This is a genomic window from Priestia veravalensis, from assembly GCF_001457055.1.
Lineage (GTDB): Bacteria > Bacillota > Bacilli > Bacillales > Bacillaceae_H > Priestia > Priestia flexa.
Genome location: NZ_KQ758651.1, coordinates 1 through 47,491, shown reverse-complemented (window position 1 = coordinate 47,491; position 47,491 = coordinate 1). Strand labels below are relative to the sequence as shown.

Below are 47,491 nucleotides of genomic sequence, written 5' to 3'. Positions count from 1 at the left end.
GGAACAGCCTCTACCATTTCATCCACCACACGTGCCACATGATGTTCTGGTATGAGTGCTTCAATATCAAAGATTGCTTGAATTTGACGATTGTCATAGGGTTTGAAAGTAGGGGCTAATTGTCTTTTAGAAGTCTTTTTTTCCTCTGTCTCTGGAAGAAGAGTCAATTGCGTGTTATAATGATTGCACATAAAAAATCGTCCCTTTCTTGAAATGTTGGTGTGGTAACTTTCATTTTACTAGATAGGACGATTTTTTTGTGTATTTTTTCAAAAAAAATCCAGAAAGAGGGCTGTCAAAAAATCAGCTTTTACTGACTTTTTGGACAGCCCCTTCTTTGGTGTACTGCATATTCCTTACGTACTAATGGTTGTATCAACATCTAAGTTTGTGGTGGAAGTAGACGTTGAGGTCACGTCTGCGAAATCATCAAGCTCTAATACCACTGGAACACCAACGGGTACAGGTGCACTGATTGTTACCTGCGCAGGAGTAATAACGCTTAATCCTGCTTGTTGGAGTACTCCGTTGATATAAACGTTATATACATTATCTGCTGCGGGTGTAGGTAGTGCTGCAACGGGATCTCCATTATCGTCTAAAAAGGAAGTAGCGGGAATGGTCGTTGTATCCCCCACTACCATTCCTGCGGTAACAATTGCCACAAATTTTAAAGAATCCGGACTTACCTCTGTGGTAGTCGTCGTATCAACTGTCCCCGTAACGTTGCTAGAAGCTGTAATAAAAAGCTTAATTAATTCAGCTGGCATATGTTCCTCACACCTTTCCTAAGGTTCAATTTTAATAAATTGTAGAATGAGGGGAACATGCTTTGCTGGAACGTCTGCAGATTTTAAAATAAGTACGCCTCTTTTTACTTCATATAAGGTAGCAGGCTGTAAAACTCCATTAACGAATAGATTAATGTATGACACATAACAAGGGTCCAAAATCATAGAGGTTGAGTGATCGATTACCGCATCCTTGTTGTTATATACGCGCTTTTTCCCATCAGATTGTGTACAAAATTGAGTCACGTTCACTTTTTGAGATAATTTAAACCATTTTTCAACTCGCCCTATTTCAGGAAGCATTAAACGAGGTCGACTTTCCTTTGTTATGTCATGTTTTTTTCGCTCCACGTTCATCCCTCTTTAATCTGACAATCTTACTTCATTGGTATGTTGAATTACATTTGTCTTATGTTATCTTTTTTACATTTTCTTCAATATAAATAACCACAAAAAGGTTAAAGACTGCTTCAGTTTAGGGGACAATGATACAATTGTTTCTTGATTAACTCCTTTTTTATATACACCTTCACCACCTATAACCTCCCAACCATTTTCAGAGGCAAGCTGTTCAAACTCCCACGGCATCATGGTGTTACAGATGACGTTCTCTCCGTATAAGCGTCGGTAGCTATTTGTTCTTGGTTGTGCTGTCGGCCCTAAGATACCTACACATGCGTGTCCTTGTGGTTTCACTATTCGTTTAATTTCATTTAATGCTTCTAATGGCTGTTCTGTCCATTCAAGTACATTAATGACGACTACACCATCTGCTAAATCATCATCAAAAGGTAAATCCATCACATCTGCTGCTTCAAACGTAGCAACATCCTGATGTAATTCTTTTGCCTTTTCAATCATCTCTGTTGATAAATCAACTCCAAATGCTTTGTACCCTGCTTCTGCTAACAGCCTCGTTCCGTATCCGTCACCACACCCAATATCTATGACGATACCATCTTTCTTAATGTGCTGTTGAACTAAAGGGATAACTCCTTTTCTACTGCCGCTTTTCCACATATTTTCACTCTTTTGATTCCAAAACGAAACCTTTTCATTCCACTGTGAATGCGCTTCTTTATGCCAGTTAAATGTTGTCATCTATGTACCTCCTACTATAAATATTTCATTGTTATGTTATTCGTGATGAAAGCCTCTTTACCTTTTAAAACGAATAAAAGTCTTTATGTTAGCCATACTAAAACTGTGTAGGTTTCTTCATAATCATAACTAAGAGGGTGAAAAGCATGGATCGATTTATTGCGGTTCGTAAAAATGATAAGGGAAACTTAACCGAATTTAAAACACAGACTGGTCAAGTATTAAGCTACGATGAAGCAATGAAACGCGTAACAGCAGGTGAAATCGAACACGTTACAACGTTTATTGGAAAAGATGGCGATACATATATTCGCAGCGTTCCAGACCGGGATGAAACAAACAACTTAGATTCATTACCAACTTTTTAAAAGGAGAATGATGATTATGACAAAGAAAAACAATAAGGGTAGTGCAAATCAAAGCAATCCGAAAATTCAGCATCAAATGGTTGAAATGGGCGAAGAAATTGCAAGCGGAGATAATTCAAAAGGAAATAAGCGTAACAAAGATCAAAATAGCAAAACAAATTAATAGGACATAAAAAGCAAGGATCCAAACGGACCCTTGCTTTTTACAACCACCTTTTTACCTTGAACTTTTTATGAAGTGGATGTGTAATTATTATACGATGATGAATCGGAGCACCATAATCGTCAACTTTCTCCTTTGCCATCATCTAAGTAAAGACGAAAACCCAATCCAGTATCAATAGGTAGTATAAACCGATTATAGAAATGGTGAGAATCCACCTTCTTAAGAGGTAAATCGGCGTAAACCCTTAATGCATCTAACAATGCATCTTTGCTGTTCACTTGAATGGAAACGGGCACTCTATCAGATAGGTAATCTACGATTTCAATTTCTTTTGAGCTTACTATTCCTTCACTCTGAAACTGAACAACGGTTTTGCCCACAGACTTAGGGATAATCGTTCCATCTTTGGCAATTGAAACAACCCCTTTATCTGCAACCTGATATTCACCTTGAAGCTCAGTTACTTTAACACCATTGCTATATGTTTTCACCGCATTTAGAGAACCTGCTTTTTCGTTTAAACCAAAGATAGATCGCCCTTTTAATTCCACATCAGCTAGTTTCGTTTCTTTCCCAAAGAAGTATAGAAGTGGCATATGAACTCTGGCTTCCCAATCTGCTTCTGTATGAGCTGCTGTATCGTCTTGATAGTAAGCTACTTCTTCACCATACTGATATCCGCACGTTAATAGCTTATTTGCTATATCTTTTACGTGCTCAACGCGAATTAGAACTCCTTCGTATTCACCAACATCAACCCATATCTTTTTGTGATTTACCTTTTGAACAGGAATATTCACTTGACTGAATTCTTGAAGTGTATGAGGATCAACATAATAAAAGTATGGAGACAAAATGGCAAGCATGCTAAACACGTCAGGTCTCTTTAATCCAATATGATATGTGATAGCTCCACCTCTAGAAGAACCCATTAGCGCCGTATACTTCGCTTCCTTTTTGGTGCGGAACTGCTCATCAATAAAAGGCTTCACTTCATTAACAATAAATTTTTCGTAAAGCTCTCCTTTCGGTTGAATGCAAGCAAGAGCTGGAGGGACTTGCAAGCTATCTTCATCAAGTGTATGAAAGCTATATTCATTCGCACGCTCTTCTTTCATATTTTCAATTCCAACAATAATAATCTCTTGCATTTCCCCTTGCTCAATAAGTTTATTTACAACATGATGAATGTTCCAGGATTGACCGTTAAAAGCTGGATGAAAAATATTTTGACCATCGTGCATATAGAGAACGGGATACTTGGTGTCTTGTGCTTGTTCATAACTAGGTGGTAAATAAACATACAAATTACGTTCGTTCTGCAAATGAATAGATTTAAAATTTGAAATTTCAACAATTGAATGCTCACTCAAACTAATTCCCTTTTTATATTAATTCATTAAATTAAATAATATATTTAAAAGAAAAGAGCGCTTTTCACACCCTTTATACTTGTTTTTGATACACGCTATACCATAACGCTAAGCTACCGGCACCAATAATCTCGACATATTCTCCAAGTTCGGATGAAATAACTTCCACTTCCTCCTTACGAGCTAAGAAAGATCGCTCATTCACTTCCTGTTTAATAATTGACGTTAGATCAACGCCAGCAAGGGTTAATGGACCAGACACAACAATTTTTTTAAGGTGAACCATATTCACAAACGAAGCCAGAACGACCGCTATTCGCTCAGCTGCTTTTTCAACAACGCGCCTAGCTTTACCTTCTTGATTGGCTACTCGCTGTAGCACTTCTTGGATATCTTGTGCCTGTAGTTCTTCTACAATGGCTTGCTCTGATGCATATTGATTGAGACAGCCGCTGCTTCCGCACCAACATGGCTTTCCATCTGGCAGGTATGTCATATGGCCGAACTCACCTGCTCCTGTTAACCCACTGCGATATAATTCGCTTTTCAACACTAAGCTTGCTCCGATACGATATCCAAGGTACAAACACATAAAATCAGCAACTTGCTTTCCTTGTCCAAACATCTTTTCTGCTAAAGTTAAGGCACTTACGTTATTATCAAAATAAATAGGAAGCTTTAACTTCTGCTTTAGATATTGCACAATGGGCACATCAGGCCAACCAATTATATCGTTTCCTAAAAGCTTACCTTCTTTCAAATCAACTGCTCCCAATGAGCCGATCCCGATGCTCGCTACGTCTACTTCTTGCGCATTAATATACTCACTAATTCTACGTGCCACAAACTCTAAATACTCTTCCAGGTTAAAATCTGCTGGAACAGGAACCACTTGAATATTACGCGTCTCTCCTTTTAGGTTTACTAACCCCACTCGGATTGTCTCCATACTAATGTGAACTCCAACTGCCCAATAAGCATCGCCTTGTAAATCCAACGCGATGGATTTTCGCCCTACTCGCTTTGTTCCTTCTTGAACATCTCCGCGCTCAATGATAAAGCCTTCCTGGATCAATTCAGCTGTAATATAAGTAATTGTTGCTGGTGTTAGCTGTGTAATCTCAGCAATTTTCTGTCTCGACATCGGTCCGTTTTGCAGCAAAACTCTGAGTACCAATGACTGATTTAACTGTTTTGTTCGCGCTGTATTTTGACCTTTTAATACCATATCTCTCTATCTCCTATTACATCTTTGTATTTACTGGTATTTTTTATTATATCATGCACGTATTGAAATAATAGCGCCACTTTCCCTTCTGAAAAAGCGCTTCTAATGTAGAGCCACCATTTTCACCAATAATACCTTTTGGAAACAAGTTTTCGTTGTACCATTTTGAGATGTAGCTGACTCCATCCGCCCCATCACTATGTAGTCCAATATCAGTTGGATCTAGCGATTGCTTCTCTTGTTTAAACACATAGCTTCCCATACCGCTCAATACAGCATTGGCAAAATAAAAATTATCCCATGGAGCCAAGAAACCGTATTGCCCTGCGTTTTGATTAGATTTTGAAATTTCGTAAAGTTCATTCATCGTTTTGGGCGCCTTCTTCATAAGGTCTTTATTATATAGAAAAATAGGCGTTTCAATAGCTTTTGGTAGTCCGTAAAGTTTCCCAGCATAAGATTCTGCTCGGATTGATTGTTCTGTAAATGCCGATACAATTGATGACTCTACTGTCACGGGTGCAATGACACCTTCTAGTGCTAGCTGACCAATTTGATCATGAGGTAAAGCTGCAATGATTTTCTTTATCTTCATAATAAAACCCCCTACTCAACAATTAATTAATTGTTTTAATTAATAAGTTTATGGTTCATCATTATAATTCGGTTTTTTCATTCTCGCAAGCACTTACACCATCTTTTTTTATGATGTTTTGAATTGAATACCCTTTCATTTCTATTGACACATCCTAAAATTACTCATAATATAAAGTTGTTATTAATATTAATTAAACAAATTAATAAATTAAATTTGAAAGGATGTTTCTAATGCTTCGCTCTTCTATTTATCATCGACCGAAAAATAATTTCGCGTATGCGTACGATGAAGAAACTCTACATATCCGATTGCAGGCTCAAAAAGGAGATCTCCAAGATGTGACTCTTATTCATGGTGACCCTTACATATGGGAAAACGGTGAATGGATTTATTCAACAAGTTCTATGAAGCTTGTAGGTTCTGATGACTTGTTCGATTATTGGCAGGCTATCATTCGTCCTCCACATGCTCGCTTACGATACGGATTTATTTGCAACGATGGAAAAGAATCTTTAACGTATACGGAAAGAGGATTTTTTGAAGATGTTCCTACCCATTGTCACTACTATTTTGCTTTTCCATTTTTAAATAAAATAGATGTTTTTTCCCCTCCTTCATGGGTAAAAGACACGGTTTGGTATCAAATTTTTCCTGAGCGTTTTGGGAATGGAAATCCAAAGTTAAACCCAACGAACACCTTATCATGGGGAGAAACACCTACTCAAAGCAGCTTTTTTGGTGGCGATTTTGAAGGGGTCATTAATCATCTCGATCACCTTATTGAACTAGGAATTAACGGCATTTATTTCACACCTATTTTTAAAGCAATGACCAACCATAAATACGATACAATTGATTATTTTGAAATTGATCCACATTTTGGAGATAAAGAGACATTTAAGCGACTTGTAGACGAATGTCACAAACGCGATATTAAAATCATGCTTGACGCCGTCTTCAATCATAGCGGCTACTATTTTGAACCGTTTCAAGATGTTATTAAATACGGTGAAAGCTCGAAATACAAGGATTGGTTTCACATTGCCAAATTCCCGCTTAATCCAGGAAACCAGCTATCTTATCGTACGTTTTCCTTTGAGCCAACCATGCCAAAGTTAAATACAGAAAATAAAGATGTGCAAAATTATTTACTAGAAGTAGCAGAGTATTGGATTCGAGAATTTGATATTGACGGATGGAGATTAGATGTAGCGAATGAAGTAGATCACCATTTTTGGCGATTGTTCCGCAACCGAGTAAAAGCAATTAAACCGGACGCATATATCCTAGGTGAAATTTGGCATGATGCAATGCCTTGGCTGCAGGGAGATCAATTTGATGCTGTGATGAATTACCGCTTTACAAACGCAGCGATTGACTTTTTTGCAAAAAAACAAACTACCGTAGAGCAATTCCAAAACGAACTGGTTCACGTGTTGCAATCTTATCCGCAGCACGTAAACGAGGTTGCTTTTAACCTGTTAGGTAGCCACGATACAGCGCGAATTTTAACCGTATGTGAAGAAGATACAAATCGTTTAAAGCTGCTTTATTTGTTCCAACTTTCCTTCACTGGAACACCTTGTATTTATTACGGTGACGAAATTGGCATGACAGGTGGAGATGACCCCTTATGCCGTAAGTGTATGGAATGGGATGAAAACAAACAGGACCTTGAATTATTTCATTTTGTTCAAAAACTTATTTCACTTCGTCAACAAAGCCCAGCTTTCTCCAAGGGAGAATTCTCGTTCCATGCTATAAATGAGTCTCTTGTAAGCTATCGCAAAACGCTTGGTGATGAAGAGCTACTCATTATCATTAATCCAACAAACCGTTCATTAAAGGTTAAATTTCCTACTTCATTTGCTGACAGCATTGATTTATGGACAAATAAGCACGTATCAAACGATTTGATGTTAAACGAAAATGAATTTGTGATTATGCGTAAAATGAAATAACCGAAATGGCCATGATGATAGTCATGGCTTTTCGGTTATTTCATTTTAACTTTTATAGACTTCACCTTAATTAACGAGAACAACAAAAAACAAGCCCAACCAAGAACAGGTTGGGCTTAATTCATACATTTATTTCATAGAGGGGGTCTACTGAAAAAAGCTCTACAGCGGACTTATTATTGTGATATTGAGAAAATCGTTATAATCAATGTTGGTTCGGTAACCCTAAAGTTGTTACTTGACTTTCCTGAGTTACTGCACCAACTGATGCTACACCTGCCACCAATGTAAATGCTAATGTTAATCCTACTAATAATTTTTTCATAGATATTTCCTCCCCTTATTGTGATTAATGTTAGTGTAGCACAAGATTTTTTTTCGTGAATTTGATGATATGGGCGAATATACCTGTTTAAACGGGCTTATTCTTCTAATTCGCCTTATTTTCTCAATAATTATAATAATAGGAATATTTTTGTTTTTTCATACGAAAAGTTCATTAATTTCACTTTTCACTAACTCCGTGAACTTTTCATTCCTTTGTAACTGGAAGATATGGACGGATTTCTCTAAGTATTCTTTCCCTTGCTTAACTCTTCCAAGCTTTATTAAGTTTTCACCAGTTTGGTAGTGAAGTTCACCAAATAAATACATGGACTCATTGGTTATGCAAAGATCGATCCCTCTACTGCTGTAGGTAATCGACTCTTCGTACTGTTTCATATCAGCTAATGTTTTCGATAATCCATATAAAATACGAACCTTCAGCATCTCTTGACGAATTTGTGGAAGTGCCGTTATATGCTTTAGCGCTTGTCTATATAGTTCTTCTGCATTTTCATATTCTTTTTCTTCATGATAAATGATAGCTACGCTGTTTAAAATCTCAATTTCTTTTTCTTTATAAAACGTCTTCGACTGCTTGGTATAGTCAATCGCTTCGTATAAAAGATTGAATGCTTTCTCTTTTTGCTTATGCAAGTAATACGTACAAATTCCTTCATGCCACGTTAAAAACTGCTTATTTAGCGTTGGTTGAAACAATGGACTTTCTTTTTCCTTCTTTATAATATGGTCAATCGCCTCATAGTCTCTTTGGCGAATATATTGACGGATAAGTGATTTTACTGCATCCACATAATCTAATCGGGGAGACTCAACTGTATCAAAAAAATAGTTTACATCTACGCCCAAACGCTTTGATAGCTTATACAGCGTAATGCTAGAAGGATACTCTTCACCATTTTCAATTTTGCTAATCTGCGCTTGGGTACAAATATCTTTTGCTAATTCTTGTTGAGTTAGCTCCGCCATTTTTCGAAGTTCTCTCATGACACGCCCAATTCTGTACTCTCTCATCTCATTCCTCACCCTTATATAAAATTTCAACCAATAGTATGTGTTTCTCTTTTTCTTAAGCAAATTCCTTTATCTAAAGACATAAAATCCGCTTTTCAAGACGTTTATAGGTTCTTGTATCAAAACAAACGATAAAACACAATATAAGTTTCGCAAATTTCACAAAATAAGCTACTGACTGTCGAAACCATACATAAAAAACCTGCATCTTGCTGTTAGAATACGCCTAACAGCTAAGATGCAGGTTATAAGAGCCAGCTTTTATTCATAGATTGGATACGCGCTAAATTTATAATCTCTGCCCAGTCGTGTTACGGTAACATGCTCAAACTCTAGTGCGTCTGACATTTTCTCAGCACCCTTTCCTTCCACAAAAGTAGGAGCATCTTCACCTCCAGCAATCTTTGGTGCCACGTAAAGCTCGAGCTTATTAATTAGCTGTTGTTCAATAAAGGATGCGTTCACTTGTCCTCCACCTTCAATTAAAAGAGAAGAAACCGAATGCTCACCCACTATTTCAAGCATTTGAGATAAGTTCACATGCTTTTCACCGCTTGTGACAAAGACTTTTACACCTTGTTCTTCAAGAGATTTTCTTTTTCTATCATCATAATTACTCGTTGTAAAAATCCACGTTGGCGCTTGTTTATCCGTCACTACTTTTGCGTCCAGCGGCGTTCTTAGCTTTGAATCCAACACGATGCGAATTGGATTGCGACCACCTTCAAGACGAGTTGTTAATGATGGATTATCTTCAATAACTGTTTGAACCCCGACTAGAATTGCACCTGTTTCGTGACGAAGTTGATGAACATCTTTTCTAGCATCTTCTGACGTAATCCATTTGCTGTGAGAAGACGCCGTTGCAATTTTGCCATCTAGCGTAATGGCAGATTTTAAAATAACAAACGGCTTTTTTACCGTAATGAAGTGATTAAACACCTCGTTCATTTGACGAGATGCTTCTTCACATATCCCCACTTCAACTTCAATGCCCGCATTCTTTAAAATACTTACTCCTCGTCCTGCCACAAGTGGGTTTGGGTCAAGCGTAGCAATGACGACTTTTGACACTTCTGCTCGAACAAGCGCTTCTGCGCAAGGACCGGTGCGACCATGGTGGGAACACGGTTCTAACGTAACATATGCCGTGCTTCCCTTTGCTAACTCACCGGCCATATTTAAAGCATGAATTTCAGCATGAGGCCCCCCCGCTTTTAAATGCGTACCGATTCCTACAATGCGGTTATCATTTACAATCACGCATCCAACAAGTGGATTAGGGTCCGTTTGCCCTTTTGTAGCCTTTGCATTTTGAATTGCAATGTTCATGTAAAATTCGTGACTAATCAAACCAGTACCTCCTCACCTAAGTGACCGGAGCGCTGCACTTTTGTTTGAAGATATTTTTCATTAAACTCTGATACGTCTCCCCAAAGTGGAATACGGCCAGATAATGAAGCACCGTTCTCTTCTAATGCCGTAAGCTTTTTTGGGTTATTTGTAATTAAAATAACCGGCTTTCTACGAATCTGCTTTAGCACGCTGATTGCTTCTTTATATTGACGAGTATCATCAGCGAACCCTAACTCTTCGTTCGCTTCAACCGTATCAAACCCATTTTCTTGAAGCACGTAAGCCATCGCTTTACTAAATAAGCCAATTCCTCTTCCTTCATGATTTGCTAAATAAAATAAGGCACCCGCTCCGTTTTCTGTAATCATCTTCATGGATTGTTTCAACTGGAATCCGCAGTCGCAACGCTTGCTTCCAAAAATATCACCTGTATGACAAATACTGTGCATGCGAATTAATGCTTGATCCGCTTCTTTAAAGTCTCCATATACAAGTACGCTAGACTGCTGTAAATCAGCTAAATTAGCAGAATTCACCTGTTCAACTAGCTCTTCTAAGCTAAGTTCTCCTTGTTCCACATCATCCGAACGTAACCAAGAATACCATTGAAAGATTTTAGTTTCTCCTTCTAAGTTAACCGGTAAACGAATTGGTCCTACAACGTATATATAATGATCTTGATTATTAATGACATTTACTTTATCTTTTAGTGCATCTATCACTTTTTCATTTAACATATTGGTTCCTCCTGACAATCACATTACATTCTTATTTTAAACTAATTAATGTCATCCTTCCAATTTAGATGCTTTACATTCCATTTAGTTACTTTTTGTAAGTTAATTTAATTATAAAAGTTACATTTATATTTGTAAATCATTTTATCTCAAAGTAAATAATTTGAACACTATTTATTACGCGTCAATGTGCTATATATAATTTTACAAGGGTAAGGAAACGAAAGAAAAGCACAGCGAATAATTTCTTCACTGTGCTTTTTTAAGCTTTTTCACCAATTTTTTATTTATTTACTATCTGTTTTTCCAACGCTACCCTAGAGGTAACTTTCGAATAGCGACCGTGCAGAGCATAATAAACTACAAGTGCCATCACACCAATAATAGCACACACACCGTACATTCCTTGATAACCAATTGAACCAGAGACAACCGCTAATACAGAGGATCCCACTCCCAATCCTGAATCAAATAAAACAAAGAACGTAGCTGTGGCAACTCCACGACGCTGCGGTGGTGATACTTTTATTGCAATAGATTGTAAGCTTGATGTTAACGTTCCAAACCCAATTCCAATCAAGCCACCAGCTAGTAGGAAAGTCGTCCCTGAAGACGCTTGACTGATAAGAAATACACCGATTGTAAACAGTAGAATGGCTGGATAAACAACGAAGTTCTCACCATAGCGGTCAAACCATTTTCCTGTAAATGGACGAGACAATAATAAACAAACCGCATACACAACAAAGAAATAGCTTGCTACGCTTGTGAAGTTCATCTCTTTAGCAAAGACAGACACAAACGAAATAATGCTTGCGTACGCAAATGAAAGCACAAAGCCAGCTAATGCAATCGGAAGTGCTTTGAATTCAAATAGGCTTGCTAGGAAAGATACCTTCACTTCTGTAGAGTTTTTCACTATTTTTAGCGTTGGAACTTTTAGTACCAGGCTACATAATAACCCTAACACTGATGCTACAATTGCTACTGTAAAAACGGCTGAATGCCCAGATGCTTCGATTAGTGTTAATCCCATAAACGGTCCAATTACCATCGCTAGGTTCATAAATGTAGCAAAGTAGCCCATTCCTTCTCCACGACGATCATCAGGAATAACGTTTGCTACAATTCCCCCAGTAGCTGTTGTTGCCATTCCAAACCCAATTCCGTGCAATACGCGAAGCAGCAGCAAACTTGAAAGTGAATTGATTTGACTATATAAAACCGAACCAATTAAAAAAAGCACCGCTCCAATGACTAGAATTCTCTTTTGACCAAAGGTAATCATCCATTTTCCAGAGAGCGGGCGAAAAATAATAGCTGAAATTAAAAACACTGTAACAATAAGTCCTAAACTACCTTTATCTGCTTGTAAAATGTCTGTAGCATATAAAGGAAGCGTAACTGTCATCATATAAAAAACAACAAAAATAAAAAAGCTCGTCATCGAGACGGCTACAAAATCTTTCGTCCATAGCTTTGACTTACTCATTTCATTCCTTCCTTTCCTTTAAACAATTATCATGTTAATTTCCATAAAAATAATTAGTATACAAATTATATGAACTAAAACTATTATAGTGATAATTTCCTTTTATGTCAATTCACTTTTTGGTATCCTCACTTCTGTTTCCAGCTTCTCACAAAACAGCCAGGCAAAGCGGATCACGTGCTTTCCACTTTACCTGGCTGTTAATTACCTTCTTTAATCACTTGAATTTCTTCCGCATTCCCTTTTGCTGGGACTGTGTACTTGACGCTTTCACCTTTCTTTAACCATGCTTTCACTAGTTGACCTTTTTTGTAGGTAACAGATGAATCAGGCACCTTTAAGTAAATAGGCTGAATGGTATCATCACCTAATACTTCGTTTGTCGTATAATTAAGCGCTACGTCCCTAGGAATGACGTTCGCAACTAAAATTTCATCCTCTTTCACTTCCATGATGCGACCTTGGATTACGTACCCTTTGTTATCTTCACTTTGCTGACTTGAGCACCCTATTAAAATCATAATAAAGCTTATTAACCCTATGAATGCAAGAACCTGTTTTTTCATCGTTTTTATCTACTCCTATTTTAAGGCTCTTTTTATTATAACGTGTTTTTTACCCTTTTTTCCAATTAATCAAAGAGTTTGGGACATAACAAAATGATTGCTTCTAAAAGACGAACAATAGCTGTTCCCATCTCTTTAGTTTATCTCAACGCATTCGTTCCATTGCGCTACGGCCACTCGCTTTCCGCGGGGAGGAACCTGAGCTTCCTCGCTGCGCTGCGAGATCTCCGTTTTCCCTCTCTTTCCTGCAGGAGTCGAGTGCCCTACGCTCCATTCCACCTTGTTTCCAACATTGTTTTCACAATCAACCAAAAAACCTGAACAATTAAAAGTTATGAACTCTCAATCGTTCAGGTATAGTAGAGGCTGAACTACTTATGTCTCAGTCTCTTTGCATTACTTTAGGTTAAATTTTCACATCAACTTTTGCTTCTTTTTTCAGCTTTTCAACTTGTTCGCCTACTTTTTCTTGCTTCTTCTGTTGTTCAAGCTGGCCTTTGATTTGATCTTTTATTTCTTCATATTTTGGAAGTTGCTGCTGTTGCTCTGACCCTGCACTTTCTGCTTGCTTCGCATATTGGTCATAGTACTCTTTTACTTCTTTATCTGTTACTTCTTCAGCCTTAATTTCTTTTTCTACATATTTATTGTACTGAATGCTTTCACCCAGCTGTTCTTTTAATTGATCCATATTAAGACCTGCTTGCTTTAATACCTTGTTAAATTCTTTTTCAGAATCATACTGCTTCTTAGCATCTTCAATTTGCTTATTAATTTCGTCTTCTGATGCTTTATAACCCTTTTCCGTTGCATCTTGAATGAGCAGCGTTTGTCCTACTAAGCTATCGATTGTTTGATTTTTAACCTGCTTAGCTGCATCTTTTGTTGTTGGGTCTTGCCCCATTTGCTGCATTTGCATTTGAGATGTTTGAAGCACTTGGTTATATTCAGATCCTAAAATCTTTTCGTCATTTACAAGCGCTACGGTTTTCTTTTCATCTACCTGCTGCTTTTCTAATTTCTCCTGCATTTCTTTCATTTGCTTTTCTTGTTCTTTTGTTTGTTCCTGCTGCTCTTCCGTTTGAGCTGTTTTCGAATCTTCTTTTTTATCAGCACTGTCGCTAGCATCGTTTGAGCCACATGCTGCAAGGGCTACGGAAAGTAGTCCAATGATGAAAGGGTATTTCAATTTCTTCATAGCTAATAGAGCTCCTTTCGTCTTTTCAAAGAATTGCTTTCGTTTAGAAAACATCTTGAGGGCATTGTATCGAACATGCTTCTAAAAAGAAAGTAATTCGATCAATTTTACATATCTGTAACAGTATTGAAAAGATTCGTCATTTTATACACCTTAGCTGAAAAAGATGGTAAAAACTTACCAAATCAATATGTATAACATATCACACTCTATGGAATAAGCGTATTTAATTAACAAATTGGTTACGCTTGTCATAAGAAAATAGAATCATTAAAGCACCTAATCCTGCACAAACCGTGTACATGACCGGATAGGATAAAGCATCCGCAACGGGTCCCATAACCACACTGCCCAATGAAACACCTAAATCTGCTGTAGCGATAAATAATCCAAGAAGAACGTTTCGATTAGTAGCTGGCAATACAAAACTTCATTTTCTTTTCACAAATAAAGGAAGCTAGGCCATTAAACCCAGCTTCCTTTTCATTTCTTATCTAAATTCTCTTGTTCTTGCCTCTTTCAAACCTTCTTGTAAATAATAAAAAAATCTTAATTTCATTTTGTTTTCTATTTTCAAACCTTTAACTCTTCCTTGACTTTTTCTTCTTTCGAAACAATTGTAGTGACTTTTACCTCTTCTTCAGCTTTACCTGTTTCGTTCACTGGACTTTCTCTTGGAGAATTAGATGTAGTAGTGAGTAAGCTGATATGGAAACCAGCAGTATTATATTGATTATTTTTTGGACATGTAACCCCGCCTTTACATATACTTGAATTTTATTTATTTTTTACTTTTATACAAATAAAAAAGAGCAGTTCGATTTTGAACTACTCTTTTCATCATGTTAATGTGCTTGCTCTTGATTATCTACAATAATTCGCTTAATAAAGAACGAAATAATCAAGCCAACAACAGCGACGATCGCACCAAAGATAAAAGCGTTTTGAACACCATTGGTAAACGCAAGCACTGCATTTAATGGATCTGTTGGGTCTGATACAGATTCCATAAAACTTCTAGAACCTGACGATAAAATTGAAATTGCAACCGCTGTTCCTACTGCACCTGCTACTTGCTGCAGCGTATTCATAATTGCTGTACCGTGTGGATAAAGCTCTGGTGGCAGCTCGTTTAAACCATTTGTTTGAGCCGGCATCATAATCATGGAAACGCCAATCATAAGGGCAATATGCAAAGCAACAATAAGCGCTGTTGACGTTTCAAGTGAAATCGTTGAAAAGCCAAACATTGTCGCTACTACAATAATAAGACCAGGAATAACTAACCACTTAGGGCCAAAACGGTCGAATAGTCCACCCATTACAGGTGAAAGAAGTCCGTTCACAATTCCTCCTGGAAGAAGCATTAATCCGGCTGCAAATGTTGATAGAGCTAATGATGTTTGTAAGTATAACGGTAAAATCATCATGGATGACAAAATAACCATCATCGAAACTAAAATTAAGAGAAGCCCAATAACAAACATTGGGTACTTAAATGCTGTTAAATCAAGCATTGGTTCTTTCATTTTCACTTGACGAATTGAAAAGACTATCAAACCTAAAATCCCAACTACAAGGGCAATAATCACTTCGGTACTTCCCCAGCCACCGCCTTCTCCAGCGCTGCTAAAGCCGTACACAATGCCACCAAAGCCAATTGTTGAAAGAATAATGGACAAGATATCAATTTTTGGCTTTGTTGGTGTTGTAATGTTTTGCATAAAAAATGATCCAAACACCAAAGCCACAAGTAGTAATGGCAGCGAAATCCAGAAAATCCAGTGCCACGTAAGTGTTTTTAAAATCAGACCTGATACTGTTGGACCAACCGCTGGTGCAAACATAATCACAAGACCGATAATCCCCATCGCTCTTCCGCGTTTATGAGGCGAAATAATGACCAAAATGGTATTAAACATTAGGGGTAAAAGAAGAGCTGTTCCAATGGCTTGCACCACGCGAGCAATCATTAATACACTAAATGTTGGTGCGATTGCGGCGATAAACGTTCCAATAATGGAAAAGATAAGCGACGCAATAAATAGCTGTCTTGTTGTAAACCATTGAAGAATGAAGCCTGAAATTGGTACTAAAATACCAAGCGTTAATAAGTATCCTGTTGTAAGCCACTGTGCTGTTGTCTCATGAATACCAAAGCCAATAATTAAGTCACGAAGAGCCATGTTTAAAGCTGTTTCACTGAATAGTCCGATGAACCCAGCGATTAGAAACGAAGCAATAATCGGCAAAGCTTTTACGTTAGGAGTTTGTGCAGCCTGCTGGTTACTCATAGTTAATTCCTCCCTCTTACTATCTTTTTATAAGTACATAACAGTATATAAGTAATGTCCTCAGCCTAAAGAAATATACCATTTATAGGATTATCATACAAGTTTAATGTTTGTAATTTCTTAAACTTTACTTTTTCTTTATTATACCCACTTCTTTCACTTAAACTATTACTATTGACTCATTTTTCCTATGCCAAACAAATCATTTATACTGGATACCGTTACCATAACAACCATATTTATTGCACCCTTTCAAAAAGTATGATAAAAATGTTTCCATTGCCTACCATTTATTTATGAATGGGGAGCTTATTACATTTGCTTAAAATCATCATCTAATAGATTTTAAGTATATAGATAAGGAGCCGTGGTTTAAGTGGCAAACATTTTAATGGTTAATTTCCCTGCAGAAGGACATGTCAATCCTACTATTGGTATTGTAAAAGCTTTTACAGAAAGAGGTGATAGCGTCCACTATATTACAGCTGGAAAATTCAAGGAACGCTTAGAAGGTGCAGGAGCAACCGTCCACCTTCAGCCTGATTTATTAAGCAAACTGCAAATTGATACGTATTCAACACAAGGGTTACATACCTTTTTAAACGTGAATATTCAAAACTCCATGGATACGTTAGAAGTGACAAAGAAGTTATCTGAGACATTTACATTTGATCTTGTATTTTACGAAAAATTTGGTGCTGGCCAGCTTGTAAGAGACTACTTACAAATTCCTGGCGTGTGCTCATCAGCCTCCTTTTTATTTCCAGAGGAATTTCACAAAAACATGCCTCTATCTCACTTACAACCAAATGAAGAAGCGCTAAATCTTCTTGAAAAAATGAAGACGCAGTACGGTGTGGAACCAGAAAATATCCAGCAGTTTATGAACAATTCTGCTGATTTAACATTTGTGTTTACGAGCTCATATTTCCAGCCTAACAATGAGCAATTTGATGAATCGAAGGTCTTCATCGGTCCGACTTTTTCTAATCGTGCTGATAAGGATAACTTTCCTATTGACATGTTAAAGAACGAACAAGTTCTGTTTATCTCAATGGGAACCGTACTTGATCACACTGAAGAGTTTTTTAACATGTGCATTGATGCCTTTGCAAACTTCGATGGTAAAGTTGTCATCGCTGCAGGTGAACGAGCTGACATGAATCAAATTAAAGAAGCACCTGAAAACTTTATCATTTCCGCTTACGTGCCTCAGCTCAAGGTCCTTGAGCACGCAGATGTGTTTATTACGCACGGAGGCATGAACAGCGTAAATGAAGCTATTCATTTTAACGTTCCGATGGTGGTCATCCCGCATGATAAAGACCAGCCGATGGTCGCCCAGCGCTTAACAGAACTAGAAGCGGGATACAGATTGCAAAAAGAGCACGTCAATTCAAACACGCTCAAAAAAGCGGTAAACGAAGTGCTTGCTAATGAGCAATACAAAGAAGGTATTCAAACCATTAACCGAAGCTTTCAAGAGTGTGGCGGTGCTAGAGAAGCGGTCCATATCATTGATCGATTTATTGCGCGTGAATTGTAATGAAAGCCTTCACCTTAGCGTTGGATGCAGGCTTTTTTGAGTAATTCATTCATCTTTCCATACATGTTTTATCTGTTGAGAATCATGTTTTGCTAAGCTAACTACTTAAGTAGATTCGTAGTACTGCTTCCAATGAAGCAATCTATAAATAAATAATTTATTGCTGTACACCAATATACCTTTTTTATACAATTAAGTAAATAACAACAAACTATATTAAAGGTGATTAAAGAATGAAGAAATTAATCAGCTCGGTAGTTGTAGTAGGTTTATCTATTTTAGGGATTATTCTTACCTTAGGTGCAATTGGTACTACTCTGCTCGTTATTAGTGCTGCTGTTGGCTTAGGAAGAGATGATGTCGTAGGTTTTGCTGATAATAAATACATAATTGGAAGGCCTCCAACCTCTTATAATCTTTATGAAAAGAACAGCGGTACAACCATTTTAGATAATATAATAGGCTACAAGACAGAAAACGGTAAAACGTATGTGTTTAGTACAGACTCGAGCTATATTGTAATTGATGAAGAAAAGGAATCTTATCTGAAGAAAGAAGTGGAAGAAAGAGATGCCCGGTATGACAGACTTCTAAAAGAAATGGAAAGATTAGAATAAACGTCATAAAAAGGAGAACTTAAAATGGAGCTAGAAACTAGCAGGTTAAAACTCATACATGTACTTCAGAAACAGTTAAGGTTGCAGTTGAGCAAGGCTATGAGAATGGATCTCAAATCTTATATTAATTAAAGTAGCTACACAACAAGTCTAGTGACTGATTGTGTAGCTACTCTTTATTTTTCAAACAAAAACTGAGTCTTATCTCCTTTTAACTCAAGCTTCGCGTCAAAGATCTTGTCTCCTTTTTTAAAGCCTTTTATGAGGTTCGTTTGCCCGTCTTTTAACAGCTTTTTCGCATTGGCTTGCGAGATCGTTTTCCCAAGAATTTTTTTTGAAAATGTAAAATTGCACTGATTACTTTGGTAATTAGAACAGCCATAAAACGTTCCTTTGTCAACGATGTCACCATCACATTTTTTACAGCTTCCTACTTTTGTTCCAGTCGTCTTACCTTTTCCACCTTTTTTACCTCTTGTTTGCTTGAACTCACTGAGATCAAATCCGTCAAATGACCAATGGTTGCTTTGTTCCTTTGCATCTTCAATTAACTTAAGAGAAAGCTTCTTCGCTTGTTCCATAAACTCTTGAGAAGATGCTTTTCCTTGACCAATTTCATGAAGACGCTGCTCCCACTTGGCCGTCATTTCAGGTGATGCAAGAATACTTGGTCCAATTGATTGAATTAGTACTTTTCCTTTATTCGTGGCAAACACCTGATTCTTCTTCACTTCGATATACTTGCGATCGCGAAGAACGCTAATAATTCCTGCACGTGTGGCTTCTGTCCCTAGCCCCTGCGTTTTGGTTAACACCTTCACAAGCTCGTTGTCATCTAAATGCTTTCCAGCTGTTTTCATTAGCGTGATAAGCTGACCTTCCGTGTAGCGCTTTGGAGGCTGTGTTTTTCCGTTTTTCACCTTTACATCCTGAACAATTCCTTCTTCTTTTTCCTCTAGTGAAGGAAGGTCTTGCTCATCCTCATCTGCGTCTTTTTCTTTTTGCTTCCCATAAATAACTTTGCGCCAGCCTTCTTGGATTTGCTCTTTTCCTTTTGAAATAAACGTTGCCCGTCCTTCGACGAGCGTGTGAATGGTCGTATAGTCGAAAATGGATTGCTTATAGTGTGCTGCAATTAATCTTTTGACAATGAGCGTATAAATGTTGGATTCTTCCCCTGACATTTTAGCTGGATCTGTCACCTGCTCTGTCGGAATAATGGCATAGTGATCCGTTACTTTCTTTTCGTTTACATACCGTTTATTATTCATAATGGACTCAATAGGAAGAGGGAAAAATTCCTTAAATGCACCAAGCTCACTAATCTTTGCAAGCGTATCTGGAAACATTCCCGCTTCTTCTTTTGTCACATAGCTCGAATCAGATCTTGGATAAGAGATAATCCCTTTCACATAAAGCTTTTGCGCAATTTCAAGCGTTTTTTGCGGTGAGTATTTGAACATTTTATTAGCTGTTGCTTGTAATGAGGAAAGGTTGAATAAAAACGGTGCTTGAAACTCTTTGCGCTCCTTTTCAATGGAATCAATAACCGCATTTTTCCCTTTACAAAACTGCATAATTTTATGGGCCATCTGCTCATCAGTTAAGCGAGAATCACCGTCTTTATGCCACTTACCGTGATATATTTTGTTGTCCATATTAAACGTAGCCAGCACTTCCCAAAACGGTTCAGACTTAAAATTTTCAATTTCATGCTCGCGCTTAACGATCAAAGCAAGCGTGGGCGTCTGCACTCGTCCTGTCGAAAAAACGTCTGAAATTCCTTTTTTCTGAAGCAAGAGCGTGTATGCTCTAGAAGCGTTCATTCCGATTAACCAATCCGCACACGCTCGGCTTAACGCTTCGTAATAAATATCTCTTGTTTCTTGTTCTTCTAACAGGTTTTCAAAACCGTTTATCACTGCTTTTGGCGTTAGCGAAGAAATCCAAAGGCGCTTCATCGGCTTGCTGTTTTTACAAAGCGTTAGGATGATTCGAATGATTGCCTCCCCTTCACGCTCAGCATCACCTGCGATAATAACTTCATTCACTTCTTGTCTATGTAGTAAATCTTTAATAATTGAAAACTGCTTCCACTTTGACTTCGTTACGCGATGTTGAAACTGCGTGGGCACAATCGGGAGCGTATCAAGCGACCATTTTTTCCACTTTTGATCGTACTCTTCGGGTGGTACAAGCTCACATAAATGTCCAATTGCCCACGTTAAATATGCTCCTTCTGGAAACAACTGATTCGGGGCAATCTCCACATAGCCGTCCCGCTTTTTAAACGAAAAAGGCGACGCTAGCTTTAGCCCTTGATCTGGTTTTTCTGCAATAATTACCTTCATTTAGTTAATCACCTTATATCTTTAATTCATTAAAATAGCGTTGCTCAATTGTATTATTTTATCATATAAATGCTTTTAAGAGTATGTTGGAGTGATTAGCACCCTATCAAATAAAAAAACCTCATCTCTACACAAGTAGAAAAATGAGGTTTTTTTCACTTAGTTAGCCGGTAGTGGTACATGTGGTGCCACAAGATTTTCTTTACGCATTTCTTCCCAGAAAGCGGCTGGAATTGCTGTATTTAATGCTTCTTTATCTTCTAAAATACGCTCAGGTCGGCTAGCTCCTGGGATAACAGCCGACACTGCAGGGTTTGCAAGTGCAAACTGTAAAGCAGCAGACTTAATGGTAATATGATGACGCTCAGCAATTGCTTTCATCTTTTCAACTTTGGCTATAATCTCCGGTGATGCTGGTTGGTATTCAAAATGTGTGCCACCTGCAAGAACTCCGGAACTATATGGCCCCCCTACTACAATAGCCATGTTGTGTTTTACTGCTGATGGCATTACCCGTTCTAGTGCACGTTCGTGGTCTAAAAGCGTGTAGCGCCCAGCTAAAAGCGATACGTCTGGTTTTGCTTCTTCTAATTCAAGCATTATTTCAATCGGCTCGACACGGTTGACACCAAGCCCCCAACCTTTAATAACCCCTTCTTCACGAAGCTGAGTCAGCACTCGAAAAGCCCCTGTTCTTGCTGATTCAAATTGAGCTAGCCATTCGTCTCCGTAAAAATCTTGCGCTACGTCGTGAATATAAACAAAGTCGATACGATCAGTCTTTAAACGTTCTAGACTTTGTTCAATGGAACGGAGCGTTGCATCTGCACTATAGTCGTTAATAATTTTATTTTTCCTTCCAAATTCAAACAGGCCACCCTTTTCACCAAAATCACGAGCTGAAGGATCTTCTAACTCGTCTAAGATGACTCGTCCAACTTTTGTACTTAAGACATACTCATCTCGATTTCGATGTGATAGTGCTTTTCCCAGTAGAATTTCTGCTAATCCTGCTCCGTAAAAAGGTGCTGAATCAAAATAGCGAATTCCATTTTCCCATGCAGCATCTACTGTAGCTATGGCTTCTTCTTCTGGAATGTTTCTGTACATGTTCCCAAGTGGAGCTGTACCGAATCCAAGCTTACCTTTTAGTATTTCTTTCATTGTTTGCATCTCCTTTTACGATTATATTCTGTAAATTAACCATTTATAAGCTTTTATAAACAATCACATTCATTAGATATGTATTCATTATGACGCGTATAAAGAGATAAAAAAAAGTACGTACTTCCAAGTAATATAGTCACTAAAAAGTAACCTCTTCATTAAAAAAAGCCTACTTTTCCTTAGCAGACTTTCCGAGCATTAATCATTACTTCTTTTATCTTCTTGTATACTTAAGAGGAAGTAACTCTCCAATTGTCGTTTTCACTAATTTACCGTCTACTTCCAATATCACGTAGCAGTTTGGTGCATAGTCTGAAATAAGCTCGCGACACATTCCACATGGGCTCACCACTCGAATGGTTCGATCTTCTTCATCACTATAAGGGTGCCTTACAGCTACAATCGTATCAAAGCTTTTATACCCATTTGAAACGGCACTTCCAATAGCGATGGCCTCTGCACAAACGGTCACTCTGCCAATGTACGCTTCAATATGAACAGTAGAGATAATCTCACCTGTTGCTAAGCGAATAGCTGCTCCTACATGATGCTTATCATCTTCATACAGTGCCGTAATCTTTTGCTTAGCCGCTTCAATTAATTCCAAATCATGTTGATTAAGTTCTAATACTTTCATTGCTTTTCCTTCTTTCGGTTACCTTGTAGAAAATAGTCCAGTAGCTCTTTTTCTTCTTCATTAGGACTTCTATGTACCTCTTCCTTAAACTTAGTAAGCATTTCTTGTTCAGACAGATAATCTTCAGCAATTTTGGATAGCTGCTGTAGCTGGTCGAGATATTTAAAGAGCTCAGCTTTTGTTTCTACATGATCATGAGATGTTGCATACCAGTTTGCATTGTAAGAGCGTACTTGTTCGATAACCTTTTCTAACTTACTAGAATCATAGCTCCAGCTTCCGCTATAAAAGTCAGGGCTTAAACAATCGCCTAAAAACACCATTTTTTCTTCTGGAATGTAGATGACTGAGGAGTCTTCTGCATGGTCGCCTCCAATATGCTCGATTCGGCAGCTTATGCCCCCTAAATCAACTTCTAAGCTTTTATCAAATGTAATAACAGGTGTTTGAATATGTAAATTAGAGCGGTCAGGCAGCTCTTTTTTTATCATCTCCTGACAAAATTCAATTTCAATTCCATCTCTCACTCGTTGATCTAGCGCCTCGTTATCCCATGCAAACGACTGATATTCTTTTAATCTAGCTTTTGTTAAATCATGTGCAACGCTTACAGCATCAATAGCTTGTAGTCCAAACGTATGGTCCCAGTGCCAATGAGTAAGCGCGACAATATCAATCTTTTTTTCCGTAACGTTTTGAAGCTCCACTTGGAACAGTTCAGCATGAGCAGGTGAATTACCGCTATCAATCATTAGACAGTGCTTCTCCCCAACAACAGCTGCTAGCAAAGGTCGGTCCGTATCAGGCTGATGATCTAAATAATAAATGTGTTTACCAATAGGTTTTAACATAACCTTCTCCTTTTTTATCTTACTATTTTTTATTGTACGAAAATTTAAGATTAATTGAAACAGCATATACAATAAAAAACCTGCTGATCATCTTCAGCAGGTTTACTCTCATTATTTCTTATGAAGCCTCACATGCAACTTCCGAACTTCCTCAGCTAATTCAGGGACAGGTCCTTCTACTTCAATACCCTTCACCACTTCTTCAATCGATAGGTTACGCACAGGTGACGGAGCAACGTTTAGCTCGTGCAGCCACTGGGCTAGCTGGTTCGATGAACTTGCATAGATAATTTTCCCTAACCCAACCCAACCGTGCGCAGCTGAGCACATGGGACAGTGTTCACCTGATGTATAAACAATTGCACGCGCTCGCTCTTCTTTTGATAAGTGCTCGGCTGCATAGCGGGCGATTGAGAATTCAGGGTGCTGCGTATCGTCACCGCTTGAAATACGGTTATAGTCTTCAAAAAGCACGTTGCCATCTTCTGAAACTAGAATAGAACCAAATGGCTGGTTTCCTTCTTCAAGCGCGCTTTCAGCCAATTCCACACAGCGCTTAAGGTGCTTTATATCCTGTTCTGTAATCATCTATATTGCCTCCTATCAGTTATTCTATTTACAGAATAACTGATGCACGTATTTCTTTCCAATTTTCTACCCTTTGAAACATTTATTAAGCTGCGTTCTGTTGACTTAAAAATCGTCTATTTAAGCTAGGAAGATACATAACTAAAAATACCGACCTTCCAACCGTATATAAAGTAAATGCTAGCCAAAGCCCGTGATTATGCCATATCGGCGTCGCTACTACCTGTGCAACGATGTATAAAAGCATCGCATAAAGCATTGAGTTTCGAATCGGTGCAATATAGGTTGCTCCGGTGAATGGGCCGTACATGACAAGCCCTAAACAAGCTACAAACGGATATAAAATGAGCCACACTCCATACTCAGTAGCAAGCGTAATAACGCTAGGTAACGTTGTAAAAAGCTTAATGATTGGTTCTAAGAAAGCTGTGTATACCCCGGCTATTACAAAAGCTACAATGACGGCCCACTTCCTCGATAGAGATAAAGTTTGGATATACAAACTTCGATCCTGAGACCCCACTGCTTTTCCAACAAGAATACTTGAAGCATTCGCAAAGCCATCAAAGAAGTAAGCCATAATATAGTGAATTTGAAATAGCACCGCGTTAGCTGCTAAAAATTCTGTGCCGAACGAAGCTCCTTTAGCTGTAAATAGGTTAATAACAACTAACAAGCAAATCGTACGTATGAATAAATCTTTATTCACGTTAAACATTTTTTTAACGGATGCTGTATCGAATAGAACACCTATTGAAGGTGTTTTCCACTTAAACGGAGATGCTTTAGAAACAATGAATAATCCTAAAATAAATGCTGTGACTTCCGCTATTAATGTAGAAGCTGCGACGCCTTTTACTCCAAAAGAAAAGACCTCTACGAATAGAATGGCAAGCGTCATGTTTAATACGTTCGTTATAATTTGCAATGAGAGAGATTGCTTAATCTTAGCCATTCCCATCAGCCAGCCTAAAATCACATAATTCATTAATGTAAAGGGTGCTCCCCATATGCGAATTGTAAAATATTCAACAGCGAATCGACTTACGGCTGCATCTGGAGACACAATTGCCAAAGCTGCACGCTGAATCGGTACCTGTAGCAGAATAAAAATAAGTCCAACCGCTAGAGCGATTAAAAATGGACGGGACAACGCAAGGATTCCTTGCTCAGAACTGTTGGCTCCATTAGCTTGTGCTGCAAAAGCAGATGTGCTAACGCGCAAAAAACCAAACAGCCAATATAATGTATTAAAAATAAGTGCTCCAACTGCTACACCGCCAATATACGCTGGATCTGAAAGTCGTCCAACCACGGCCGTGTCGACAGCTCCTAATAAGGGTGTCGTCATCGTTGAAATGGTGAGTGGAATTGCTAAAGCAAGATATGTACGATAATTCAATAAGCCACGCTCCTTTTTTCAAAGATAATAGCCTTGATTATAAAAACCAAGGCTTTTTTACGCATGGGCATACGCTTTTTCTTTTGTTCCAATCGAACGAAAGCGCGGATGCTCTGCAAGAATCGAGCTTCTCATTTCTTTCACTGCTGAATGTTCCGAAGTGAAAAACTCATGTTTTGAATCATACTGTTGTACTAGTTTTCCTTTTTCTAATACTCCAATTCTATCGCTGATTGTATACGCAGCTTTAATATCATGCGTAATGAAAAGATAAGATAGCTGGAAGTCTTCTTTTAATCCTTGCAATAGCTCTAGTATTAATGTTTGGGTCACCATATCCAGGCTACTAACCGCTTCATCTAATACAATTAATTTTGGCTTTAATGCAATTGCCCTTGCAATATTAATTCGCTGCAACTGTCCACCGCTAAACTGATGAGGATATTTCTTCAAATCATTTTCACTAAGTCCTACTCTTTCCAACAGTTCGATAACAGCTTTCTTTTGCTGTGCTATCGTTAAGCTTTCGTAGTTTTCTAGCGGTTCAGCAATAATGCGTTCTGCTGTTAAACGGGGGTTAACCGAAGAATATGAATCTTGAAACACCACTTGAAGATCACGGCGAATTTGCTGATGAATTTTCTTATCTGCTTTGTAAAGATTCTGACCTTGAAATAAGACTTCACCATGCTCAGGCTGTTCTAAGCCAAGGATTACTTTCCCTAACGTACTTTTACCGGCTCCACTTGTCCCAAGCAGTCCTAGACATGTTCCTTTTTCTATAGAAAATGAGATATCAGAAAGCACTTCTCTTGAATGGCTTTCTTTTTTAAAAAAACTCCTGCTTTTATAGCGATGGCTAACGTTATTCACTTGTAATAAAGTCATTTCTTCACCTCTTTACGAATTAATGATTAATCTAGATTTAACATGGGTCTAGATTGTAAAACCTTCTTCGTATACTCATGCTTTGGATAATCAAATAATTTAAATACATCTGTTTGTTCTACGATTTCACCTTTTCTCATAACTGCTACTTGATCAGCCATTTCAGCAATCACGCCTAAATCATGCGAAATTAATAAAATAGCTGACCCATAATCAGCGCGAATATTATTTAAATGAAGTAATACTTTCTTTTGATTATAAACATCAAGAGCAGTTGTCGGTTCATCTGCAATAATAACAGCTGGATTTAAACAAGCCGCAAAAGCAATCATCACGCGCTGAAGCATGCCCCCACTTAGCTGAAAAGGATACTGCTTTAAAATGCTGGCTGGATCAGGTAAATTGACGGCTTTCATCGCTTCCACAGCCATCTCTCTAGCTTGTTTCTTATTCCATTTTGTATGAGAGCGAATCGTTTCAACAAATTGATGCCCAATTGTAAAAACCGGTGTGAAAGCATTCATTGGGTTTTGCATGATAAAGGCAATTTCTTTACCACGAACGGTACGCATTTCTTTTTCATCCAGTCCGTTAAGCTCTTTACCGTTTAGAAGAATACTCCCATCGACATGTACGTTTTTTTGCTGAAACAGCTGTAGGATTGCTGTGCTGGTGACAGTTTTTCCTGAGCCACTTTCTCCTATTAATCCTAGCACTTCGCCACGCTTTAGATTTAAATTAATATTTTGAACCAAAGAAGTGTGGCCACTCGCTGCTTTTTTGTATACGTGTAAATTCTTCACTTGTAAAATATGTTCCAACTTCTTCATTCCTTTTAGAACTGACGTTTGCTTCCATATCGCTCTGATAAAGCTTCACCTAATAAATTAAACGTAACCACGACAAGCATGATGGCTAAGCCTGGATACAGCATTAGTTCAGGGTTTGTTCGAATATAGGATTTCCCTTCATGAATCATTGCGCCCCACTCTGGTGTTGGAGGCTGGACTCCTAGTCCAAGAAAAGACATTGCAGATATATCCATGATGGCCCATCCCATTTCGAGTGTACCCATGACAGCAAGTGGAGGCAGTACGTTTGGGATGATATGCTTTCGAATAATCTTCCATTGTGATGAACCGCTAACTTTCGCAGCAGCAATAAAATTTTGTTCTTTTAAGCTCAGTACCATTCCTCTAAACATCCGCGCGTAATAAGCCCACTGCACAAGGATTAAGGCAAAAACAACCTGTGAAAGTCCTGGTCCAAGTATACCAACAAGTCCAAGAACAAGAATTAGACTTGGAAACGCCATAATACCGTCGCATAGCCTCATTAAAAACTGATCAATCCAACCACCTTTATATCCTGAAAAGGCTCCCACCAATAACCCTATTACCAGTGATGAAACGAAAATAAGCGTCGCAAACCCCAATGAAATGCGCGCTCCATATAAAAGACGTGAAAACGTACAGCGACCTAGATGGTCCGTTCCAAGCGGATATTCAAAAGACGGTGACTGAAGCTTATGAGCTAGATTAACAGCAATTGGATCATTAGGCGCAATGAAAGGAGCGAATATAGCAGTGATAAAAAGAATCCCTAATATAATCGAACAAATTGCAATTACCTTTTGAGATTTAAATAGTTTATAAATGCCTAACTTCATCACTACTATCCTTCTTTCCTTGAAATCCGAGGATCAATGTACATTTGAATTAAATCCACAATCAAACTACTAACAATAAATAAAACAGCCGCAATTAACACATAGCATTGAATGACAGGAATATCTCGATTAAAAATTGCTTCAATAAAATAGCGGCCAAACCCAGGCCACGAAAAGACCGATTCAACGATGATTGTTCCTGTAAGCAACTTACCAAGGTTCATTCCAAGTCCCGTAATCATTGGAGAAATAGCAATCCGTAAGACGTGCTTTGTCATAATTACCCTCTCACTAATTCCTCGTGTTCTAGCAAATAACACATAGGGTTCTTCTAAGTTCTCTAGAACACTCGTACGCAGTAGCCTTGTATACATAGCAATTAGCGGAATAGCAAGGGTAATCGCTGGCAACACAAGATGCTTCCAAGTCCCAACCCCTTCCACCGGAAACAGATCAAGCTTAACAGAAAAGAAAAAGATTAAAATATATCCTAACCAAAATGTAGGAATAGATGCTCCGAAAAAAGAGATGACTCGGCTGATATGGTCAACAGCACTATTCTTCTTTATTCCAGCGATAAACCCTAAAGGGACGCTGACAATGATCGCAATTACAAAGCTTCCAAAAGCTAGCTGCAGCGTAGCTGGCAAGCGGACCATTACTTCATCTAAAACCGGCTGATTTGAAAGATAGGATATGCCGAAGTCGAGCTGGCATATCCTGATAATTGCATGTACATATTGAAGAAAAAATGGATGATCTAATCCAAATTCTTGTCTTTTTTGTTCTAAAATCTCATCTGTTGGCTGGATATGGGCTGCTGCCAAATATGCTTCAGCTGGATCAACAGACGAAAGATGAATCATTCCAGTTGTAATAAGCATTACAAAAAGAAATACAGGAACAATTGACATCATTCGTTTTAGTATAAAATAGCCCATAACGCACACCTCTTAACTACTTACTGTTTAATGTTAATACCTGCAAATGGATGTTCATCTCGATTAGCAGGGAAAGTAAAGTCTTTTACTTGTTTTTGATAGACTGCTGTTTTCTTAATATAAGAGATAGGTACAATCGCCCCTTGCTCTTGTAAAGATGTTAGAATTGATGTATATAACTCTTGTCGTTCTTTTTCATCCGTTGTTTTTGGAACTTCTACCATTTGTTTAATCAGCTCATCTTTGTTAGGGTAAGCTGAAATAGCCTCCTTAAAGCCGTAACCGTCTGAAGCCACAACGTTTACAAATGTGTGAGGATCATAGGGAGCCCCATAGTTACTAAAGAAGTTAATATCAAACTCATTACCTTTAAATCGCTGAACTTGCTCAGCTAACTCCACGCCAACAATGTTTAGCTTTACACCAAGAGCTGCCCATTCAGCCTGCAGCGTTTCAGCCATTGTTTTTTGAATGTTCTCTGCTGAGTCATACATTAATTCCACTTCTAGTGGCTGTCCGTCTTTTTCTCGCACTTCTTTTCCTTTTGGTAACTTCCATCCAGCTTCATCTAACAACGCTTCAGCCTTTTTCACATCATAATCTACTGGTTTGGCGTCAAGATTTTTTGTATATGGAAAATTCGTCGGTAAAATATTATCCGCTTTCTCCTCTACGCCTGACGTCACGCCTTCAACCATTGCTGCTTTATTAAAACCATACTGTAGTGCTTGACGAACGCGCTCATCTGCAAGCTGTTCCTTTTTCGTGTTCATGACAAGCTGTCTTGTTGCAACAGGTTCTGAAATGCTTGTTTCATAGGTATCATTCGCTTCTAATTGTTTAAACGTGTCCAAGCTAATTGAGCCTTCACCGTAGAGCAAGTCTACTTCACCTTTTTCAAAAGCAAGCACTCTCGTTTCTGCATCAGGAATTACTTTCACTTTAATTTTCTCAACTTTTGGAAGCTCTCCCCAATAGTTCTCATTTCGCTTATAAATTGCATATTCATCTTTTTTGTATTCATCTAAAATCCAAGGCCCTGTTCCCACTTCTTTTTCAACACCTTTTGACGTATCTCCGTCTTTAGGGAAACCTGCTTCTCCTAAGAAGCGAACTGGTCGAACAACTGCTAGCTCTTGAATTGTTGGATAGTAAGGTTCGGTTAAAGATAGTTGAAACGTGTTGTCATCAATTACATTAACCTGGTCAATTTTGTTCATAAAGCCTAACCAGCTATGTAAATCTTTATTTTTAAGAATTGCGTCAAAATTCTTTTTCACAATCTCTGCATTAAAATCAGTGCCATCAGAGAATTTCACGCCTTTACGTAAGTGAAACGTATAATTCTTGCCATCTTCAGATATTTCCCAAGATTCAGCAAGCTCAGGCTGTAATTTCCCGCCTTCTTGATAACTTACTAATGGTTCATATACCATCGATTGTGCAAATAATTGGGACGGATTGTATACGTGTGGATTCATTTCTCCCACATCTCTCGGCCAAGCCATCGTTAACATATTATCGTCTTTTTTTACCTCGCTGGCACTATTAGTACAAGCTGTTAAAAAAACTGATAATAAAAGCATACTTATAAAAATACTGTAATAAAATTTCTTCTTAAACACCGTGTTGTCCCCTCTCGAATGACTCTGATAATCATTTTCAATTGTATGAAGAAAAAACTGTATTGTCAATACTTCCTAAGCATATTTGTGAATATTTCTGCATATTCATAAATCATTTGTACTACTAGTATAGAAAACAACCCACACTTCGAACCTACTCTATTTTCACAACATTTCTTTTACGAGATTAAACCAAACCTCACCTGCATGTGTTGAGTTTGATTTCCCTTCATTACGATAACCGTTTTCTTCATAAAAAGAAACGAGTTCTTCTAAGCAAGTAAGCGTAATCCCTTCTCTTTTCCGGTTCACGCACACAGCTTCTAACTCATTTAATAGTTTACGAGCAATACCTTGCCCTCGATAATCCGGATGAACAACTAAGCTAAGTACGCTTTGGAAGCCTCCCTCCTTTGGATTTAGATTCGTTTTTTCAAACAAATCATCCGTTAAATAACGTGTAGGAATGACTGGGCCTACGACGTATCCAGTAATTTTCCCTTCTTTATCTTTCGCAATGATAAACGAATCAGCTATAACTTGGATTCTTTCTTTCATTGCGCTTTCAGTTGCCGCTTCTTCAGGAGTGAAGCCCAGTCTTTCAATGACCATTAACTCGCTTAAATCTTGTTCTTCTGGTGTATGATACGTTATGTACATCGTGGGTTCTCCTTTCACTATTAGTTTGAATTCTATGCATTCCTCCGTTTATATCCTAACTCAACCTTACTAAAGTTTCATCTCTTTCTATAAAAAGGAATATCTATTTTTTAAGATTACAATCTTAGGATTCCGGGTACTATACATATAGCTTACAAAGTAGTTACTCAAACTTTTATTAAAGGAGAGATTCATAATGGCAAAGTTTCAATTAGGAGATACAATTCCTACCTTCACACTACCAACAATTACAGGTGAAACATTTTCGTTTGATCAGCATCAACAGGAACATAAAAGCTGGCATTTAATCGTATTTTTCCGCGGAGCATGGTGTCCAGTTTGTGAAAGTGAATTAAAAGATTTTCAAGAGCATAAAGGTTTCTTTGATGAACAAAACGTGCATTTATTAGCAATTTCAACCGACCAACAAGAAAGCTTGCAAGAACTAGCAGAAAAAAATGATTTGGCGTTCCCAATATTACAAGACAAGGATTTAACAGCATTAAAAGCGTTCGACGTATACTATCATAGTGAGGATTCTCCATACGAAGATCACGGAACGCACGGTGAACCTGCTTATTTCCTTGTTGACGAAAATGGCAAGCTTTTATACCAACAGCAGCAAACCAGCCCATTTGGCCGCCCGGCAGTAACAGAGCTTCACAAGATTGTAAAGTACATTAAAAAGAACCTAAAATGATAAGAGTGAAAGAGACTGAGACATAAGTAGTTCAGTCCTTACTATACCTGAACGATTGAGAGTTCATAACTTTTAATCATTCAGGTTTTTTGTTGATTGTGAAAACAATGTTGGAAACAGGGTGGAATGGAACGAACGTGTTGAGACAAACTAAAGAGATGGGAACAGCTAGTGTTCGTCTTTTAGAAGCAATCATTTTGTTATGTCCCAAACTCTTTTTTGTGTACTTATCTTATTTACATTCAAATATTTGTTTGAACGTTTTATTATCTTTGTAATATACTATATTCAAACGATTATTTGAATGAAGGGAGATTTCTATGGCAAAGGATCGCTGTGATATTTATTGTTTTAACGAAGAAAAAGTCAATCGAATTAAGCCATCGATTCATACTGAAAGCATTCAAGCAGTCACAAAAACACTCAAGGCATTAGCTGATGAAACACGATTAAAAATTGTACTTGCTCTTTGTCAAAGTGATGAACTATGCGTATGTGACGTGGCAAATATTGTGGAATGTACGGTTGCTACTGCTTCTCATCACCTAAGACTATTACGCAATTTAGATATTGCGAGCTATCGAAAAGATGGTAAGCTTGCTTTTTATTCGTTAACTGATGAGCACATTAAGCAATTGGTTGTAACGATGTTTAAGAACGATTCATCCGTAACGAGCTAAGCTTTTTGTATACTATGAGGAGTTGAAAGAAATGGCACATTCCGATCGAGAAAGTTATAAAGGAGAAAAAAGCTGTTGCCAAGAACAGCATGAAACACAAACAGCATCCTGCTGCGGTTCAAGCAGCGCCAGTTTACAAAAGCATCATACGCATTCATCTTGTTGTACTAGTGAGCCCTCTGAGTCTATTAATCTAGAAAACCCTGGACAAATTGAAACGTATCGCGTCTATGGAATGGACTGTCCATCGTGTGCTGCTACCATTGAAAAGAGCTTGCGAAATCTACATGACATTCATGAAATAAACCTAAATTACAGCACAGGAAAATTACAGGTTTCCGCTGCTCATTCATCTGCATTCTCTCCAATTATACGTCAGGTAGAAAAGCTTGGTTTTGACATTGAACCTCTTCATCACCAAAACTCAAAGACATACCTAATTGAAGGAATGGACTGTGCAGCATGCGCAAATACCATTGTGAATCACTTAAAAAATATATCTGGCGTTCAAGATGTTCGCGTCAACTTTTCAACTGGAAAAGCGCAGGTAGAGCACGACACCCCTACAGAAGAGATTATTCGTGAAATATCAAAAGCCGGCTATACGGCTACCTTGATTACGAGTAGCAGAACAGTTTCTTCTTCTCAAAAAACAAATACGCTTCCGGTAATTACTTCTGGTGTACTTATTGCATTGGGATTCACCAGCTCTCTCTTTGGAATTCCATTATTAATAAGTAACGTTTTATATGCCATCGCGATGATTATTAGCGGCTACAAGCCCGCAAAAAGTGCATACTACGGGATTAAAAGCCGTTCACTCGATATGAATGTCTTAATGACCGTTGCTGCACTCGGAGCAGCAATTATTGGAGAATGGCTAGAAGGTGCTACTGTTGTTTGGCTCTTTGCTTTAGGCGTCATGCTTCAAACAAGATCAATTGAACAAACAAGAAACTCCATTCGTAACTTGATGAATTTAGCCCCTCCTGATGCTTGGGTAAAAACCGGCAATACCTTAATCAAAAAAGCGGTTGAAGACGTCGCCCTTGGTGATGTTCTAGTCGTAAAACCAGGAGACCGTATTCCTTTAGATGGAGAGATTATCCAAGGTGATTCTAGCATTAATCAAGCTCCTATTACAGGAGAGTCTATTCCCGTTGATAAAGCGGTTGGTGATACCGTATATGCTGGCACAATTAATGAAAACGGCTCTCTTGAAATTAAAGTAACAAAGCTAGTGAAAGATACAACGATTTCAAAAATCATTCATCTAGTTGAGGAAGCTCAGGAGAAAAAAGCCCCTACTCAGGCGTTTATTGATAAGTTTGCCGCTATTTATACACCTATTGTCTTTATTTTAGCGCTATTCGTTATGGTTCTCCCTCCCGTTTTTGACGGACTATGGAGTGAGTGGTTTTATAAAGGACTTGAGCTTTTAGTCGTAGCGTGCCCTTGTGCTTTAGTTATTTCCATACCAGTCGCGATTGTATCAGCTATTGGCAACGCCGCAAAAAATGGTGTGTTAATTAAAGGCGGAACCTTTCTAGAAAAAGCTGGCGCTATAAACGCTATTGCGTTTGATAAAACCGGCACACTAACAGAAGGAAAACCAGCTGTTTCAGATGTAATTGCATTGAAATCTGAACAAGACTTACTTGCTGTTATAAAAACCCTTGAAGCTTATTCTAATCACCCCATTGCAAAAGCTATTGTGACATACGCGGATGAAAGAAACGTTGATACGTTAGACGGAGTTAACTTTAGAAGCATTACCGGAAAAGGTGTTCAGGCAACCATCAACGGAACTAATTATTACGCTGGAAATAAAAAGCTGTTCATTGAACTAGGAACTACTTTTGAGAATTTGCAGACTCACGTTGAGCGTTTTGAAGAAAGCGGGAAAACGATTATTATTGTAGGAACAGAAAAAGAGCTTTTAGGTGTGATTAGCGTAGCAGATACCATTCGTAGCACAACTGTATCCGCTTTACAAAACTTAAAAAACACAAGTATTAAACAAACTGTCATGCTAACAGGTGATCATGAAGGAACTGCTAAAACTATTGCTAAAGAAGCTGGCGTAGAGAGATATTTTGCTAACCTCTTGCCAGAAGACAAAGTCAAAGCAATTCAAAAGCTGCAGGCTGAAGGTTATAAAACCGCAATGGTGGGTGATGGAATTAATGATGCTCCTGCTCTTGCTACCGCTGACCTCGGCATCGCAATGGGTGGAGCTGGCACCGATACAGCAATGGAAACAGCAGATATCGTTCTCATGGCTGATAATCTAGAGAAGCTTCCGCACACCATAAAACTTAGCCGCAAAGCTTTAAAGATTATCAAGCAAAACATTTGGTTTTCTATTATCATTAAAGCTATTGCGTTAATCTTTATCTTCCCTGGTTGGCTGACGCTTTGGATTGCCGTATTAAGTGATACAGGCGCAGCCTTACTCGTTATTTTAAATAGTTTACGGTTATTAAAAATGAAAGAATAACTTTATCACGTAGGAACATAACACGCGTTATGTTCCTACTTTTTTTATGAATACTCCCCTTTTACAAAATATTCTCTTCATTTGTTTATCAAAGTGAGCATAGAGATGCTATAGAAGTAAATTTGTTCTATAGGAGGTTTATATGAACGAGAGAGATCAAGAACAGCTGCGTCAAATTAAAGAATTGCAAGAAAAATTCAAGAGCGAAATGCAAAATGATCCTTATCCCCTTTACCCAAACTATGGGAACATTACCCAGTTTAAAGAAATTCCCATCAATGTTCCCGAACAGCGTCAGCTTAGTCAACCGGGTGTAGAAAAATTAATGGTTCCCCTTCCTATTATTGAAAACCCAAACTATCAAGGAAGCGGGAAACTTAAAGGAAAAGTTGCGCTAATTACGGGAGGCGATAGCGGAATTGGTGCAGCCGCTGCCATTGCATTTGCAAAGGAAGGCGCTGATGTCGCCATTGCCTATCTAAACGAACACGAAGATGCAAATCGAACGAAATCTCGAGTTGAAGAACTCGGTCAGCGCTGTTTGTTGTTGCCTGGTGATTTGAGAGAAAAAAAGCAGTGCGTTGCCATTGTTGACCAAACAATTGAAACGTTTGGTGAGCTTGATATCCTTTGCAATAATGTGGGCATTCAATTTCAGCAGCTAGACCTTGTAGATATTACGGATGAACAGTTTGATGAAACGTTTAAAGTCAACATCTATTCTCATTTCTATACGACGCGAGCAGCTCTTCCACATCTAAAAGAAGGAAGCTCAATTATTAATACAGCTTCGGTTGTTGCTTATGTAGGTGAAAAACAGCTTATTGACTACACTGCAACGAAAGCTGCAAACGTTGGCTTTACGCGCGCTTTAGCTAAAAGCGTAGCAAAAAAAGGAATTCGCGTGAACGCCGTAGCTCCTGGTCGAACGTGGACACCTCTTATTCCAGCTAGCTTTTCTTCAGACCAAGTGGCCGTATTTGGTTCTTTTAATCCACTCGAACGTGCAGCCCAACCGTTTGAACTTGCTCCAACATATGTATATTTAGCATCTGATGATTCGAGATTCGTTACAGGGCAAGTTTTGCACGTAGACGGAGGGGAATCAACAAGTTCTTAGTACGAGGAGATGAACAGAGTGAAATATGAGTTTAATAAAGAAGTACAGCTGCTTTTAGTAAATCAATCAGATGATAAAGTAAAAATGGTGTACATTAATAATTCGTGGTCCATGCCAAAAATTGGTCCTAGACCGCCTTATTACTGCTATCCAACTTATAAAATGAACAAACCAATTATTTAAATAAGCACCCTGATACGTAACGTATCAGGGTGCTTATTGTTAATCATCTTCATCAATAATGGCTTTTGGCAAGCCAGAATGTTTTGCCCAGTAGTAAATTATTAAGGAAATAACAGCAATTAAAAATAGATTTAAAGGGTTTCCTAACACTCCAAGCTCTCCGCCAAATGAACCTAAATAAGAAATAATAATCATAACTACATAGTAAACGACTAGCCACCACGTTGACTTTATTAATATTAGGTTTCGATTTTATAACTTTTTTCATACATAAAAAAGCTAACGAGCAAAGAATCTCGTTAACTTCTTAGATTATGCGTTTGGCATAATCGAATTGGTTTTTTCCACTTTAAATCTAGAAAGATAATGATAAACGCCGTTTTCATCACAGCTATACTCTGTCACGTCATCTACAATATCTTTAATATGGTCACCGGCATTTTTCATGGCTACTGCATATCCAACGTACTTAAACATTGGCAGGTCATTATTACTGTCTCCGATACCTAAAATATCTTCATGCGGTAAGTTAAAGTGTTTGAGCATCTGTTGAATTCCAGTTGCTTTATTAACATTCGCAACCATCACCTCTACGTTATGAGGCGATGAAATGGACATTGTAAAATCCATCTCTTGCTTTAACTCTTCAAGCTCCGCTTTCCATTTATTAATATGCTCATAGGTTCTAGCAAAGAAATAAAACTTGGAGAATTCACTGCCTTCAATTTTCTCTTGCCACTGAATCTCTTCTCCGATAGCTTTTTTTCTTGAAAGCCATTCATTAATTTCAACGCTTTCTGGCTTTGGCTCACGAACTTCATGTTCAACATATTCTCTGTCTTGTTGAAGCGTCATTCGCGGTGCTCCATATGGGAATAATTCGTAATAAACTTGGTTTTCCCGTGCTTTTTCAATGACTCTTTCAACCAATTCGCGTGACAGTGAATGCTTAAAGACCATTTCGCCTCCCACATGTCCTGCCATACCATTGGATGTAATGAATCCATCTACTTCAAAGCCTTCAGGCACTAGCTCTGCTATTTCATCAAAAGCTCTTCCTGTTGCAATAAAGACGAAGATTCCTTGTGCACGTAGGTCATCAATAATTTCTTTTGTCTCAATTGTTACTCGATTCGAGCGGTTTAAAATCGTACCGTCCATATCTAAGAAAATAGCTTTAGGCATAAAACTCATAACAATGATTCCCCCTGACTTAAAAATCTTCACTTCGTCAAGTATATCGTTTTCTGCTATTAAACTCAAAGAATGTAGCTTTCAACACTTTATACACGTAAAAACGACGTCTGACCTAACATTTTATCAACGCCTTTAAGCATTAGGAAATAAGCGTTGAAGAGAAGCTTTCATTTCAGGTTTTATATTAATTTTTGATCTAGTAGCTTTCGCTTTTTTCTCTGCTTCTTCTATGCTACCTGCTTCTGCTTCTCCAAGGGCCAGTAATACACCCATCGCTACTGTACCTGTACGATTACTCCCACCTGCACAGTGGAAATAGGTTTTCTTACCTTCTTTATATGATGAAACAACTGCACGGATAGCTCTTTCAATTGATTCGTCTTGTCGCTCTTTATCATCTACTATAGGCATGGGTACACGCAGTGTTGGTTCATCATGTTCGAGAGCCTCTGCTCCCAAATCATAGATTATATCTACTGGATTTGCCAGTATCATTTCTTTTACATCTAACGTACCACCAATTAAAATGCGATTATAAATAAGGGATTGATAGTTTTCACTGTTCATCCTCTACACCTTAAAAATATATGATTTGTATCACTATTTATATGAATCTTGGACCAAAAACTTAGTTTCCTCCTGTCCAATAAATATAAAAAGTCGAGAGGCTAGCTCTCGACTTATCTATTTTTCACTCACCAGTTTCAGCAAAACGTTGGATGCGAGCTCCAATTTCATCACGTACTCGTTGGAAAAACGCCCATTTTTCGTCTTCTGTTCCTTCTGCTTTTGCTGGATCATCAAAGCCCCAGTGCACGCGCTTTACGTGTGGTGGCGTCACTGGACAGTGATCAGCTGCGTGACCACATAACGTCACTACTAAATCTGCAGAGTTTAAAATCTCAGGGTCAATTACATCAGATGTTTGATTTGTAATATCAATACCTGCTTCTTTCATTGCTTTTACAGCATTTGGATTTAACCCATGTGCTTCAAGACCTGCACTGTATACATTCCATTCATCACTTAAATACTTTTTTGCCCAACCTTCTGCCATTTGGCTACGGCAAGAGTTACCTGTGCATAGGAAGTAAATTGTTTTTTTTGTCATGTGTAGCATCTCCTTTTTTGTCTGTTATGAAAGTATGAGTAACCAAATATATAAACCAACAAGCGTAATAAACAATGTTGGGATGGTTAAGATAATACCTGTTTTAAAATACGTGCCCCACGAAATTTTCACTCCTTTTGTTGAAAGAACGTGAAGCCATAATAAAGTAGCTAAAGAACCAATTGGGGTAATCTTTGGACCTAAATCAGATCCAATAACATTGGCATAAATAAGTGCTTCTCGAATGGTTACAGATGTCGCAGTGGCATCAATAGCTAATGCGTCAATCATGACAGTCGGCATATTATTCATAATGGATGATAGAATCGCTGCAATAAAGCCCATACCGATTGTTGCCGCGAACAATCCTTGGTCGGCAACTGCTTGAATAACGTTTGCTAACACTTCAGTAAGCCCTGCATTACGAAGACCGTACACAACTACGTACATACCAATTGAGAAAAAGACAACTGCCCAAGGTGCACCTTTTAATACAGTTTTTGTTTGAACTGCAGGACTTGTTCTTGCCATAAGCAAGAAGAATACGGCAATGATACCTGCAATAATAGAAACAGGCATGCCTATAAACTCTCCTACAAAGTAACCGACTAGAAGCAGAGCTAAGACAAACCAAGATAAACGAAACATTTTTTGGTCTTTAATCGCTGCTACTGGCTCCTGTAAATGGGTTACATCATAGCGCTTTGGAATGCTTTTTCGGAAATATAAATACAGTACTAAAATACTCGCAAACAGTGCAAAGAAATTTGGAATAATCATGCGAGACGCATATTCTGAGAACGTAATACCAAAAAAGTCAGCAGACACGATGTTTACTAAGTTACTTACCACAAGCGGTAACGATGTTGTGTCAGCTATAAATCCACTTGCAATAATAAACGGAAATACCATCTTTTCATCGAGCTTCAATGCTCGAACCATTGCAAGTACAATCGGCGTTAAAATAAGGGCCGCACCGTCATTTGCAAAAAATGCAGCAACTAACGCTCCAAGTAAGGAAACGTACACAAACATACGAATACCATTTCCACCAGCAGCACGCGCCATGTGAAGCGCTGCCCATTCAAAAAAGCCAATTTCATCTAAAATTAATGAGATAATAATAATAGCAATAAACGTTAACGTAGCGTTCCAAACAATTTGCGTTACGTCCCAAACGTCACCGAAGTTAACAACGCCAACTAGAAGAGCAATAACTGCTCCCCCCATCGCCGACCAGCCAATCGATAAATTCTTTGGCTGCCAGATAACAAACACTAAAGTCACCAAAAAGATCAGTGATGCTAAAACAACTGATGTCAAATTTTAACCGTTGCCAAAAACCTATAAAAATCTATAAGCAATGTTTATTTCCTGTTTCTTTGTATCTGCTTTTGCCGAAGCTACTCACATTTGATATGATACTCCACAGGCGTTAATTCGGGTACAACGAACCCTACACATTAGTAGTGTCTTGTAAGTGACTAAGCTACTAATTCTCCATATTTAGCTAAATTTAACGCAGCATTCATATCTCTATCTATCTCTAATCCGCAGTCACACTTGTAAACTCTATCAGATAATTTTAAATCTGATTTAATTTGTCCACAGCACGAACATGTTTTAGAAGATGGGAAGAAACGTCCAACTTGTATAAATTCAATTCCGTATTTTTCACATTTGTATTTCATTTGACGGAGAAATTCATACATCTTTTGTTTGGCTACTGCTTTAGCTAAATGACGATTTTTCATCATTCCAACTACATTCAAATCTTCCATCACAACTTTACAAGGTTTGGTTTTCACTATTGTATTTGTTGCTTGATGAATGTGATTGTTTCTAATGTTAGCTAACCGTCTGTGTAGATTTCGTATTTGCTTTTCGATTTTTATAATGTTACATGTTTTGACAAATCGGTTTCCCTCCTTATTCATCTCATATTTTCGAGAAACGCTTCGCTGTAACCTACGTAAACGTTTCTCAATCTTTCTCACTTCTTTTGTTTTGTTAATGTTTTTGAACACCATTTCATTCGAGCAAATTGCTAATTCTTTAACTCCTAAATCTACTCCAATTACTTCATTCGTTAATTCTTGTTTTACTTGTTCTTGCTCTACTCCAACAGAGATATACCAATACTTTCCGTCAAAAGATACTCTAGGATTAGTATATTTCACTCCCATTGGGACTTGCTCAGAAGTTGCAACCCATCCTACTTTTTCAATTAACACCGTGTTCTTTTTTACTTTAAGTTTCACATTGTCATTATAGAAAGAAGGTTTAGATTTCTTCTTAGACTTGAATCTTGGACGTTTCGCCAAACCTTTAAAGAATCTCTTATATGCATCACAAGCATCTTTAACAGCTTGTTTAGCTACATTATTTGATACTTCACTCAACCATTGGAAGTCCTCTTGTTTTTTAATTTGTGTGATTTCTTTTCTTAAAACATTGTCAGATAAGAATTTCAACCCTCGTTGATAATTTTCTTGTTGTCTAGCTAATGTCCAATTGTATACCCATCTTGCCACACCAGTAGATTTCCATAGTTGAATTTCTTGTTCTTTAGTTGGTTTAATTCGTATCTTCTTTGCTAGTATCATTCTCTTTCAACTCCTTAATTAATTTCTTAGCCTTATTCGCCCGTCTCCCTTGTAATTTGCAACTAAATACAGTAACAATTTGAATTAAATCTTCGACCAACTCTTGATCATCTGTCTTTGGAGTATTGTCGATAACCTCAATCTTTGTTCCGTATTTAGCAAATAAATTTTCCAAGAGTTCAAATCCGAATCGTAATAACCTATCTTTGTATAAAACTACAACTCTATCTACTTTGTAATTTAGGACTAAATCAATAACATCATTTAACCCTTTTTTGTTGTAGTTTATGCCACTACCTATATCTTTCACAATCTTAAATGGATTACCTTGAGACAGTAAGTATGATTCCATGTTTTCCACTTGTCTCTGCAAATCATCCTTTTGCTTATGAGAAGATACTCGACAGTAGCCGATAGTTATTCTCGATTCTGATTCAGGAGAATGTAAACCAAGAAAATATTCAAGTTGTTGTTGAGAGTAATAACGGTGTCCAGAAGGTGCAGTATATTGTGGATTTAATTTATTTGTCTTATCCCAATTTCTTAAAGTCTGAACTGTTACTCCGATTTCTTTTGCGAATTGACCAATACTGTATTTTTTCATACATTTCATTCTCCTTTGAATTAGTGGATAATTCTATTATATTATGAAATGTATGAAAAATCAATATTTTTTTATAGATATTTATAGATTTATTCTAACTGTTTATTACCCTCCAATTACTCACAACAATTAATACGAAGCCCTTTTTCTTCTAACTCTTTTAAGCGTTGATCTTGGCTTGGTATCGACGCGAGTATACTAAGTATAAAATGATAATTCTCGCTTTCTTTATTAAGCGAATAGAAAATCCATTGTCCTTTTCGTCTTTCTCTTACTAGCCCTACATCTCTTAGCTTGCGGAGATGCTGGCTGATTGCTGGCTGACTTGCACCATAAATATCAACAAATTCACATACACAGCACTCACTATGTTCCATCAGCTTCATCATAGATAATCTCGTTTTATCACCGAGCAGCTTTAAAATTTGAGCCGCTTTTTCGATTTCAACGACCGTTTTAGTTTCCATTATGACACCTCCCCTTCACAACTGAATCAATATATAATAATTTGCTTATATGTTTATGTGAACTATAATATTGTTTGAAATAATTTTCAAGACTTTTTTAGTATCAGCGGTAAATAAAAAAGTATGAACGTCTTGAGGCATAAGCCAATTTTAATAAATCAAAAAAATTTGATTAAATAACTTGATTTATCTGAAATTTCCATCTATGCTTAATTCATCAAGAAAATTTGATGAAGAAAGTAAAGGTGATGAACAAGTGAGAGTAAACAATTCTGGAAACCTTTCAGTAGAGTACTTTATTTCTTATTTTCAACTAGTTATGAACACTCAAACGATGAAAGCACATGAAGCTAAAGAGCTTATATTTAAACGATTCTTCAACTATGATCCACTTCTTAGAGGCAAAACAACTTATTCTAACTTTGAAAAAGCCTACCTTGCATTTACACAATAAATCAAAAAAATTTGATTAAGGAGCGTTATTATGACATATTCATTCAAACAATATGAACAAAAATTTAAGGCACTTGCTGATGAACGACGATTAGAAATTATGCATGAGCTGTGTCAGCGCGGTCAAACCTGCGTATGTGATTTAACGGATTTTTTTGGTATACCTCAGTCTAAGCTGTCTTATCACTTAAAGATTCTTCTAGACGCTAATCTAATTACGAAAGAAACAAAAGGCACATGGAGCTATTACGCATTAAACAATGAAGAAGTAAATCACCTTTTATCGGATGAGCTCTGCTGTTTATTTCGTAAAGAAAGCTCTTGCTCATCTTAACCTATTAGTTCTGCTAAAAACTCAAAAAAATTCTTAGGGGGAATATTTTATGAAATATGTTCACGTAGGCGTAAACGTCACAAATCTAGAAAAATCAGTCATTTTTTATGAAAAGCTTTTTGGAGTTAAGCCTGTGAAAGTAAAAGTAGATTATGCGAAGTTTTTATTAAATCAACCTGGGCTAAATTTCACGCTAAACGTACGGGATGAAGTAAAAGGAAACCAAATAAATCACTTTGGATTTCAAATAGAAGCTGCTAGCGAAATCTATGAACATAAAGTCCGCTTAGAAAAAGAAGGTTTTTTTGCTCGTGAGGAAATGGACACAAACTGCTGCTACGCCCTACAGGATAAATTTTGGGTAACAGACCCTGATGGAAACGAATGGGAGTTTTTCTATCCAAAAGGTAATCTATCCGCTTTGCCTGCTGCAGATACTACGGAATGTGAATGCTGTTCTTAAACAACGAAACAGTAAGGAGCTTGTAGCTCCTTACTGTTTATTGTAAGCTACGTTCTATTTTCCCACGATCGAGTTCATCAACCCATTTCCTATATTTTTTATAGATATTGTTCATCTGTTGTTTATCAAGACCAAGCACTTCACAGCCTCGGTCATCGTAAATAAATAACATTACGTTTTTCGTCACATTAACGAAGAATACATCTGGATAACCTGGTGGATAGCCACCAAGCTTTGGCTTTAGGGGAAAGTCCTCATGAATAGCAGCTTTTATAAGCGAATTAACTTTAATGTCTCTCACCTTACAACGTAAAGAAAACTGCTGCATTTCATACTTACCTTCTTCAATTTCAAACGGATACGGGTATGTCTCAACTTGAAGATGCGTTAACAACCTTTTATTTTTAACATAGCGGTTGTAGACGTTTAGCTTCCGTGTAGGTTGTTTCTCTCCTATATATTTATATAAATTTGTCACAAGAAATAGCTCATCATCCCCTTCGAAAACCTCATTAAATATTGTGTGTACTTGATTGTAAACCTTCGCAAAGTAACCTATGTTTGTTTCACCCTTATCCGTCAATTGATAACTATTTTGCCCCAGCGTAAAATGGATACTCAGATCCCATTGATAATAAAGGCTTGGGATTAGCTCAACTTCAGGAAACGCTTTATTAAGATATTCCTTCATTTTCATGCAAAACCAACTCCATTTCACTACCTTTAAACTGAAATCCTATGCTTTTATACAGCGGCTCTCCCGCTTGTGAAGCATGTAGCCACACTCTTTTCACTTCGCGTTTTTGACACTCTTTCATGCATTCTTGAAGGATTCTTCGCGCCAATCCTTGCTTCCGATGAGAAGGGAGCGTGTACATGTTTAAAAGATAGGCTTCCTTGCCTTTTAAGTTTTCTAAATAAGGTGGTCTCGTAAAAAAAGATAAGCCACTTACGCTAACAATCTCTTCTCCATCCTTGGCAACAAACGAGACAAACTCCCCTTTTTCCATCGCTTCTTTTAGGTATCTTTCCGTTGCTTCCATCACTGTCTTTTCTTCTTCCTGTGTTTTAATCTCGTTCACTTCTTTTAACAGTTCAACTCTCAGTGAAATGATCCCCTTTACATCACTTAGCACTGCTTTTTCAATTTTATATGTATGTGCCATATCTATTCCCCTTGTAACTAGATTTGCTGGTGTTAATTTTAATTTAGAGCTCTCACTATGTCCATATATTGGATAACTGTTATAGTTGCGTATAGTCTTATTATGTAAAGTAGAAAAACGAAAAGAGAAGCTCTTTGTCTTTAGTTCATTGCTATATCTTTTCGTCTATATACGCTCAACACCATTCCAATAAAAAAGGAATTAAGAGCAATGGGCATCAAACCATAGCTAATAAAAGGCATTGGCATGCTTGTTAATGGGAAAAAGCCAACCAGCATTCCAACGTTTGCAATCAGTTGCGTTGCATATACACTTACAGCTCCAACTAATAGCAGTTTACTATACGAATTGTTTATTTTACCCGTTACTTGTACAATCCGAATCACCAAGAGACTAAGAATTCCTAACAGAATAAGAGCTAATAGCCAGCCGTAATGATAAATAAAACTAAGAAAAACAAAATTCGTGTGAGCTTCTGGAATAAACGCAGTTGTTTCTTTTGTTCCAAACCAACCAGAGCTTTTTATCATTTCATGAACCTGTGGGATTTGAAACCTTAGAGAATTTCCGGTAATGAATTCATAAGGATTAAGAAATGCTAATAGGCTTTCGATTTGATAAGCCTTCATTTGCTGTAGAGAAACTCCTATATAAATAAAAATCATCATAAAAAAGCTACCTAATACTAACATGATTTTTATTTTATTAAACTTGCTCCACCAAATCATAGAAAAGGTCATCACACCATAAATAAAGAATGCGGTTGTGCTCGCCGTCATGCTAAACAAAATAGCGCTTATAGTGAATAAAATCATAAATTGCCAAATTTTAAATTGCCGACTTTGAAAAAAAGACGCCCAAGTTAAATAGAAAAATGGCAGAGCCATTAGGCTTTCAATTGTGAGCGGTCCTACTTTTACAGTAAGAGAAAATACCCCTGAGTCAGATCTATAAATAATATATAAAAGTAAAAAACAGCCCACTAAATAAAATCCCAGCCCCTTATTCATCAACTTTCTATAATCAATAAGCATCAAAAGTATGGCAAGCGCTATGCCAAAGACCATAAACAATAACTTATGCACTAAAAAGTAATTGACTTGAGCGTAGCCTATCGCAACTAGTGGTAGAAAACCTAATAGAAGGCTCGTAATTAATAAACTAATTGTAATCCAGTCAATTTTAGGTCGATGAATCTGATTTAGCTTTTGACCTAATACAATAGGGTTGCCCATATGTAAGATGGCCTTTTGCTCTGCCTCATCTGAATCTACGCCTTTTTGTTTCCAATAATCTTTTGCCTCGTTTAAATGATGTTGAAGTTCTTTTGTTACGTATTCTTGAGCCTCTTTTGATTTAATTTGTTCTTTTATCGTTTGTAAAAATGTATTTCTCTGATTAATCATAGCGTTACCCCTCTAAAATTTCATGAAAGCTCAACTTTTTGGATTGCATTCGCTTCTCTGCTTTTTTCAACGCTTTCTTCCCTTGTTGATTTAAGTAATAATACTTAATTTCTTCTGTAGACCATCTTGTATCAATTAATCGTCGACTTTCTAATTCGTGTAATAAGACGTATAGAGCCCCTTCATTATTTTCAAAGTGAAAAATTCCTCTGCTGCGTATTAAACTGCAAAGCTCATACCCATTTTGTTCACTTACTAGCAATTGCATAATTGCTACGAGAATTTCACCTTCACTATGCTGATGGCGTAAGACGGCTTCTTTCACTTTCCTCTTATGAAAAGAGGTAAACTTTAAGCTATTAAACGCTTGTTTATTTACTTTTTGTTTTAATTGTTTTAAACGCTTATCCATTTTTTCTCCTCCAGTGCATTTTTTAAAAGTGCTTTCGCACGTCTAAGCCTTGTTTTAATGGTATTAGTACCGGTTTCAGTCACCAGTGCAATTTCTTTAATTGAGTTCTCTTCAAAATAATATAGGTAAATAACCTCTCGATACTTAACCGGAAGCAGCATGATTGCTGAAATTAATTGTTGGTCTTCCTGCTTCTGAATAACCTTTTCTTCTATCCCTGATCTATTTATGTAAGAAGTGGGATATTGATTTTCAGTCATAATGACTTTGTTGTTATACCAACTTTTCAAAAAATCTTTACAATGATTGATAGCAATGCGCCAAAGCCATGTTTTAAACTTTGATTTACCATTGTATGTGTGAAGATTTTTATAACACTTAATAAAAATATCTTGAGCTAAATCCTCCGCAATCTCTTTACTATGTACATAAGAATACGCCAGCTTTAATATATCATCTCCATAACACTAGTGTTGCATTAATTTAAATTAACTATTAAAAAGACTCAAAATCTTCAATTTTATTATTTTAGGCAAACAAAAAGTCCTTTATAATGGAA

The 47,491-nt window shown here is 37.5% G+C and carries 53 protein-coding genes and 2 pseudogenes; 14 read left to right on the top strand and 41 right to left on the bottom strand.

What is annotated here, in order from left to right; all coding sequences use genetic code 11:
- The 4 genes from AS180_RS11415 to AS180_RS11400 all read right to left on the bottom strand — a co-directional run.
- Positions 1-191 (bottom strand): hypothetical protein (locus AS180_RS11415; protein ID WP_139109190.1); only part of this gene is annotated, 191 nt, incomplete at its 3' end.
- Between the two features lie 165 nt (positions 192-356).
- Positions 357-770: a DUF4183 domain-containing protein gene (locus AS180_RS11410; protein ID WP_062686837.1), complete on the bottom strand. Its 414-nt coding sequence runs from the start codon at positions 768-770 to the stop codon at positions 357-359.
- 18 nt (positions 771-788) lie between these two features.
- Entirely contained in the window at positions 789-1,142 is a 354-nt protein-coding gene (locus AS180_RS11405; RefSeq protein ID WP_062686836.1) for a DUF4183 domain-containing protein, read from the bottom strand.
- 72 nt (positions 1,143-1,214) lie between these two features.
- Positions 1,215-1,892: a class I SAM-dependent methyltransferase gene (locus tag AS180_RS11400; RefSeq protein ID WP_025907682.1), complete on the bottom strand. Its 678-nt coding sequence runs from the start codon at positions 1,890-1,892 to the stop codon at positions 1,215-1,217.
- A gap of 146 nt (positions 1,893-2,038) precedes the next feature.
- Between AS180_RS11400 and AS180_RS11395 the strand changes: the two genes are divergently transcribed.
- Both AS180_RS11395 and AS180_RS23230 read left to right on the top strand, forming a co-directional pair.
- Entirely contained in the window at positions 2,039-2,260 is a 222-nt protein-coding gene (locus tag AS180_RS11395; RefSeq protein ID WP_035319860.1) for a DUF3892 domain-containing protein, read from the top strand.
- A 16-nt stretch (positions 2,261-2,276) separates the two neighbouring features.
- Positions 2,277-2,423, top strand: coding sequence for a hypothetical protein (locus tag AS180_RS23230; RefSeq protein WP_175384199.1), 147 nt, complete (start codon positions 2,277-2,279; stop codon positions 2,421-2,423).
- Positions 2,424-2,545: 122 nt separating this feature from the next.
- On the opposite strand, the gene AS180_RS11390 is transcribed toward AS180_RS23230, so the two are convergent.
- The 3 genes from AS180_RS11390 to AS180_RS11380 form a co-directional block, all read right to left on the bottom strand.
- On the bottom strand, positions 2,546-3,799 hold the full coding sequence (locus AS180_RS11390; protein WP_062686835.1) for an alpha/beta hydrolase: 1,254 nt from the start codon (positions 3,797-3,799) through the stop codon (positions 2,546-2,548).
- 73 nt (positions 3,800-3,872) lie between these two features.
- Positions 3,873-5,027: an ROK family transcriptional regulator gene (locus AS180_RS11385; RefSeq protein ID WP_025907679.1), complete on the bottom strand. Its 1,155-nt coding sequence runs from the start codon at positions 5,025-5,027 to the stop codon at positions 3,873-3,875.
- A 46-nt stretch (positions 5,028-5,073) separates the two neighbouring features.
- Complete coding sequence (locus tag AS180_RS11380; protein ID WP_062686834.1) at positions 5,074-5,622, bottom strand: extracellular solute-binding protein; 549 nt, start codon at positions 5,620-5,622, stop codon at positions 5,074-5,076.
- Between the two features lie 233 nt (positions 5,623-5,855).
- Between AS180_RS11380 and AS180_RS11375 the strand changes: the two genes are divergently transcribed.
- Positions 5,856-7,586 (top strand): glycoside hydrolase family 13 protein, encoded by a 1,731-nt coding sequence (locus tag AS180_RS11375; protein WP_061785048.1) that lies wholly within the window; start codon positions 5,856-5,858, stop codon positions 7,584-7,586.
- 483 nt (positions 7,587-8,069) lie between these two features.
- Here AS180_RS11375 and AS180_RS11370 read toward each other — a convergent pair whose 3' ends face one another.
- From AS180_RS11370 to AS180_RS11335, 9 genes and pseudogenes are all read right to left on the bottom strand, one after another.
- Positions 8,070-8,945, bottom strand: coding sequence for a helix-turn-helix domain-containing protein (locus tag AS180_RS11370; RefSeq protein ID WP_025907676.1), 876 nt, complete (start codon positions 8,943-8,945; stop codon positions 8,070-8,072).
- A gap of 261 nt (positions 8,946-9,206) precedes the next feature.
- Complete coding sequence (gene ribD, locus AS180_RS11365) at positions 9,207-10,298, bottom strand: bifunctional diaminohydroxyphosphoribosylaminopyrimidine deaminase/5-amino-6-(5-phosphoribosylamino)uracil reductase RibD (RefSeq protein WP_062686833.1); 1,092 nt, start codon at positions 10,296-10,298, stop codon at positions 9,207-9,209.
- A complete protein-coding gene (locus AS180_RS11360; protein ID WP_025907674.1) occupies positions 10,295-11,038 on the bottom strand; it encodes a GTP cyclohydrolase II in 744 nt (247 codons plus the stop codon). Before AS180_RS11360 ends, ribD begins: the two co-directional genes overlap by 4 nt.
- A gap of 283 nt (positions 11,039-11,321) precedes the next feature.
- Entirely contained in the window at positions 11,322-12,530 is a 1,209-nt protein-coding gene (locus tag AS180_RS11355) for an MFS transporter (protein ID WP_062686832.1), read from the bottom strand.
- A 200-nt stretch (positions 12,531-12,730) separates the two neighbouring features.
- Positions 12,731-13,096 carry a DUF3221 domain-containing protein gene (locus tag AS180_RS11350; protein ID WP_025907672.1) on the bottom strand — a complete coding sequence of 122 codons (366 nt, stop codon included), beginning with the start codon at positions 13,094-13,096 and terminating at the stop codon, positions 12,731-12,733.
- A gap of 135 nt (positions 13,097-13,231) precedes the next feature.
- A complete protein-coding gene (locus AS180_RS22550) occupies positions 13,232-13,375 on the bottom strand; it encodes a hypothetical protein (protein WP_156413479.1) in 144 nt (47 codons plus the stop codon).
- A 127-nt stretch (positions 13,376-13,502) separates the two neighbouring features.
- Positions 13,503-14,294 carry a SurA N-terminal domain-containing protein gene (locus tag AS180_RS11345; RefSeq protein WP_062686831.1) on the bottom strand — a complete coding sequence of 264 codons (792 nt, stop codon included), beginning with the start codon at positions 14,292-14,294 and terminating at the stop codon, positions 13,503-13,505.
- Between the two features lie 226 nt (positions 14,295-14,520).
- Positions 14,521-14,724 (bottom strand): annotated as a pseudogene (locus AS180_RS11340) (staphylopine family metallophore export MFS transporter CntE); the annotation flags it as partial.
- Between the two features lie 415 nt (positions 14,725-15,139).
- Positions 15,140-16,588, bottom strand: a complete 1,449-nt coding sequence (locus AS180_RS11335; protein WP_062686830.1) for a DHA2 family efflux MFS transporter permease subunit — start codon at positions 16,586-16,588, stop codon at positions 15,140-15,142.
- Between the two features lie 376 nt (positions 16,589-16,964).
- Here AS180_RS11335 and AS180_RS11330 point away from each other — a divergent pair, with 376 nt between their 5' ends.
- Both AS180_RS11330 and AS180_RS11325 read left to right on the top strand, forming a co-directional pair.
- Entirely contained in the window at positions 16,965-18,134 is a 1,170-nt protein-coding gene (locus AS180_RS11330) for a macrolide family glycosyltransferase (RefSeq protein WP_062686829.1), read from the top strand.
- Positions 18,135-18,367: 233 nt separating this feature from the next.
- Positions 18,368-18,751 (top strand): hypothetical protein, encoded by a 384-nt coding sequence (locus tag AS180_RS11325; RefSeq protein WP_025907667.1) that lies wholly within the window; start codon positions 18,368-18,370, stop codon positions 18,749-18,751.
- A gap of 176 nt (positions 18,752-18,927) precedes the next feature.
- On the opposite strand, the gene AS180_RS11320 is transcribed toward AS180_RS11325, so the two are convergent.
- The 12 genes from AS180_RS11320 to AS180_RS11265 all read right to left on the bottom strand — a co-directional run bounded on the left by AS180_RS11320 (position 18,928) and on the right by AS180_RS11265 (position 31,530).
- The gene (locus AS180_RS11320) at positions 18,928-21,102 is read right to left on the bottom strand and encodes a DNA topoisomerase III (RefSeq protein ID WP_025907666.1); all 2,175 of its coding nucleotides are present in this window, start codon (positions 21,100-21,102) and stop codon (positions 18,928-18,930) included.
- Between the two features lie 159 nt (positions 21,103-21,261).
- Complete coding sequence (locus AS180_RS11315; RefSeq protein WP_061785756.1) at positions 21,262-22,266, bottom strand: aldo/keto reductase; 1,005 nt, start codon at positions 22,264-22,266, stop codon at positions 21,262-21,264.
- A gap of 217 nt (positions 22,267-22,483) precedes the next feature.
- Positions 22,484-22,906, bottom strand: coding sequence for a cytidine deaminase (locus AS180_RS11310; protein ID WP_025907665.1), 423 nt, complete (start codon positions 22,904-22,906; stop codon positions 22,484-22,486).
- The gene (locus tag AS180_RS11305) at positions 22,903-23,757 is read right to left on the bottom strand and encodes an MBL fold metallo-hydrolase (RefSeq protein WP_062686828.1); all 855 of its coding nucleotides are present in this window, start codon (positions 23,755-23,757) and stop codon (positions 22,903-22,905) included. The genes AS180_RS11310 and AS180_RS11305 overlap by 4 nt, the downstream gene beginning before the upstream one ends.
- A gap of 111 nt (positions 23,758-23,868) precedes the next feature.
- On the bottom strand, positions 23,869-24,345 hold the full coding sequence (locus tag AS180_RS11300) for a nucleoside deaminase (protein ID WP_061785755.1): 477 nt from the start codon (positions 24,343-24,345) through the stop codon (positions 23,869-23,871).
- 85 nt (positions 24,346-24,430) lie between these two features.
- Positions 24,431-25,747 carry an MATE family efflux transporter gene (locus tag AS180_RS11295; protein ID WP_062686827.1) on the bottom strand — a complete coding sequence of 439 codons (1,317 nt, stop codon included), beginning with the start codon at positions 25,745-25,747 and terminating at the stop codon, positions 24,431-24,433.
- Between the two features lie 57 nt (positions 25,748-25,804).
- On the bottom strand, positions 25,805-26,635 hold the full coding sequence (gene nikE / locus AS180_RS11290; RefSeq protein WP_025907662.1) for a nickel import ATP-binding protein NikE: 831 nt from the start codon (positions 26,633-26,635) through the stop codon (positions 25,805-25,807).
- A gap of 26 nt (positions 26,636-26,661) precedes the next feature.
- A complete protein-coding gene (gene nikD / locus AS180_RS11285) occupies positions 26,662-27,465 on the bottom strand; it encodes a nickel import ATP-binding protein NikD (RefSeq protein ID WP_035319858.1) in 804 nt (267 codons plus the stop codon).
- Positions 27,466-27,470: 5 nt separating this feature from the next.
- Positions 27,471-28,304 carry a nickel ABC transporter permease subunit NikC gene (gene nikC / locus AS180_RS11280; RefSeq protein WP_025907661.1) on the bottom strand — a complete coding sequence of 278 codons (834 nt, stop codon included), beginning with the start codon at positions 28,302-28,304 and terminating at the stop codon, positions 27,471-27,473.
- Between the two features lie 5 nt (positions 28,305-28,309).
- Positions 28,310-29,245 carry a nickel ABC transporter permease subunit NikB gene (nikB, locus tag AS180_RS11275; RefSeq protein WP_025907660.1) on the bottom strand — a complete coding sequence of 312 codons (936 nt, stop codon included), beginning with the start codon at positions 29,243-29,245 and terminating at the stop codon, positions 28,310-28,312.
- Between the two features lie 20 nt (positions 29,246-29,265).
- A complete protein-coding gene (gene nikA / locus AS180_RS11270) occupies positions 29,266-30,831 on the bottom strand; it encodes a nickel ABC transporter substrate-binding protein (protein WP_062686838.1) in 1,566 nt (521 codons plus the stop codon).
- A gap of 204 nt (positions 30,832-31,035) precedes the next feature.
- Positions 31,036-31,530: a GNAT family N-acetyltransferase gene (locus AS180_RS11265; protein WP_025907658.1), complete on the bottom strand. Its 495-nt coding sequence runs from the start codon at positions 31,528-31,530 to the stop codon at positions 31,036-31,038.
- A gap of 196 nt (positions 31,531-31,726) precedes the next feature.
- Here AS180_RS11265 and AS180_RS11260 point away from each other — a divergent pair, with 196 nt between their 5' ends.
- The 6 genes from AS180_RS11260 to AS180_RS23225 all read left to right on the top strand — a co-directional run bounded on the left by AS180_RS11260 (position 31,727) and on the right by AS180_RS23225 (position 36,713).
- Positions 31,727-32,230 carry a peroxiredoxin family protein gene (locus AS180_RS11260; RefSeq protein ID WP_025907657.1) on the top strand — a complete coding sequence of 168 codons (504 nt, stop codon included), beginning with the start codon at positions 31,727-31,729 and terminating at the stop codon, positions 32,228-32,230.
- A gap of 98 nt (positions 32,231-32,328) precedes the next feature.
- Positions 32,329-32,508 carry a hypothetical protein gene (locus tag AS180_RS22545; RefSeq protein WP_156413477.1) on the top strand — a complete coding sequence of 60 codons (180 nt, stop codon included), beginning with the start codon at positions 32,329-32,331 and terminating at the stop codon, positions 32,506-32,508.
- 42 nt (positions 32,509-32,550) lie between these two features.
- On the top strand, positions 32,551-32,910 hold the full coding sequence (locus AS180_RS11255) for an ArsR/SmtB family transcription factor (protein ID WP_025907656.1): 360 nt from the start codon (positions 32,551-32,553) through the stop codon (positions 32,908-32,910).
- Positions 32,911-32,941: 31 nt separating this feature from the next.
- Positions 32,942-35,410, top strand: a complete 2,469-nt coding sequence (locus AS180_RS11250; protein ID WP_025907655.1) for a heavy metal translocating P-type ATPase — start codon at positions 32,942-32,944, stop codon at positions 35,408-35,410.
- Between the two features lie 142 nt (positions 35,411-35,552).
- The gene (locus AS180_RS11245; protein ID WP_025907654.1) at positions 35,553-36,530 is read left to right on the top strand and encodes an SDR family oxidoreductase; all 978 of its coding nucleotides are present in this window, start codon (positions 35,553-35,555) and stop codon (positions 36,528-36,530) included.
- 18 nt (positions 36,531-36,548) lie between these two features.
- A complete protein-coding gene (locus AS180_RS23225; protein ID WP_175384198.1) occupies positions 36,549-36,713 on the top strand; it encodes a hypothetical protein in 165 nt (54 codons plus the stop codon).
- Positions 36,714-36,752: 39 nt separating this feature from the next.
- Here the strand turns inward: AS180_RS23225 and AS180_RS22540 are convergent.
- The 8 genes and pseudogenes from AS180_RS22540 to AS180_RS11210 all read right to left on the bottom strand — a co-directional run.
- Positions 36,753-36,947: pseudogene (locus tag AS180_RS22540) on the bottom strand (aspartate:proton symporter); the annotation flags it as partial.
- Between the two features lie 78 nt (positions 36,948-37,025).
- The gene (locus AS180_RS11240) at positions 37,026-37,907 is read right to left on the bottom strand and encodes a Cof-type HAD-IIB family hydrolase (RefSeq protein ID WP_025907653.1); all 882 of its coding nucleotides are present in this window, start codon (positions 37,905-37,907) and stop codon (positions 37,026-37,028) included.
- A gap of 135 nt (positions 37,908-38,042) precedes the next feature.
- Complete coding sequence (locus tag AS180_RS11235; protein ID WP_025907652.1) at positions 38,043-38,477, bottom strand: protein-tyrosine phosphatase family protein; 435 nt, start codon at positions 38,475-38,477, stop codon at positions 38,043-38,045.
- 124 nt (positions 38,478-38,601) lie between these two features.
- Positions 38,602-39,021, bottom strand: coding sequence for an arsenate reductase (thioredoxin) (gene arsC / locus AS180_RS11230; protein ID WP_025907651.1), 420 nt, complete (start codon positions 39,019-39,021; stop codon positions 38,602-38,604).
- A 24-nt stretch (positions 39,022-39,045) separates the two neighbouring features.
- Positions 39,046-40,344: an arsenical efflux pump membrane protein ArsB gene (locus AS180_RS11225; protein ID WP_062686826.1), complete on the bottom strand. Its 1,299-nt coding sequence runs from the start codon at positions 40,342-40,344 to the stop codon at positions 39,046-39,048.
- Between the two features lie 161 nt (positions 40,345-40,505).
- Positions 40,506-41,627 carry an RNA-guided endonuclease InsQ/TnpB family protein gene (locus tag AS180_RS11220; protein WP_025907649.1) on the bottom strand — a complete coding sequence of 374 codons (1,122 nt, stop codon included), beginning with the start codon at positions 41,625-41,627 and terminating at the stop codon, positions 40,506-40,508.
- Complete coding sequence (locus AS180_RS11215) at positions 41,599-42,231, bottom strand: IS607 family transposase (RefSeq protein ID WP_025907648.1); 633 nt, start codon at positions 42,229-42,231, stop codon at positions 41,599-41,601. Before AS180_RS11215 ends, AS180_RS11220 begins: the two co-directional genes overlap by 29 nt.
- A gap of 116 nt (positions 42,232-42,347) precedes the next feature.
- Entirely contained in the window at positions 42,348-42,698 is a 351-nt protein-coding gene (locus tag AS180_RS11210) for an ArsR/SmtB family transcription factor (RefSeq protein WP_025907647.1), read from the bottom strand.
- Between the two features lie 256 nt (positions 42,699-42,954).
- Between AS180_RS11210 and AS180_RS11205 the strand changes: the two genes are divergently transcribed.
- The 3 genes from AS180_RS11205 to AS180_RS11195 are packed head-to-tail and all read left to right on the top strand — an operon-like array spanning position 42,955 to position 43,948.
- Complete coding sequence (locus AS180_RS11205; protein WP_025907646.1) at positions 42,955-43,152, top strand: hypothetical protein; 198 nt, start codon at positions 42,955-42,957, stop codon at positions 43,150-43,152.
- Positions 43,153-43,182: 30 nt separating this feature from the next.
- Positions 43,183-43,485 (top strand): ArsR/SmtB family transcription factor, encoded by a 303-nt coding sequence (locus AS180_RS11200; protein ID WP_062686825.1) that lies wholly within the window; start codon positions 43,183-43,185, stop codon positions 43,483-43,485.
- A 49-nt stretch (positions 43,486-43,534) separates the two neighbouring features.
- Complete coding sequence (locus tag AS180_RS11195) at positions 43,535-43,948, top strand: ArsI/CadI family heavy metal resistance metalloenzyme (RefSeq protein ID WP_062686824.1); 414 nt, start codon at positions 43,535-43,537, stop codon at positions 43,946-43,948.
- A 37-nt stretch (positions 43,949-43,985) separates the two neighbouring features.
- Here AS180_RS11195 and AS180_RS11190 read toward each other — a convergent pair whose 3' ends face one another.
- The 5 genes from AS180_RS11190 to AS180_RS11170 form a co-directional block, all read right to left on the bottom strand.
- On the bottom strand, positions 43,986-44,645 hold the full coding sequence (locus tag AS180_RS11190; RefSeq protein WP_025911927.1) for a DUF3885 domain-containing protein: 660 nt from the start codon (positions 44,643-44,645) through the stop codon (positions 43,986-43,988).
- The gene (locus AS180_RS11185; protein ID WP_062686823.1) at positions 44,623-45,114 is read right to left on the bottom strand and encodes a GNAT family N-acetyltransferase; all 492 of its coding nucleotides are present in this window, start codon (positions 45,112-45,114) and stop codon (positions 44,623-44,625) included. The genes AS180_RS11190 and AS180_RS11185 overlap by 23 nt, the downstream gene beginning before the upstream one ends.
- A gap of 140 nt (positions 45,115-45,254) precedes the next feature.
- Complete coding sequence (locus tag AS180_RS11180) at positions 45,255-46,520, bottom strand: FtsW/RodA/SpoVE family cell cycle protein (protein WP_062686822.1); 1,266 nt, start codon at positions 46,518-46,520, stop codon at positions 45,255-45,257.
- Positions 46,521-46,524: 4 nt separating this feature from the next.
- Complete coding sequence (locus AS180_RS11175; protein ID WP_025911931.1) at positions 46,525-46,932, bottom strand: PadR family transcriptional regulator; 408 nt, start codon at positions 46,930-46,932, stop codon at positions 46,525-46,527.
- The gene (locus AS180_RS11170; RefSeq protein WP_090752788.1) at positions 46,917-47,384 is read right to left on the bottom strand and encodes a sigma-70 family RNA polymerase sigma factor; all 468 of its coding nucleotides are present in this window, start codon (positions 47,382-47,384) and stop codon (positions 46,917-46,919) included. The genes AS180_RS11175 and AS180_RS11170 overlap by 16 nt, the downstream gene beginning before the upstream one ends.
- Between the last annotated feature and the right edge of the window lie 107 nt (positions 47,385-47,491).

Excerpts from the sequence above, each read along its gene's own strand:
- AS180_RS11410 (WP_062686837.1), bottom strand. The coding sequence starts at position 770 with ATGCCAGCTGAATTAATTAAGCTTTTTATTACAGCTTCTAGCAACGTT.
- AS180_RS11400 (WP_025907682.1), bottom strand. The coding sequence starts at position 1,892 with ATGACAACATTTAACTGGCATAAAGAAGCGCATTCACAGTGGAATGAA.
- AS180_RS11395 (WP_035319860.1), top strand. The coding sequence starts at position 2,039 with ATGGATCGATTTATTGCGGTTCGTAAAAATGATAAGGGAAACTTAACC.
- AS180_RS23230 (WP_175384199.1), top strand. The coding sequence starts at position 2,277 with ATGACAAAGAAAAACAATAAGGGTAGTGCAAATCAAAGCAATCCGAAA.
- AS180_RS11385 (WP_025907679.1), bottom strand. The coding sequence starts at position 5,027 with ATGGTATTAAAAGGTCAAAATACAGCGCGAACAAAACAGTTAAATCAG.
- AS180_RS11380 (WP_062686834.1), bottom strand. The coding sequence starts at position 5,622 with ATGAAGATAAAGAAAATCATTGCAGCTTTACCTCATGATCAAATTGGT.
- AS180_RS11375 (WP_061785048.1), top strand. The coding sequence starts at position 5,856 with ATGCTTCGCTCTTCTATTTATCATCGACCGAAAAATAATTTCGCGTAT.
- AS180_RS11370 (WP_025907676.1), bottom strand. The coding sequence starts at position 8,945 with ATGAGAGAGTACAGAATTGGGCGTGTCATGAGAGAACTTCGAAAAATG.
- AS180_RS11360 (WP_025907674.1), bottom strand. The coding sequence starts at position 11,038 with ATGTTAAATGAAAAAGTGATAGATGCACTAAAAGATAAAGTAAATGTC.
- AS180_RS11355 (WP_062686832.1), bottom strand. The coding sequence starts at position 12,530 with ATGAGTAAGTCAAAGCTATGGACGAAAGATTTTGTAGCCGTCTCGATG.
- AS180_RS11350 (WP_025907672.1), bottom strand. The coding sequence starts at position 13,096 with ATGAAAAAACAGGTTCTTGCATTCATAGGGTTAATAAGCTTTATTATG.
- AS180_RS11345 (WP_062686831.1), bottom strand. The coding sequence starts at position 14,294 with ATGAAGAAATTGAAATACCCTTTCATCATTGGACTACTTTCCGTAGCC.
- AS180_RS11335 (WP_062686830.1), bottom strand. The coding sequence starts at position 16,588 with ATGAGTAACCAGCAGGCTGCACAAACTCCTAACGTAAAAGCTTTGCCG.
- AS180_RS11325 (WP_025907667.1), top strand. The coding sequence starts at position 18,368 with ATGAAGAAATTAATCAGCTCGGTAGTTGTAGTAGGTTTATCTATTTTA.
- AS180_RS11320 (WP_025907666.1), bottom strand. The coding sequence starts at position 21,102 with ATGAAGGTAATTATTGCAGAAAAACCAGATCAAGGGCTAAAGCTAGCG.
- AS180_RS11315 (WP_061785756.1), bottom strand. The coding sequence starts at position 22,266 with ATGAAAGAAATACTAAAAGGTAAGCTTGGATTCGGTACAGCTCCACTT.
- AS180_RS11310 (WP_025907665.1), bottom strand. The coding sequence starts at position 22,906 with ATGAAAGTATTAGAACTTAATCAACATGATTTGGAATTAATTGAAGCG.
- AS180_RS11305 (WP_062686828.1), bottom strand. The coding sequence starts at position 23,757 with ATGTTAAAACCTATTGGTAAACACATTTATTATTTAGATCATCAGCCT.
- AS180_RS11300 (WP_061785755.1), bottom strand. The coding sequence starts at position 24,345 with ATGATTACAGAACAGGATATAAAGCACCTTAAGCGCTGTGTGGAATTG.
- nikE (WP_025907662.1), bottom strand. The coding sequence starts at position 26,635 with ATGACTTTATTACAAGTGAATAACGTTAGCCATCGCTATAAAAGCAGG.
- nikD (WP_035319858.1), bottom strand. The coding sequence starts at position 27,465 with ATGAAGAAGTTGGAACATATTTTACAAGTGAAGAATTTACACGTATAC.
- nikC (WP_025907661.1), bottom strand. The coding sequence starts at position 28,304 with ATGAAGTTAGGCATTTATAAACTATTTAAATCTCAAAAGGTAATTGCA.
- nikB (WP_025907660.1), bottom strand. The coding sequence starts at position 29,245 with ATGGGCTATTTTATACTAAAACGAATGATGTCAATTGTTCCTGTATTT.
- nikA (WP_062686838.1), bottom strand. The coding sequence starts at position 30,831 with ATGCTTTTATTATCAGTTTTTTTAACAGCTTGTACTAATAGTGCCAGC.
- AS180_RS11265 (WP_025907658.1), bottom strand. The coding sequence starts at position 31,530 with ATGTACATAACGTATCATACACCAGAAGAACAAGATTTAAGCGAGTTA.
- AS180_RS11260 (WP_025907657.1), top strand. The coding sequence starts at position 31,727 with ATGGCAAAGTTTCAATTAGGAGATACAATTCCTACCTTCACACTACCA.
- AS180_RS11255 (WP_025907656.1), top strand. The coding sequence starts at position 32,551 with ATGGCAAAGGATCGCTGTGATATTTATTGTTTTAACGAAGAAAAAGTC.
- AS180_RS11250 (WP_025907655.1), top strand. The coding sequence starts at position 32,942 with ATGGCACATTCCGATCGAGAAAGTTATAAAGGAGAAAAAAGCTGTTGC.
- AS180_RS11245 (WP_025907654.1), top strand. The coding sequence starts at position 35,553 with ATGAACGAGAGAGATCAAGAACAGCTGCGTCAAATTAAAGAATTGCAA.
- AS180_RS11240 (WP_025907653.1), bottom strand. The coding sequence starts at position 37,907 with ATGAGTTTTATGCCTAAAGCTATTTTCTTAGATATGGACGGTACGATT.
- AS180_RS11235 (WP_025907652.1), bottom strand. The coding sequence starts at position 38,477 with ATGAACAGTGAAAACTATCAATCCCTTATTTATAATCGCATTTTAATT.
- arsC (WP_025907651.1), bottom strand. The coding sequence starts at position 39,021 with ATGACAAAAAAAACAATTTACTTCCTATGCACAGGTAACTCTTGCCGT.
- AS180_RS11220 (WP_025907649.1), bottom strand. The coding sequence starts at position 41,627 with ATGATACTAGCAAAGAAGATACGAATTAAACCAACTAAAGAACAAGAA.
- AS180_RS11215 (WP_025907648.1), bottom strand. The coding sequence starts at position 42,231 with ATGAAAAAATACAGTATTGGTCAATTCGCAAAAGAAATCGGAGTAACA.
- AS180_RS11210 (WP_025907647.1), bottom strand. The coding sequence starts at position 42,698 with ATGGAAACTAAAACGGTCGTTGAAATCGAAAAAGCGGCTCAAATTTTA.
- AS180_RS11200 (WP_062686825.1), top strand. The coding sequence starts at position 43,183 with ATGACATATTCATTCAAACAATATGAACAAAAATTTAAGGCACTTGCT.
- AS180_RS11195 (WP_062686824.1), top strand. The coding sequence starts at position 43,535 with ATGAAATATGTTCACGTAGGCGTAAACGTCACAAATCTAGAAAAATCA.
- AS180_RS11190 (WP_025911927.1), bottom strand. The coding sequence starts at position 44,645 with ATGAAAATGAAGGAATATCTTAATAAAGCGTTTCCTGAAGTTGAGCTA.
- AS180_RS11185 (WP_062686823.1), bottom strand. The coding sequence starts at position 45,114 with ATGGCACATACATATAAAATTGAAAAAGCAGTGCTAAGTGATGTAAAG.
- AS180_RS11180 (WP_062686822.1), bottom strand. The coding sequence starts at position 46,520 with ATGATTAATCAGAGAAATACATTTTTACAAACGATAAAAGAACAAATT.
- AS180_RS11175 (WP_025911931.1), bottom strand. The coding sequence starts at position 46,932 with ATGGATAAGCGTTTAAAACAATTAAAACAAAAAGTAAATAAACAAGCG.